The following is a 54,511-nucleotide window of genomic DNA, read 5'->3' as shown; positions in this document are numbered from 1 at the left end:
TTCGGGTCGAACCACGGTTCGGCCATGCGGGCGTCCAGGTCGCGCTGGGTCAGCGAGCCCTGCTCGGGGTGGTGGGCGAAGGCGGCGGCGTTGACGGCGAGCCAGGCCGCGTCGTCCTCGCCGGGGACGAAGGTGCGGACGGTGACGCCCTCCGGGTACGCCGACTCGTGCAGCGGCGGGACCGAGAGGGGGCGGCGCATCTGGCGCAGCTCGCGGAAGAGGCTCATCCCCAGCACCGTCGCCAGGTGGCGGGCGGCCGGGTGGCCGCCGTGCGCCCAGAGTCGCAGCGAGCCGCCGGAGGCCTCCAGCAGGGCGGTGCCCAGCGCCCGGCCGTGGCCGCGGCCCCGGTGCGCGGGGTGGACGACCAGCTCGCCGGCGGGGGGCTCGACCGGGTCGGCGCCCTCCAGCTGGGCGTAGCCGGCGAGCTGGCCGTCGGCGGTCAGCAGGAGGTGGCGTACGCCCTCGCGGCGGCCGCCGCGCAGCTGGAGACGGCCCTGTTCGGAGACGGCCTGCTGGCCGTCCTCGGCGGCGGCGTCGGCCAGCAGGGTCAGGACCGTGGCGGCCTGGTCCTCGGTGAGCTCGTCGGTGGTGTGGATCTGGCGGGAGGGCACGGGGGCCGCGGCGTCGCTGGTCATGGTCCCGAGGGTACGGCGGGCGGGCCGCCGGGCCACCGCATTCGGGGGCGTAACGGGCACCCGGGGTGGCGCGCCGTACGACGGCAACCTCCTCGTAACCGCAACCCCCTGTCGCGCTACGCGCGTTGACTCTAGGCTGCGGCTCGTATCCCAGACCACTCCCTCAGGGGGACGCATGTCAGCCACACCCCGCACGAGACGCCGGACCCGGCGCCTGGTGACCGGTACCGTCTCGCTGGCCGCCGTCGGCGCGCTGGTCGCCTCGATGCCGGCCGGGGCCCACGGGAAGTCCGGCCACGGCGGCGGCCACGACCACGGCAAGCCGGGCCACGGCCACGGCCGCACCGTCGACGTGCAGCTGCTCTCCTTCAACGACCTGCACGGCAACCTCGAACCCCCGGCCGGCTCCTCCGGCCAGGTCACCGAGGACCAGCACGACGGGACGACGAAGGCGATCGACGCGGGCGGTGCCGAGTACCTGGCGGCCTCGCTGCGCACGGCGCGCAAGGGCAACCCGTACAGCGTCACGGCGGCCGCCGGTGACATGGTCGGCGCGAGCCCGCTGCTCTCCGGGCTCTTCCACGACGAGCCGACCATCGAGGCGCTCAACAAGATGCGGCTCGACGTCGCGGGCGTCGGCAACCACGAGTTCGACGAGGGCCGCGCCGAGCTGAACCGTCTCCAGAAGGGCGGCTGCCACCCCGAGGACGGCTGCTACACCAAGGGTCGCAAGTTCAAGGGCGCCGACTTCCCCTACCTCGCCGCCAACGTCACGGACGAGAAGACCGGCAAGCCGATCCTCAAGCCGTACACGGTGTGGAAGAAGAACGGCGTCAAGATCGGGTTCATCGGCGTCACCCTGGAGGGCACGCCGGACATCGTCTCGGCCGAGGGCGTCAAGGGGCTGAAGTTCCACGACGAGGTCGAGACGGTCAACAAGTACGCGCGGGAGCTGGAGCGCAAGGGCGTCAAGTCGATCGTGGCGCTGATCCACGAGGGCGGGGCCCCGGCCTCCAAGTCGTACAACTACGACTGTGACGCCTCCGGTGCCGGGGACGGCATCTCCGGCCCGATCGTCGACATCGCCAAGGGCATCACGCCGAAGGTCGACGCGCTCGTCACCGGCCACACCCACGAGGCGTACGTCTGCACGATCCCGGACCCGGCCGGCAAGCCGCGCACGGTCACCTCGGCCTCGTCCTTCGGCAAGCTCTACACCGACACGACGCTGACCTACGACCGGAAGACCAAGGACATCGTCCGCACCAGCGTCTCCTCGGCCAACCACGTCGTCACCCGGACCCAGCCGAAGGCCGAGGACATCACCCGGCTGATCTCCGACTGGAACGAGCTGGCCGCGCCGATCGCCGCCCAGCCCGTCGGCCACATCTCCGGCGACCTGCCCGGCCGGGGCGCGACCACCCCCGAGTCGCCGCTCGGTGACGTGATCGCCGACGCCCAGCTGGCCCACGCCAAGACCCTGGACGACACGGCGGTCCTCGCGCTGATGAACCCGGGCGGTATCCGCTCCGACCTGGTCTACAAGGCGTCCGGCAGCGAGGGCGACGGGGTGGTGACCTACGGCGAGGCGTTCACCGTCCAGCCGTTCAGCAACACGGTCAACCTCGTCACGCTCACCGGCGAACAGCTGGTCACCGCGCTGAAGCAGCAGGTCAGCGGGGGTAACGAGGCCTCCCCGAAGATCCTCCAGGTGTCGGAGGGGCTGACGTACACCCTCGACTACACCCAGTCCGGCGCCGACCGCGTCGTCGCCGACACCATCCGCCTGAACGGCGAGCCGATCGACCCGGCCGCCTCCTACCGCGTCGCGATGAACTCCTTCCTCGCGGGCGGCGGCGACGGCTTCGCGGCCCTCGGCGAGGGCACCGACCCACTCGTCGGCGCCGACGACCTGGCCGCCTTCAACGACTACCTGACGGCCACCACCTCGGCCGACAACCCGCTGGACCCGCCGAAGGCGGACCGGATCACGATCGTGAAGTAGGGCTCACGCCCACGACGCGAGGAGGGGCGCCCCCGGCAGGTCCGGTGGGCGCCCCTCACGCGTGCCAGGACCCGTGTCAGGCCGCGTCCGGTGCCGGGTTCCCGTAGTACGCGCCGGGCCCGTGCTTGCGCGTGTAATGCCGGTCCAGCAGATGCTGCGGCGGTTCCACCCAGCCGAGCGCCAGGGTGTGCAAGGCCATCTCGGCGACCGCCTCCAGGACCACCGCGTGCTCCAGCGAGGCCGTCGCCGTGGCGCCCCAGGTGAACGGCCCGTGGTGGGCGACGAGCGCGCCCGGGACCGCCTCCGCGCGGGCCTCGTCGCCGTCGAGCAGGTCGACCACGACCTGGCCGGTGTGGAACTCGTAGTCGCGGGCGCACTGTTCGGGGGTGAGGACCTCGGTCACCGGGACCGGGCCGTCGAAGGTGTCGGCGTGGGTGGTGCCGAGCACCGGTATCGCGCGCCGGGCCTGGGCGAAGGCGACGGCGTGGGTGGAGTGGGTGTGGGTGACGCCGCCGATGGTCGGAAAGGCGCGGTAGAGACAGCGGTGCGTCTCGGTGTCGGTGGAGGGGCGCAGGGTGCCCTCGACCACCCGGCCGTCGTCCAACGCCACCACGACCAGGTCGTGCTCGGTCAGCCGCTCGTACGGCACACCGGACGGCTTGATGACGAAGACGCCGGCCTCGCGGTCGACCCCGCTGACGTTGCCCCAGGTGAGGGTGGCGAGGCCGGTGGCGGGGATGCGCAGGTTGGCCTCCAGCACCTCGCGGCGCAGGGCGGCCCGCGCGGTGGCGGTCACAGCGGCAGGGCCAGGCGGTGGTACGCCTGGTTCCAGCGCAGTTCGCGGACGAACGTGCGGATACGGGTGTCCGCGTCGATCACGACCAGCTCGGTACGGAGCATTTCGGCCAGGTCGTCGATCGCCTCGGTGCCGAGAGCGGTGGTCAGCACGGTGTGGTGCGGGGCACCGGCCGTCAGCCACGCCTCGGTGGAGGTCCGCAGGTCGGGGGCGGGGCGCCAGACCGCGCGGGCCACCGGGAGCGCGGGCAGCGGCTCCGGCGGGGTGACCACGTCGATCTCGTTGGCGACCAGCCGGAAGCGGTCGCCGAGGTCGGCGAGGCCGACGACGACGGCCGCGCCCGGATCGGCGTCGAAGACGAGCCGGACCGGGTCCTCGCGCCCGCCGATGCTCAGCGGATGGATCTCGCAGGACGGGCGGGAGCCGGTCAGCGAGGGGCAGACCTCCAGCATGTGCGCCCCGAGGATCACCTCCTGGCCGGGCGTGAGGTCGTACGTGTAGTCCTCCATGAAGGAGGTGCCCCCGGGGAGCCCGTCCCCCATCACCTTCAGGGTGCGCAGCAGCACCGAGGTCTTCCAGTCGCCCTCGCCGCCGAAGCCGTAGCCGTCGGCCATCAGCCGCTGCACGGCCAGGCCGGGGAGCTGGCGCAGGCCGCCCAGGTCCTCGAAGTTGGTGGTGAAGGCGTGGAAGCCGCCCTCGGTGAGGAAGGCGCGCAGCCCCGCCTCGATCCGGGCCGCGTACCGCAGGGAGTCATGGCGGGGCGCGCCCGGCCGCAGCTCGTCGGCGAGGGAGTACAGGTCGCCGTACTCCTCCACCAGCGCGTCCACGGTGGCCTCCTCGGCCCCGTCGACGGCGGCGGCCAGGTCGTTCACCGCGTAGGCGTTGACGGAGACCCCGAAGCGGCGCTGGGCCTCGACCTTGTCGCCCTCGGTCACCGCGACGTCCCGCATGTTGTCGCCGAACCGGGCCAGCCGCAGCGTCGCCAGCTCCGCCCGCCCCGCCGCCGCTCGCGCCCAGGACTCGACGCGGGCGCCGACGGCCGGGTCCTCGACGTGCCCGGCCACCGTCTTGCGGGCCACCCCGAGCCGGGTCTGCACGTGCCCGAACTCGCGGTCCCCGTGCGCGGCCTGGTTGAGGTTCATGAAGTCCATGTCGATGGTGGCCCAGGGGAGCGCCTGGTTGGCCTGGGTGTGCAGGTGGAGCAGGGGCTTGCGCAGGGCGTCCAGACCGGAGATCCACATCTTGGCCGGGGAGAAGGTGTGCATCCAGGCGATCAGGCCCGCGCAGCGGTCGTCGGCCTCCGCGTCGAGGCAGACCCGGCGGATCGCGGCGGCGTCGGCGAGGACCGGCTTCCAGACCAGGCGGGCGGGGAGGGCGGTGCGCTCGGCGAGAGTCCGGCAGATCTCGCGGGACTGCGCGGTGACCTGGGCCAGGGTCTCCTCGCCGTAGAGGGACTGGCTGCCGGTGAGGAACCAGATCTCGGACTCGGGCGGTGCGGGCGGCGTCATGGCGGTGTGCTCCTCGGGCGGGTACGGAAGGAAGGCTCAGGCGGTGTAGCCGGTACGGGCCGCGTTGCGGACGCGGCGCAGGCGGTGCAGAAGCAGGTCGGGGCCGGTGCCGAAGTGGTCGTGCAGGGCGCGGTACTCGGCGAACAGCGCGTCGTAGGCGTCCGCCCGGCCCGGGTCGGGGAGGTACGCGGCCCGCTCGACGCTGCCCATGGCGGCGGCCGCCACCCGTACGTCCGGGTGGGCGCCGGCCGCGACGGCGGCGTGGATGGCGGAGCCGAGCGCCGGGCCCTGGTCGGAGCCGGCCAGCGAGACGGGGCGGCGCAGCACGTCGGCGTGGATCTGCATGAGCAGCGGGTTCTTCTTCAGCCCGCCCGCGACGATGAACTCCTCGACCGGGACCCCGCCCTGCTCGAACGCCTCCACGATGACGCGGGTGCCGTATGCGGTGGCCTCCAGCAGGGCGCGGTAGACGTCCTCGGGGCGGGTGTCCAGGGTCAGGCCCGCGAGGACGCCGGAGAGGTGGTGGTCGACCAGGGTCGAGCGGTTGCCGTTCATCCAGTCCAGGGCCACCAGCCCATGGGCGCCGACCGGCTGGGCGGCCGCCAGCCGGGTCAGGTACGCGTGCGCGTCCTCCCCGGCGGCCTCGGCCTCGGCCCGGTACTCCTCGGGCAGGCCCTGCCGCAGCCACCAGGCGAAGATGTCGCCGACGGCGCTCTGCCCGGCCTCGTAGCCGTAGGCGCCCGGGACGATGCCGCCGTCCACCACACCGCAGATCCCCGGGACCTCGGCGAGGTCCGGGCCGCTGAGGACGTGGCAGGTGGAAGTGCCCATGATGGCGAGCAGGCGGCCGTTCTCCACCGCGCCGGCGGCGGGGGCCGTGACGTGCGCGTCGACGTTGCCGACGGCGACCGCGGTGCCCTCGGGCAGGCCCGTCCAGGCGGCGGCCTCGGCGGTCAGGCCGCCCGCGTGGCCGCCGAGCGCGGAGAGCGGATGGGCGAGGCGGGTCGCGGGAAAGTCGGCGAACCGCGGGTGCAGCGCGGCCAGGAACTCGGAGGAGGGGTACGTGCCGTCCTGGTGGATGCCCTTGTACCCGGCGGTGCAGGCGTTGCGGGACTCGGCGCCGGTGAGCTGCCAGACGATCCAGTCGGCCGCCTCGATCCACCGCACGCAGGCCGCGTAGACCTCGGGGTCCTCCTCCAGCACCTGAAGGGCCTTCGCGTACTGCCACTCGGCCGAGATCCGGCCCCCGTACCGCCCGATCCACGGCTCCCCGCGCTCGTGCGCCAGCGCGTTCAGCCGGTCGGCCTGGTCCTGGGCCGCGTGGTGCTTCCACAACTTGGGCCACGCGTGCGGGCGTCGCGCCCACGCCGGCAGCAGGGCGAGCGGGGTGCCGTCGGCGGTGGCGGGCAGCACCGTGCAGGCCGTGAAGTCCGTGCCGATGCCCACGACCTGGCCCGGGTCGACGCCGGCCGCGGCCACCGCCTCCGGGACGGCGACACGCAGGACGTCCCGCCAGTCCTCGGGATGCTGGAGCGCCCAGTCCGGCGGGAGCACGGCGCCGGTGCCCGGCAGGTGACGGTCGATCACTCCGTGCCGGTAGGTGTGGACGGCCGTTCCCAACTCCTTCCCGTCCCGCACCCGGACCACCACGGCCCGCCCGGAGAGCGTGCCGAAGTCGACACCGATGGTGCAGGGGGCGCCGGGGGCGCCCGGAGCGGCGAGGGGTGCGGGGGTGGTCACGGGACGGGCCTCCAGGGTCTCGCTGGCAGCGGCGGCGTACCCGCATGATTGTTAGCGCTCACATTGGCGGGCGGCAAGAGGGGTGCGGCAAGGTTTCGCCCTCAAGGGCCGGGCGGAGTCCGCCCGCAGGCCCCGGGCGGGCTGGATCCGGCCGCAGGCGCGTGCCGCCGCTCCCGTGGCACCGCTGGTCCGGACGTCCCCGAACGCCGGACGGGCTCGGCCGCCCGGCCCCGGGCCGTAGCCCCTCCTCGACGCCGGACGTGGTGTGCGCGGCGGCCCGAGTTTCCGGTGGACCCGTGTCGCCCGCCCCTTCCGGTGCGCGCCTGAGGGCACTTGGGCGGTCGAAGGATGTGCCCCGGGGAGGCGGGCACGGGTCCGGCGCGTCCGGCCGGTCCGGCGTCCGGGGCCACCGGGACGGTGGGGCGGGGCGGGGCGGCAGCGGCGGCGGTGGGGGCCGGGTCCGGTCCGTCCGGCGTTCGAGGGTGCCGCGCGGGCGGGCGGCGACGCGGACCGGGCCCGGTCCAGCCGCCCGGCGTTCCAGGGCAGCCGAAGCCGTGGGGGGACGCGGCACCGGCGCGGGCCGGGCCCGGCCCGCGCCGGTGCCCGGGGGGCGGGAGCCCGGCCCGCGTTCGCGGTCAGAGTTCGGCGGTGCCCCGGGTGCTGGCGCGCACGATGAGCTGGGGGGCGACGAGCAGGTGCTCGGCCCCGCCGGCCCGTCCCTCGATGTGGTCGACGAGGAGCCGGATGCTGCGCCGCCCGATGGAGGTGAAGTCCTGCCGGACAGTGGTGAGGGGAGGCGGGAAGAACTCGGCCTCGGGGATGTCGTCGAACCCGGCGACGGCCACCCGCTCAGGGGTCCGCACCCCGGCCTCGCGCAACGCGCGCAGCGCCCCCAGTGCCATCTGGTCGTTGGCGACGAAGACCGCGGTGACTCCGGGGTCCTGGCCGGAGAGTACGTGCCCGGCCAGTTCCTGTCCGGCCCGGTAGCCGGAGAGCGGGCTCCAGTCGCCCTGGAGCACGGGCGGCGGGGTGATGCCGCGCTCGGCCAGGACGGCACGCCACCCGGCGGTGCGCGCCTCGCTCTCGGACCAGCCGTCGGGTCCGGCGATGTGCCAGACGGTGGTGTGCCCGGCGGCGAGCAGGTGCTCGGTGACCATCCGGGCGCCCCGTTCCTGGTCGAGCGAGACGGCGGGCAGGCCGAGCTGGTCCCCGCCCTCGACGCTGACCACGGGGAACGGCGCGTCGAGGCGGGCCAGGGCCTGGCCGGTGACCCGTTGCGGGGTGAGCGCGACGACGCCTTCCACGCCCCAGGAGGAGAGGTGGTCGACGGCGTCCCTCAGCCCTTGCCGCCCGTCGCCGCGCAGGGTGACGGCGGAGACCAGGTACCCCTCGTCGCGGGCGGCCTCGTGGAGTCCGGCCATGGTGCTGGCGGGACCGTAGAGCGTGGTGTTGACGGCGACGACGCCCAGGGTGCGGGTGCGGCGGGTGACCAGGGCGCGGGCGGCCGGGTTGCGGCGGTAGCCGAGCCGGTCGACGGCGGCGGTGACCTGGGCGCGGGTGGCCTCGCGTACGTGCGGGTGGCCGCTCAGGACGCGGGAGACCGTCTGGTGGGAGACCCCCGCCTCGCGGGCCACGTCGGCCATCGTCGGCGGGCGGGAGACTTCCGCGGACCGGGCCACGCGGCCTCCCTCTCGTCGGAACGGGCGCGATCCGGCCGGATCACGACGGGTGTCAATGCTGAAAAAGCCTATCCCCCATCTTGTATCACCACTGTGTGAGCGCTAACAATCGTGCGTGCCTGCCAGGAGAGGGACGACGACCCGGCAGACCCGGCGTGCGCGGCGCCTCCCGCGCCCGCGCGCCTCCCCACGCCCACCGCCCCGACCACGGGATTGCCAGGGAGAAACATGACGAAGGCCCGAGCCGCCACCACCGCCGCAGCGGTGACCGCCTGCTGCGCCCTCCTGCTGACCGCGTGCGGCCAGAACAGCACGGGCGGAAGCAAGGAGGAGAAGGGGGAGAAGAAGCAGACCATCGGGGTGGCGATGCCCACCAAGTCGTCCGAGCGCTGGATCGCCGACGGGCGGAACATGACCAAGATCCTGGAGAAGGCCGGCTACCGCACCAGCCTCCAGTACGGCGAGGACGACCCGGACCAGCAGGTCGCGCAGATCGAGAACATGATCACGCAGGGCGTGGACGCCCTGGTCATCGCCGCGATCAACGGCGAGGCGCTCTCCAACGTCCTCCAGCAGGCCGCCGACGCCGACATCCCCGTCATCTCCTACGACCGCCTCATCCTCGGTTCCCCGCACGTCGACTACTACGCCTCGTTCGACAACGAGAAGGTCGGCCGCCTCCAGGGCGAGTACCTGGTGGAGAAGCTGGGTCTGGACAAGGGCGGGGCGGACAAGGGCCCGTACAACATCGAGCTGTTCGCCGGGTCCAACGACGACAACAACACCCGCTACTTCTTCAACGGCGCGATGGAGGTCCTCAAGCCGTACCTGGACAAGAAGCAGCTCGTCGTCCGCTCCCGGCAGACCAGCCTCAACCAGGTCACCACGCTGCGCTGGGACGGCGGTACCGCGCAGAAGCGGATGGACGACCTGCTGACCTCGGCCTACTCCAAGGAGCGGGTGGACGCGGTCCTCTCGCCGTACGACGGCATCTCGATCGGCATCCTGTCGGCACTGAAGTCGGACGACTACGGGTCGAAGGGCAAGCCGCTGCCGGTCGTCACCGGGCAGGACGCCGAGGTCTCGTCGGTGAAGTCGATCATCGCGGGGGAGCAGACCCAGACCGTCTACAAGGACTTCCGCGAGCTCGCCAGGGTGGCCGCCGAGATGGTCGACGCGGTGCTCGGCGGCGACGACCCGGAGATCAACGACGACAAGACGTACGACAACGGCGAGAAGGTCGTGCCCGCGCACCTGCTGGAGCCGGTCAGCGTCGACAAGTCCAACTACCGGGAACTGCTGGTCGACTCCGGCTTCCTCGACGCCAAGGACCTGGGATGAGCTCCGCCCCGGAGGCCGAGCCCGGGACCGGCTCCGGGACGGTCCTGGAGATGCGCTCCATCGTCAAGCGCTTCACCGGCGTCACGGCGCTGGCCGACGTCAGCCTCTCCGTGCGGCGCGGCGAGATCCACGCGCTCTGCGGGGAGAACGGCGCGGGCAAGTCGACCCTGATGAAGGTCCTCTCCGGCGTGCACCCCCACGGCAGTTACGAGGGCCAGGTGCTCTTCGACGGCGAGGAGTGCCGGTTCAAGGACATCCGGGCCAGTGAGCGGCGCGGGATCGTCATCATCCACCAGGAGCTGGCCCTCGTCCCGCACCTGTCGATCGCCGAGAACATCTTCCTCGGCAACGAGCCGTCCCGGCGCGGGATCATCGACTGGGACCGGGCGCTCAGCGACGCCGCCCGCCTGCTGCGCCGGGTCGGCCTCGACGAGCACCCGCGCACCCGGGTCAGTGACATCGGGGTCGGCAAGCAGCAGTTGGTGGAGATCGCCAAGGCGCTGGCCAAGGATGTGCGGCTGCTCATCCTGGACGAGCCGACGGCCGCCCTCAACGACGAGGACAGCGCCCAACTTCTGCGGCTGATGAAGGAGTTGCAGGAGCAGGGCATCACCTCGATCATCATCTCGCACAAGCTCAACGAGATCTCCGAGGTCGCCGACTCGGTCACCGTGCTCCGCGACGGCCGCTCGGTGGAGACCCTCGACGTGAGCGCCCCGGAGACCACCGAGGAGCGCGTCATCCGCGGCATGGTCGGCCGCGACCTCGGCAGCCGCTTCCCCGAACGCACCCCGTACGAGGGGCCGCGCGAGGGCGAACCGGCGCTGGAACTCCGCGACTGGACCGTCCGCCACCCCGTCGACCAGCACCGCAGGGTCGTGGACGGCGTCTCGCTCACGGTCCGCCGGGGCGAGATCGTCGGCCTCGCCGGACTGATGGGCGCGGGCCGCACCGAACTGGCGATGAGCGTCTTCGGCCGCTCCTACGGACGGTACGAGCGCGGCACCGTGCACAAGGACGGCCGCGAGATCCGCACCCGCACCGTCCCGGAGGCGGTCGCCCGCGGCCTCGCGTACGTCACCGAGGACCGCAAGCGGTACGGGCTCGACCTCGGCGACACCGTGGCCCGCAACATCTCGCTCTCCTCGCTGCCGAGCCTGGCCCGGGGCGGCATCGTCGACGCCCACCGGGAGCGGCGGGTCGCCGAGGAGTACCGGCGGGTCATGAACATCAAGACGCCCGACGTGCTGGAGGCGGCCGGCCGCCTCTCCGGCGGCAACCAGCAGAAGATCGTGCTGAGCAAGTGGGTCCTCGCCGGACCCGACGTGCTGATCCTGGACGAGCCGACGCGCGGCGTCGACGTCGGCGCCAAGTTCGAGATCTACGGGGTGATCGACCGGCTCGCCGCCGAGGGCAAGGCGATCCTGATGATCTCCTCCGAGCTGCCCGAACTCCTCGGCATGTGCGACCGCGTCTACACCATGGCCGCCGGGCGGCTGACCGGCGAGGTGGCCCGCGCCGACGCCACCCAGGAAGTCCTCATGCGCCACATGACGCGCGACCCGTCCGCCCCGGCCGCCGCCGCCGGCACCGACCCCAGCGAAGGGCACCACCCATGAGCAGCGAAGTGACCACCAGGCCCGAGGCGCCGGCGGGCGCCGGGGGACGCGGCGAGGGCCGGGGCGTCGGCGCGCTCCTGCGGGACGCCGTCCGGCGGAACTCCCGCCAGTACGGGATGTTGTTCGCGCTCGGACTGATCGTCGTCCTGTTCCAGGTCTGGACCGGCGGCGACCTCCTGCTGCCGCGCAACGTCTCCAACCTGGTCCTCCAGAACAGCTACATCCTCATCCTCGCCATCGGGATGATGATCGTCATCATCGCGGGCCACATCGACCTGTCGGTGGGTTCACTGACGGCCCTGGTCGGCGCGGTCGCCGCGGTGCTCATGGTGCAGCAGCAGATACCCTGGCCGGCCGCGGTGGCGATCACCCTGCTGATGGGCGCCGCCGCCGGAGCCCTGCAAGGCTTCTTCATCGCCTACATCGGCATCCCGTCGTTCATCGTGACCCTCGCCGGGATGCTGCTCTTCCGGGGGCTGACGGAGATCGTCCTCGACGGGCAGACCATGGGGCCGTTCCCCTCCGGCCTCCAGAAGGCGGCCAACGGCTTCCTGCCCGAGGTGGGCCCGCAGACCAACTACCACAACCTGACGCTCCTGCTCGGGCTCGTGCTGGTCGTGTTCGTGATCGTCCAGGAGGTCCGCGACCGGCGCCGCCAGCGGGAGTTCTCCCTCCAGGAGGTCCCGCCGGCCCTCTTCGCGCTGAAGCTGGCCGCCCTGGTCGCGGTCATCCTCATCGCCACCCTGCTGCTCGCCAGCTACAAGGGCGCCCCGGTGGTCCTGCTGATCCTCGCCGTGCTCCTCGTCGGTTTCGGCTACGTGATGCGCAACGCGGTCGCCGGCCGCCACGTCTACGCGATCGGCGGGAACCTCGGCGCCGCCAAGCTCTCCGGCGTCAAGGACAAGCGGGTCACCTTCGCGGTCTTCCTCAACATGGGCATGCTCGCCGCGCTCGCCGGGCTGGTCTTCGCCGCCCGGTTCAACGCCGCCTCCCCCAAGGCGGGCATCAACTTCGAACTGGAGGCCATCGCCGCCGCGTTCATCGGAGGCGCCTCGATGAGCGGCGGCGTCGGCACCGTGCTGGGCGCCATCATCGGCGGTCTGGTCCTCGGCGTCCTCAACAACGGCATGAACCTCGTCGGGGTCGGTACCGACTGGCAGCAGGTCATCAAGGGCCTGGTGCTGCTCGCCGCCGTCGGTTTCGACGTCTGGAACAAGCGCCGCGTGGGCGGCTGACCCACGCCCGGGCCACACCCCGGCGCGCGGTCCCCGCCGCGCGCCGGGGTGTGGGAAACCTCGCACCGCCCGCCGGACCGGGCATCGAGGTTGCGGGTGGTGGCGGGGGCCGTGGTGGGATGACGCGATGCGTTCCCCCCACCGCATGACTCAGGACACCGACCGTTCACCGCAGGTCCCGGCGTACGACGAGGAGCCCCCCACCGCCGGACGGCAGACCCCCGGCCCGCCCGGGCCCCGCTACGGTCCGTACGGCGCCAACCCGGAATGGGACAACCCCTACGAGCAGCTCGCCGGGCTCGACGACCGGGCCGCGGACACCTTCCTCCAGAGGGAACCGGACGCCTTCGACGCCTTCGAGACGGGCGGGACCCCGGAGTACCAGGCGCCCCCGACGGCCCCCGGGTCCCGGCGCCGGGCGCGCGGGCGCGGCCCCGCCCGGCGGGCCTTCGGCACCCTCGGCCGGGGCGCCAGGGTCGCCGCCGGCGTGCTCGTCGTCGCCGCCCTCCTCACTCTCGTCGACCGCTGGGCCGTCCTCTACGCCGAGAACAAGGCGGAGGAGTCGCTGAAGCGGTCGATGAACCTCGCCGCCGCCCCCGAGGTCGACATCGACGGCTTCCCCTTCCTCACCCAGGCCGCCGCCCGCCGCCTCGACACCGTCCACCTCACCGTGCCCGACGTCGCCGCCGGACGGGTCTCGCTCGCCGAGGTCTCCGCCACCGGCCACGACGTCCGGATGTCCGGCGAGGGCCTGACCGGTGTCGACGGCGCCGACATCGGGGGGATCGACGGTGAGGTCCGGCTCTCCTTCGACGACCTCGGCCGCGAACTCGGCGCCTCCCAGGTGACCTTCACCGGCAAGGGCACCGACCGCGTCCTCGCCCGCGGCACCCTGCCCGTGGCCGGCCGCGAACTGGCCCTGCGCGCCGACGCGCTGATCCGCCGCGACGGCGACCGGGGCGTCGCCACCGAGGTCACCGGGATGCGGGTGGACATCGGCGACCTCGCCACCTTCCGGCCCGGCACCGGCCCCGGAGACGGCCTCCACCTCACCCCGAGCGGTCTGGAGAAGCTGGCGGACCGGAGCGCCAGGGCCAAGGCCCTGTTCTCGGTCCCCTCGATCGTGCACGCCCTCGGCGTCCCCGACTCCCGGATCCGCGCCGCCCTCGCCGACGACCGCGAGCTGGCCGACCTGCTCGGCACCCCCGCCGTCGTCGAGGACCTCCTCGCCGTCAACCTGGTCGACCTCGCCGCCGCCCACCCCGACGTGCTGCGCCGTCTCGGTGTCGACCCCGGCCTGCTCGACGCCCTCACCGACCTCACCCGCCCCCAGCTCGCCGACCGCCTCACCCTCGGCTTCACCCTCCCCGAACTCCCGGGCGAGGGCGACGTCCGCCTGCGTGACGTGCGGGTGGAGCCGGACGGCATCGTGGTGCGGCTGACGGGGGCGGGGATGCGGGTCGGGAAGTAGGGGCGGGGCGGAAGGCGAGGGGCGCGCGTCACGCGCCGGAGCCGCCCGTGCCAGGCGCCTGGTCGTCCTCCTCGTCCTCGTCGCCCGCCCGCCGCGTCCCCGGCGGCGGCGAAGGAGCCCCGGGCAGGATCAGCCGGACCAGGGTGCCGCCGCCCTCGGCCCGTTCGACGGCGACCCGGCCGCCGCACTGTTCGGCGGTGCGGGCGACGATGGACAGGCCGAGGCCGGAACCGGGCAGGGAGCGGGCGGACGGGGAACGCCAGAACCGGTCGAAGACGTGGCGGAGCTCGTCCTCGGGGATGCCGGCGCCCCGGTCGCGGACGGTCAGTTCGCCCCGGTGGAGACGGAGGTCGACGGTGCCGCCGGGCGGGCTGAACTTCACCGCGTTGTCGAGGATGTTGACCACGGCCCGCTCCAGGGCGGCCGGACGGCAGCGGACGTACCAGGGCGCCAGGTCGGCGGTGAAGGTCACCTCCGGGCCGCGCAGCCGGGCCCGCCGCAGCGCGGTCGCCGTCGTCTCGTGGAAGGCGACCACCTCCAGGCCGCCCTGCTGCGCGCCGTCGCTGCGGGACAGCTCCTGGAGGTCGCCGATGAGCGAGGCCAACTCGGTCATCTGCGCCTTCACCGAGTCGAGCAGCGCGGCCCGGTCCCCGGCGGGCAGCGCCCGGCCGGTGCGCTCGCTGCGGGCCAGCAGTTCGATGTTGGTCCGCAGCGAGGTCAGCGGGGTGCGCAGCTCGTGCCCGGCGTCGGCGATCAGCTGCTGCTGGAGGTCGTGGGAGTCGGCGAGCGCGCTGGTCATCGCGTTGAACGAGGCGGAGAGCCGGGCGATCTCGTCGTCCCCGTCGACCGGGATGCGGACCGTCAGGTCCCGGGTGCGGGCCACCTGCTCGACGGCCTCGGTCAGCCGGTCCACGGGCCTGAGCCCCGACCGGGCGATCCACAGCCCGGCCCCGCCCGCCCCGAGCACCCCGACGCCGGAGACGAGGAGGAGCAGCAGCGCCAGGTCGTCCAGGGTGGCCCGGGTCTCCTCCAGCGAGTACGCGTAGACGATCGCGGTGTTCCGGAAGTGCGCCGGGGGCGGGCCCTTGCCGAGGGCGGGGGCGGCCAGGACGCGGACCTCCGTGCCGTCGGCGGCCGTCGCGTCGTGGGGCTCGGCGCCGGTCCCGGGCCCGGCGGCGGCCACCGCGAGGTCGGCCGCGTCGGGCTCGACCACCCCGGCGGACACCTCGGCGACGCAGACCCGGCCGTCGGCGGTGACGAGCTGGAGGTACAGCTCGGGCTGGGCGCGGCCGAAGTCGCCGGGGCCCGACGGCGCCGGCTCGCTCGGGCAGTCGGCGAGCAGGTCGCGCAAAGCAGCGGTGGGCTGCGGCTGGTTCTGCGCCTCCAGTTGGGCGTCGATCTCGTCGTACAGCTTGCCGCGCACCGCGAACCAGCAGGCGACCGAGACGGCGGCGACCGCCAGTGCCACGGCCGTCGCCACCAGCAGGGCGAGGCGGGCCCGCAGCGGCAGCGCGCCGAGCCGTCTCACTCGCCGCTCCCGGAGCGCAGCACGTACCCGACGCCGCGCACGGTGTGCACCAGGCGCGGCTCACCGCCCGCCTCGGTCTTGCGGCGCAGGTACATCACGTACACGTCGAGGGAGTTGGAGGTCGGCTCGAAGTCGAAGCCCCAGACGGCCTTCAGGATCTGCTCGCGGGTCAGCACCTGGCGCGGGTGGGCGAGCAGCATCTCCAGCAGGGTGAACTCGGTGCGGGTCAGCTCGACGGGCCGGTTGCCGCGCAGCACCTCGCGGGTGTTCAGGTCCATCCGCAGGTCGGCGAAGGCCAGCACGTCCTCGCCGGGGCCGGAGTCGGCCGGTTCGGCGGCGTACGCGGAGCGGCGGAGCAGAGCGCGGACGCGGGCGAACAGCTCGTCCAGCTCGAAGGGCTTGACCAGGTAGTCGTCGGCGCCCGCGTCGAGGCCGGTGACGCGGTCGCCGACGGTGTCGCGGGCGGTCAGCATGAGGATCGGCACGGTGTTCTGGGCGGCCCGGATCCGCCGGGCCGCCGTCAGCCCGTCCATCCGGGGCATCTGGATGTCCAGCACGACCAGGTCGGGCCGGTAGGAGGCCACGTTCTCCAGCGCGTCGAGGCCGTCGACGGCGACCTCCGTGCCGTACCCCTCGAAGGCGAGGCTGCGGCGGAGCGCGTCGCGGACCGCGGGCTCGTCGTCGACGATCAGGACGCGCTGCTCGTGGTCCTGGTCCTGGGGTTCGGCGGCCGGCATGGCGGGCTCCCTGGGGGTCGGTGGGCGGGTGCGGCCAGCCTCGCACGCGCCGGGCGGCGCGCGCCCGTCACTGCCGGGAGCCGGAGCGCAGCGTGTCGAGGTCGGCCTTGAGGTCGTTGACGGGGATGGCGAAGCCGAGGCCGACGCTGCCGGCGTCGGAGGACTGTCCCTGCGAGGAACCGGCCGAGTACATCGCCGAGTTGATGCCGATGATCTCGCCGTCCATGTTGATCAGGGCACCGCCGGAGTTGCCGGGGTTGAGCGAGGCGTCGGTCTGGATCGCCTGGTAGGTGGTGGTGCGCTCGCCGGTCTCGCCGTTGAACTGCTCGCCGCCGTACTCGAAGGGCCACTCACGGCCGCCGCCCTGCCCGCTGCCGCCCTGGCTCTCGTCCCGGGAGACGGTCACGTCCCGGTCGAGGGCGGAGACGATGCCGCTGGTCACGGTCCCGGTCAGCCCGGCGGGCGAGCCGATGGCCACCACGTCGTCCCCGACGGCCACCTCGTCCGAGTCGCCGAGCGAGGCGGCCGTCAGACCGGAGGCGCCCTGGACCTCGAGCAGCGCCAGGTCCTTGGAACTGTCCGTCCCGACCACCTCGGCGCTGTACGTCTTGCCGTCGCTGGTGGCCACCCGCACCTGGGAGGCGCCGGAGACCACGTGGTTGTTGGTGACGATCTCGCCGTCCTCGCTGATGATCACGCCGGAACCGGTCGACTGGCCCGAGGAGCCGGCCGCCTTGACCTCCACGATGCTCGGCCCGACCGCCTCGGCGACCCCGGCCACCGTGCCCTTGCTGGAGGCGGCCACGGTGGTCCCGTTCACCGGTGAGTCCGAGCCGTCGGCCCCGCCGCCCGTCAGCTCCTGGAAGGCGTACGCCGTGCCGCCGCCGATCGCCGCCGCGGCCACCGCGACCGCGGCCAGCAGCCCGGCCGGGCCGCGCAGGCGGCGCCGGTGGCGCGGGGTGTGCGGCGGACGGGTGGGCGGCGGCGGCCAGGCCGCCGCCCCACCGGCCCCCTCGGGGGGCGCCCCGTACGCGTACGGGGCCTGCGGCTCGGGGTACGTGGCCGGGTACTCGGTGGTCGGGTACTCGCTGGGGGCGCCGTCGTGGCGGTGGTTCTCCGTCATGTCTACGACGATCCGGCTCCCGGATGAGAGGGAGCTGAGAACGGACTGAGAAGCGGGGGAGAATCCTGTATGCCCGGTACGAGGGCCGGCGGCCGGGGGCGGGCGGATGCCCGCGCGGCCCGGGCTCACACCCTCACGAGCAGCCGCAGGACCGCCGCACCACCAGGCGCGAGGGGAACACCTTCTGCCGCTCACGCCGGGATCCGGCCACGCGCAGCGCGTCGTCCAGGACGAGGTCGACGGCGGCCCGCGCCATCGCCGTGCGGTCGGAGGCGACCGTGGTCAGCGGCGGATCGGTGAGACCGGCCTCCTTGACATCGTCGAAACCGGCGACGAGCAGTTCCCCGGGCACGTCGACGCGCAGTTCGCGGGCGGCCCGCAGCACCCCTATCGCCTGGTCGTCGGTGGCGCAGACGATGGCCGGGGGCCGGTCGGGGCCCGCGAGGAGGGTGAGGCCGACCTCGTAGGCGTCGTAGCGGTTGTAGGGGGCCTGGAAGAGGCGGCCCTCCGTGGTGTGGCCCGCCTCCGCCATGGCGCGGCGCCAGCCCTCCACGTGGTCGGAGACCGGGTCACCGACCGAAGGGGTGCTGGGGGTGCCGCCGAGGCAGGCGACGTAGGGGACGCCGTGTTCCAGGAGGTGGCGGGTGAGGAGCTGGGCGCCGCCCACGTCGTCGGTGACGACGGCCACGTCGTCGATGGCGTCGGGGCGGCGGTGCAGCAGGACCACCCGGGCGTCCCACGCCTCTATCTCGGCGGCGGCGGTCTCGCTCGGACCCTGGCTGACCAGGATCAGGCCGGAGACCCGCATACCGAGGAAGGCGCGGAGGTAGTGGACCTCGCGCTCGTCGAGGTAGTCGGAGTTGCCGACCAGGACCATCTTTCCGCGCTCGGCGGCGGCCTGTTCCACGGCGTGCGCCATCTCCGCGAAGAAGGGCTGCCGGGCGTCGGGCACGATCATGCCGACGAGGTCGGTGCGGCGGGAGGCCATCGCCTGGGCCACCCGGTCGGGCCGGTAGCCCAGCTCCTTGATCGCGGCGAGTACCCGCTCCCTGGTGGCCGGGGCGACCGGCCGGGGTCCGTTGTTGATCACGTAGCTCACGACGGCGGTCGATGTCCCCGCCAGTCGCGCCACGTCGTCCCGCGTCACCTTGGCCACGGCGGCAGTCTACGCGGGTCGAGGCCGCTCCCTAAGGGGCTGTCCGGCCTTCGGTACCGGGCCCGGGCGCCGCTTCCGCCCGCCTGCCCGGGCCGCCGGGCGGGGCGGCCGGGAGACGGGCGGAGCGGCTGCGGGGAGGGCTCAGCCCCGGGCCGTCGTCCGCCCGGACGCGGCGGCGGCGCGGGACTCGCGGACCTTCGCGGCCGCCGCCTCCTGTGCCTGCTCCTTGGCCGCCTTCTCCTTGGCCTCCGGCTTCTCCGGGGTGACGAAGCGGTAGCCGACGTTGCGGACGGTGCCGATCAGCGACTCGTGCTCGGGGCCGAGCTTGGCGCGCAGCCGCCGTACGTGCACGTCGACGGTGCGGGTGCCGCCGAAGTAGTCGTAGCCCCAGACCTCCTGGAGGAGCTGGGCGCGGGTGAAGACCCGGCCCGGGTGCTGCGCCAGGTACTTCAGCAGCTCGAACTCCTTGAAGGTGAGGTCGAGGACGCGGCCCTTGAGCTTGGCGCTGTAGGTGGCCTCGTCCACGGAGAGGTCGCCGTTGCGGATCTCCATGGGGGAGGCGTCGGTGGTGATCTGCCGCCGGCCCATGGCCAGCCGCAGCCGGGCCTCCACCTCGGCGGGTCCGGCGGTGTCGAGCAGCACGTCGTCGACGCCCCAGTCGGCGGTGACGGCGGCCAGGCCGCCCTCGGTGACGACGAGGACCAGCGGGCTGCCGGGGCCGGTGGAGCGCAGCAACTGGCAGAGGCCGCGGACCTGCGGCAGGTCGCGGCGGCCGTCGATCAGGATGACGTCCGCGCCCGGGGTGTCGACGAGGGCGGGCGCCTCGGCGGGGGCGACGCGGACCTGGTGGAGGAGCAGCCCCAGTGCGGGCAGCACCTCGGTGGAGGGCTGGAGGGCGTTGGTGAGCAGCAGCAGGGAGCTCATCGGCGCTCACCCGCCCGGTGGCGGGAGTCTCGGCAGCTCGGATGGTGGGGGTTGGATCGGTCGCCCATGACGTCGGTTCCTCCTCGGTTCCCTGCGAGAGGGGGTCCGTCCGGAGTGGCGCGCCGGACGGACATGCGGCACTGCGTACGGATACGTCCACGACCCCCGCGCCCTGGGGACCGCCGGCCTCCCGGAGCGAGGACGCGACCGGAGACCCGGTCGTATACAACGTGCCGGAAAGCACGAAAGGACCCGGGGGCGTCGCTGCCCGAGTCCTCTTCCGAGCACAATAACCCACATGAGTACGCCTACGTCAGGGCGCGACGGCCGCCCGGCCGCCTCCCGGGCCGCCTCCCGGACCCCGGCCCGCGGCGGTACGGAGGATGCCGGGGCAGGGCCGGACGGCGACTCCCGACGAGCCCCGCAGGCCGGAGTCCCCGCAGGCCGGGAAGGGTTCGCCGAGGGGGCCGAACGGGTGGTGCTGCTGGCGGCGGACGGGGTCGCCGTCGAGGCGGTGTACGAGCCCGCGGACTGCGGCGCGGAGGTGACCGAAAACGCGGCCGGGCGGGTGCCGGTCACCGTCGTCGCGCACGGTTTCACCGGCAGCGCCCGGCGGCCGCACGTGCGGCGGGCCGCCGCCGCCTTCCGCCGGCACGGCGCGGTGATCACCTTCTCGTTCCGCGGGCACGGCGCCTCCGGCGGCCGCTCGACCGTCGGCGACCGCGAGGTGCTCGACCTCGCCGCCGCCGTCGCCTGGGCCCGGCGGCTGGGCCACCGCACGGTGTGGACGGTCGGCTTCTCGATGGGCGGCTCCGTGGTGCTGCGCCACGCCGCCCTGTACCGCGCCGGGACTCCCGACGCGCACGGGCCCGCCCACACCGACGCGGTCGTCGCCGTCAGCGCGCCCGCCCGCTGGTACTACCGGGGCACCGCCGCCATGCGCCGCCTGCACTGGGTGGTGACCCGGCCGCTGGGCCGCGCGGTCGGCCGGTACGGGCTGCGTACCCGGATCCACACCAGTGACTGGGACCCGGTGCCGCTCGACCCGGCCGAGGCCGCCGCCCGCATCGCCCCGGTCCCCCTGCTCCTGGTGCACGGCGACCGCGACCCGTACTTCCCCCTCGACCATCCCCGCGCCCTCGCCGCCGCGGCCGGGGAGGCCGCCGAGCTGTGGCTGGAGCCCGGCATGGGCCACGCCGAGAACGCCGCCGCAGAGGAACTGCTCGACCGCATCGCCCGCTGGACGGCCCGCCACGCCCCAGCCGGCTGACCCCTCCGAGCCGCCCGGGGCCCCGCCCGCCCCGGCGGCCCCGGCCCCACCGGCCCTCGGCCCCGGCCGGCGCAAACCAAGCCCGTCCGGCGACCGAGGACGATGGAGCCCGCCCGGTGATTTGCGGACACATCGAGCCCGTCCGGCCTTCGCGGCGCGGACGGGACCGTCCCGTCGTCCGGGACCACGCCGAGCCACCCCCGCCCGGCAAGGGCCTAACCTTGCGTCCGGGCGCGCCCGCGGACCGCGCCAGAGAAACAGGACGGGCCTCGCCACGGCCCTCCGCAGAGCCCGGGAAGCCGCACCCGGCGGAGGAGGAGCGCCCCATGCCCACCGGCACGATCCGCTACTGGGCGGCCGCCAAGGCCGCCGCCGGGACCGCCGAGGAGCCGTACGACGCGGCCACCCTCGCCGAGGCCCTGGACGGCGCCCGCCGCGCCCACCCCGGTGAGCTGGTGCGCGTGCTCCAGCGGTGCTCGTTCCTGGTCGACGGCGATCCCGTCGGCACCCGCGCCCATGAGACCGTAAGGCTGGCCGAGGGCGGCACGGTCGAGGTGCTCCCGCCGTTCGCAGGAGGGTGACCCCCCACAGCATGAGCAACCAGCCGCAGCAGCCGTACGACCCGTACGGCCACCAGGTTCCGCACGGCGGGCCCTACGACCCGAACCACCCGTACGACCCGCGGGCCGCGCAGTACGGCGCGCCGCAGGGCCACGACCCGTACCAGCAGCAGGGGTACGCCGCCGGGCCCTACGACCAGCAGGGCCAGGCCGCACCCGCGCAGACCTGGCAGGGCCAGACCTGGGAGAGCCAGAGCCACCCCACGATCCCCCCGGGCCCGGCCCAGGATTCCTACGGCGGGCAGCCGTACCCCCCGTCCTACGGCGGGCAGCAGGCGTACCCGGCGCAGGGCCACGGCGCCCAGCCGTCGGGCCAGTACCCCGGCCCCACCGCCCCCTCGCCCTACGAGGAGACGGCGCTCATGCCGCCGACCCCGGCCGCAGGCCCACCGCCCGCGCCCCGGCCCGCACCGGGCCCGCCGGCGCCTCCGAGCGTCCCCGGCGGGCCCGCCCCCTCCCCGTACGCGGAGACCGCGATGATGCCGCAGGCCACGGCGGGCGGCACGCCGCCCGGACCGCCGCCGCCCGGCACCCCGTCCTACGGCGGCCAGGGCCGGCCGGTGCCGCCGCCCGCGCCGTACGAGGAGACGGCGTTGATCCCGCCGGTGGCCGCTGGGCCGGGGCCGGTGTCGCACGGCGGTCAGGGCCGGCCGGTGCCGCCGTCGGCGCCGTACGAGGAGACGGCGTTGATCCCGCCCACGCCGGCGGCGGGGACGCCCGCGCACGCCGCCGAGACCGCGTACCTCCCGCCGGTGACCGGGGCGGGGCCGATGCCCGAGGAGGCCCGGCCCGCCGGGCAGGCGGCCGGAGTCCCGGCCGGGACCGGCGGCCACCGGGCGCCGGGCGCCGCGGAGCCGGTGGCCGACGGGCCCGCCTACGGCCCGCCCACCGTCACCGGCAACACCCGGATCACCGACGCCCAGCGCGCCCGCGCCGAGGGCCGCTCGCCGATCATCGACCCGGGCACCCAGCCCGCCCTGCTCACCGCCGCGCTCGGCCTGCTGCTGGCGGGCGGAGCGGCGCTCGGCTGGTTCGCGCTGCTGCTGCCGCTGGTCGTCCTTCAGGGACTGACGGCGGCCGGCTGGTTCCGGCTGAACGGGATGTGGCCCGCCCGGCAGGGCATCGCCCTCGCCTTCGCGGGCGCGCTGGCCGCCGACGCGGTGCTGCTGGCCGCCGGGCGGTCCAACGGCCCGGCCGCCGTCCTCGGCACGCTCGGCGTCTGGGTGCTGCTCTGCCTCGTGCTGCAACTGCGCAGCACCGCTCCGGCCGACGACCGGCTGCACGGCCTCTTCGCCACCGTCGCCTCGGCCGCGCTGGCGATCACGGCCACCGGGTACCTGGCCGCCGCGACGGACGCCGTCGTGGTCGGCGGGATCGCGGTGGCCGTCGCCGTCTTCGTCCGTTCGCTGCCGCTGCCCGCCGCCGCCTCGATGGCCGTCGCCGTCCTCGCGGGCGCCGGGGCCGGGGCGCTGGGCGGGACACTGACCGGGCTCGGCGCCTCGGCCGCCCTGATCGGCGCGGGCGCGGCGGTGTGCGCGGTGATCGGCCACCGGGTCGCGGCGTACGACTACCCCTCGCGGTTCGTGCACATGACGGCGGGCGTAGCCCTGCCGCTCACCGCCGCCGTCCCGGCGGTCTACCTGCTGGGCCGGGTGGTCACCGGCTGACCCCGCCGCCCCCCACGACGCGGACCGCGCCCTCGCCGACTCCGGCGGGGGCGCGGTGGCGTTCCGTACCAGCGCGGACACCATCCGTACCGGTTCGGTCGGTTCCGGGCGGCGGCACGTATCAGGTCGCCCACACTCGTGCGGGAACGATCAGGCCGGTAGGCCGTCCGGGTTACGCTCGCCGCCAGGCGCCCAGCGGGGTGCCGGGAGCGAAGTCCACCTGGTGGGGGAAGCCGAACGATGCGCGCACTACGCACACTCCTGATCGTCGCCGTGGTCCTGGGCGGACTCTTCGTCCTCGTCGACCGCCTCGCGGTCAACTACGCCGAGGGCGAGGTCGCCGACCGGCTGAAGGCGAGCGGCTCGATGAACGCCGACCCCGAGGTCTCCATCCACGGCTTCCCCTTCCTCACCCAGGTCGTGGGCAGCGGCCTGGAGGACGTCGAGGTCTCGGTGAAGGAGTTCGACGCGAGCACCGACGGCAAGAGCGTGCGGATCGCCGACCTCAACGCCCACCTGCGCGGCGTGGAGTTCTCCGGCGGCTTCGGCCAGGCCACCGCCAGGACCGCCGAGGGCACCGCACGGATCGGTTACGACGACCTGCTGAAGGCGGCCAAGCCCGACCCGATCGACGTCGCCCCCGGCGTCACCGCCAAGGTCGTCGGCCTCTCCGACGGTGGCAACGGCAAGATCAAGGTGGAGGTCGAGGCGGAGATGTTCGGCACCACCCTCCCCAAGCCCGTCGAGGTCCTCTCCACCCCGACCGTCCAGGACGGCGAGGTGCGGGTGAAGGCCGACGCGCTGCCGAGCCTCGGCATCAAGGTCGCGGAGGACAAGGTCCGCGAGATCACCGACTTCCAGCAGAAGGTCGGTGGCCTGCCCGGCGGCATCGCGCTGTCGAAGGTGACCCCGGCGAAGGACGGCGTCGAGATCAGCGTCGAGGGTTCGTCCGTCCGCCTCGCCGGGTAGGACGGTGACGGCCGCGCGCGTCCGGACGCCGGGCAGCTCCGGCGTCCGCAGTGCGAGACGCCCTCGTCCGTGATTCCGGTCCCGCAGCCCCGACATGACCGCCTCCGCCCCGCTCCGAGGGGGCCGGGGCGGTTCCGTGCTGTCCCGAGGCGTACCGACCGCTCGCATTCTGGACGATCTCGTCTCGCATAGTGAAACGTCGGTGACATCGCCGCCGATTCGTCCCTACGATCGGAGCCATGAAGCGACAGGCGGATCTCACGAAGCGGCGGGCAGTCGACCTGTGCCGCGTCGCCGCCATGCTCTGTCGCCGCGGCTGAGCAGCGCGGGGACCGCGTACGTCCCGGCCCCGGCCCTGTCCGAGGGCCCGACCCGTACCGCCCCGCCGACGAGCCCGGAGGAACCGCGCGAGCGCCACACCCCCCCGCCATGTGTCCGTATCGCGGACACCGCAGCCGCCGGACCGCACCGGACCGAGGCGGCGGGGACGCGCACACCGGCACCCGGACAGCCCCGCACGCACGCACCGCCGTACCCGCCCCGCAACTGCCCCGGAGGAACGCACCATGAGCCGTAGTGACGTCCTGGTCGACGCAGACTGGGTCCAGGAACACCTGGACGACCCGAACGTTGCCCTCGTGGAGGTCGACGAGGACACGTCCGCGTACGACAAGAACCACATCCGCAACGCGATCCGCATCGACTGGACCGAGGACCTCCAGGACCCGGTCCGCCGCGACTTCATCGACCAGGAGGGCTTCGAGAAGCTCCTCTCGGCCAAGGGCATCGCCAACGACACCCTCGTCGTCCTCTACGGCGGCAACAACAACTGGTTCGCCTCGTACGCCTACTGGTACTTCAAGCTGTACGGCCACGAGAACGTCAAGCTCCTCGACGGTGGCCGCAAGAAGTGGGAGCTGGACTCCCGCGACCTGGTCGCCGAGGTCCCCGAGCGCCCGGCCACCGACTACCGGGCCAAGCCGCAGAACACCGCGATCCGCGCCTTCCGCGAGGACATCGTGGCCGCCATCGGCAACCAGAACCTGGTCGACGTGCGCTCGCCCGACGAGTTCTCCGGCAAGCTGCTCGCCCCGGCCCACCTCCCGCAGGAGCAGTCGCAGCGCCCCGGCCACGTGCCGAGTGCCCGCAACATCCCGTGGTCGAAGAACGCCAACGACGACGGCACCTTCAAGTCCGACGAGGAGCTGAAGGCGCTGTACGAGGCCGAGCGGGTCGACCTCGCCAAGGACACCATCGCCTACTGCCGCATCGGTGAGCGCTCCGCGCTGACCTGGTTCGTCCTGCACGAGCTGCTCGGCGTGGAGAACGTCAAGAACTACGACGGCTCGTGGACCGAGTACGGCTCCCTGGTCGGGGTGCCGATCGAGCTCGGCCCCGCCAAGTGACTTAGCGGGGTCGCGCGTCCCGCGCGGCCCCGCGCCCCCGCCCCCGACCCGGCGGTGGGGGCACCGCACCAGCGAAGGACGGATGCAGGAATGTGTGGAGCCAAGGCCGGCGGCCCCGACGCCTCGACCATCAAGCCCGGTGAGACGACCATCCAGGGCAGCGTGACCCGCGACGGTGAGCCCGTCACCGGCTACGTGCGGCTGCTCGACTCGACCGGCGAGTTCACCGCCGAGGTCCCGACCTCGGCCACCGGTCAGTTCCGCTTCTACGCCGCCGAGGGCACCTGGACGCTGCGCGCCCTGGTTCCGGGCGGCTCCGCCGACCGCACGGTCGTCGCCCAGCAGGGCGGCCTGGCCGAGGTCGCCATCGCCGTCTGAGGCGCACCGCCGTCCTCAGACACCCGTCCGCGCCCCGGTGAGCGCGGGCGGCACGCAGGACCCGCCGGCCGCGGGGCCGCGCCCCAGGGGGTTGGACGCCACCAGGACGGGGTGCGGCCCCGCGGCCTGTCCGTGTCCGGGCCGCTACCCACCGAGGTCGCTGTCTCCCCTGGTCAGCGGCGTTTTTCGGAGAGTTCTCCGCGGAGCTGTCCGCCGGGGTGCGAGGCGGGTGAACCTGCCTACGCTGGAACCATGTTTGCGCGAAGGCGGCACGTGTACTTCGCCATGATGGGGCTCTGCCTGAGTCTCTTCGTCGTGGCGTGCGCCGTGGTGCGCCTCTGGTCGGTACCGGCCGCCGTCGCGATGTGCGTGGTGGCGATGGTGATTCCGCCGGTCGCCGCCGTCGTCGCCAACCGCAAGGGGCCCGAGGACCGCTGGTACGACGATCCCGACGCCGGTTCCGACGAGGACGATCCGCCCCCCGCGCCGCCGACCCACGTCCGCCGGAAGGACCCGAAGGACGGCCCGGGGACGCCCCCGGTGGGGCCGCCCGCCGGGCGGGACGGGCCCGCGGGCCCCTCCACCCCGTCCGGCTCCACCGGGATCTCCGGTGGGACAGGCCGCCGCGGGGAGCGCGGCGGGCGCCGGGAACCCCTCTCCGACCAGGACCGCGTCAAGGGCCACGACCCCGAGTCCGAGGCGTGGTGGCGGGAGTTGGACCGGCGGGGCAGCGGCGGCGGGGGCGGCCCGCCGGGTCCGCCCGGCCCGCCCGGGCACGGCAGCGACCCGAGGCGGCCGGGGCCCTGGCCCGACGAGTAGCGCCGGGAGCGTCACACGGCCGACGGCGAGCGGGAGTTCAGTAGACGAGCGCCTGCGCGCCGTCGGCCATGATCTCGCTGACGAAGACCTGTGCCCCGGCGATCCGTACGCCCTCGATGACCTGGCCCTCCGTGATGTCCCGGCGGGCTGCGCACTGGGTGCAGAGGGTGACCCCGCCGCCCGCCATGATCGCCTCGATGAGCTCCGGCAGCGGCGCCGCGTGCGGGAGCGCGAACTCCGCCGCCCGGCCCGGCAGCGCGAACCACGCGGACTCGCCGGTCAGCCAGAGGGAGACCTCCACCCCGCTGGCCGCGGCCACCGCGGCCACCGTGAACGCCTGCGAACAGCGTTCCGGGGCGTCCGCCCCGGCCGTCACCTTGATCACGAGCTTCTTCGCCATGGCCGAATCGTAATCAATGCCGGGGGACGGCCGGGGGCCCGCCCGGCCGGTCATCAGTGCGAACCGATCATGCGCCGTACACCCACGTGCGGAGCACGGTCCTCGACTCCGCGAACCCTGAGGAACCCGGCGACGGCCGAGGACCAGCCGCGGCGTCCCCGGGACCACGTCCGTCCACTCCTACGAGGAGCCGGCCCCCTACGGCGACGACGGGGTCCGGACCCGGGTGGCGTACATCGTCGCCGGGGACACCCTCGGCATGGTCGCGCACGAGAGGAAGGGCGGTGCGGCCCTCGTCCCCTTCCACCAGACGGTCGTCCCGCAGACGCAGCTCCTCGGCTGAGCCGGGTGGCGGGGGCGGGCGCGGGGGAGCCTCCGGCCCGCCCTCGCCGAGAGAGCCGGCGCCCGGCCGTCTAAGCTGGGGGCGGCTTCGTATCCGCTCATCCACGCGTCACCGAGGAGCACCCCGTGCTTGAGGCATTCTTCTCCGCCCTGCTGGTTCTGGTCTGCGTCGGCGTTCTCGCCTTCGTCGGCCTGAGCGTGAAGAAGCTGTACCAGGGCCAGCGCTGACCAAGCCGCCGGCCGATCCACCCCTGCGACGAAACGCGTGAGCCGCTCATGATCGAGATCCCGTCCGACCTCCACCCGGACCTCGTCCCGCTGACGTTCCTGCTCGGCGACTGGGCGGGCGCGGGCGTCTTCGACTTCCCCGGCGCCGAGAAGTGCAACTTCGGCCAGGAGGTGTCCTTCAGCCACGACGGACGGGACTTCCTGGAGTACCACTCGCACAGCTGGGTCCTCGACGAGCAGGGCGAGAAGGTCCGTCCGCTGGAGTCCGAGGCGGGCTTCTGGCGGGTCGACAAGGACCGCAAGGTCGAGGTCGTGATGACCCGGGACGACGGCGTGGTCGAGGTCTGGTACGGCGAGCTGGCCGACCAGAAGCCGCAGATCGACCTGGCCACGGACGCGGTGGCCCGCACGGCCGCCTCCGGACCGTACAGCGGCGGCAAGCGGCTCTACGGCTACGTCAAGAGCGACCTGATGTGGGTCGGGGAGAAGCAGACCCCCGAGGTGCCGCTGCGGCCCTACATGTCGGCCCAGCTCAAGAAGGTCGTGACCCCGGGCGAGGTCGAGTCCTGGGCCAAGGATCTCGGTGACCTCCCGGACGACGGGATCGCCTTCTTCAAGTAGGCGGCCCCGGACGCCGGGCAGGCTCGCGGCCCCGGACGCCGGCCGGCCACTCACCGCCCGGCCGGTGTCGAGGCCCCCTCTACACTGGGCCGTGTGGTGAGCATCGACTGGAAGAGCGACCTGCGGCAGCGCGGCTACCGACTGACACCCCAGCGCCAGCTGGTGCTGGAGGCCGTCGACAAGCTGGAGCACGCGACTCCGGACGACATCCTCGGCGAGGTCCGCAAGACCGCCGCGGGCGTCAACATCTCCACGGTCTACCGGACCCTGGAACTCCTGGAGGAACTGGGCCTGGTCAGCCACGCCCACCTCGGCCACGGCGCCCCGACCTACCACCTCGCCGACCGGCACCACCACATCCACCTGGTCTGCCGGGACTGCTCCGAGGTGATCGAGGCGGACGTCTCGGTGGTCGAGGGGTTCGCCGACCAGCTCCGCGAGAGCTTCGGCTTCGACACCGACATGAAGCACTTCGCGATCTTCGGCCGGTGCGGGGCGTGCGGCGAGAAGCGCGCGCAGGCGGCCGGGGACTGACCGGCGCCCGCGGCCCCCGTACGGAATATCCAGGCCCCCGCCGGGCGTCCTAGGCTGTGTGTCCATGAAGAGTCCCCTGCTGTCCCTGCCCGGTGCCGTGCCCGCCGAGGGGCCCGACGAAGGCGTCGCCGCGCACTACGGCGACCTGTTCCGCGAACAGCGTGCCCTCGCCGACGGCACGGGTTTCGTCGACCTCTCGCACCGCGGCGTCCTCTCCGTCACCGGTGACGACCGGCTGAGCTGGCTCCACCTGCTGATCACCCAGCACGTCAGCGAACTGCCCGCCGGACGCGCCACCGAGGCCCTGGTGCTCACCGCGAACGGCCACATCGAGCACGCCCTCTACCTGGTGGACGACGGGACCACCACCTGGGTGCACGTCGAGCCGGGTACGCAGGGCGCGCTCCTCGCGTACCTGGAGAGCATGAAGTTCTTCTACCGCGTCGAGGCCACCGACCGCACCGAGGAGTTCGCCCTCGTCCACCTGCCCGCCGGGTCCATCGTGAGCCTGGCCGAGGGCGAGGCGGCCGCTGTGCGCGAGACCCCGTACGGGCGGGACGTCTTCCTGGAGCGCGGGCGGCTGGAGGAGTTCGCCGCCGCGCACGGCCCGGCCGTCGGCGTCCTCGCCCACGAGGCCCTGCGGGTCGAGGCGCACCGGCCGCGGCTCGGCTTCGAGACCGACCACCGCACCATCCCGCACGAACTGGGCTGGATCGGCACCGCCGTCCACCTCCAGAAGGGCTGCTACCGGGGCCAGGAGACCGTGGCCCGGGTGCAGAACCTGGGCAAGCCGCCGCGCCGCCTGGTCTTCCTCCACCTGGACGGCAGCGAGGTGCACCTGCCCGGTCCCGGTACGCCGGTCCGGCTGGCCGCCGACGGGCCCGACGGGCGGAAGCTGGGCTTCGTCACCACCTCGGCCCGCCACCACGAGCTGGGTCCGATCGCCCTGGCCCTGGTCAAGCGCAACGTACCGGTCGACGCGGAGCTGATCGCGGAGTCGACGGCGGCGGCGCAGGAGGTCGTGGTCGAGCCGTAGGGTCCGCGGGGCGGGGAGCCCGACGGGGCCGGTGCGCCCTGGGGTGTCGCCGTGCGCCGTCCGTGCCCCCGGGTGCGCCGTGGGGTGGCGGAGACGCGGCCGCCGGGGGTGGCCGAACGCGGCCCCGGCGGGCCCGTCCACCGGCGGGCGGCGGGCCGGTCAGACCTCCAGCAGGACGGTGAACGGGCCGTCGTTGGTCAGCCCGACCCGCATCTTGGCGCCGAACCGTCCCGTGGCCACGGTCGCGCCCAGCTCGCGCAGCCGCGCCACCACCGTCTCGACCAAGGGCTCGGCGACCGGCCCCGGGGCCGCCGCCGACCAGGTGGGCCGTCGGCCCTTGCGGGCGTCGCCGTAGAGCGTGAACTGGCTGATGACCAGGAGCGGGGCGCCGGTGTCCGAGCAGGAGCGCTCCTCGTCGAGGACGCGGAGCGACCAGAGTTTGCGGGCCAGCCGGGCCGCCTGCTCCTCGGTGTCCTCGTGGGTGACGCCCACCAGGACGCAGAGGCCCTCGCCGCTGATCTCCCCGACCGTCTCGCCGTCGACCACCACGCTCGCGCCGTCGACCCGCTGCACCACTGCTCGCATGGAGCCCATCATGCCGTGCGCCCGGCGTGTGCCGCGCACACGCCCGCGCGCCCCTCGCGCCCCACGCCGTGCCGGAACGGTACCGCCGTACGGGCACGAAATCGGGCACTCCGGCACGTTGCGGTCATCCGGGGTGGCACGATGCTCCCACGCGGTGCAGCCCGCCGCCGGTTCGAGGGGACGGACGAAGAAGACATGAACACGTCGAGCACATCGAGCACACCGATCACGGCAGGCACCGGACGACTGGCCCCGGAGCGCCGTCCCGGCGGCGTCTACGGGACCGCCCGCCCGCCGACCCAGCGCACCGCCAGCCCCGCGCCCGGCGCCGGACTGGCCGCCACCGGGGAGCCCACCCGCGACCTCGTCCTGCTCTCCCTCGCCGAACTGCGCACCGTGCGCCGCACGGCCCAGCGCGACGAGGGCGACCTGAGTTACGTGCGGCGCATCCTCCAGGGCCGTCTGGACATCCTGCGGGCCGAGGCGGCGGCCCGTACGGCCGAGCGGGCGGACGCCTCGCGCCGCGAGTCGGCGACGGACCCCGACGGCGATTCCGGTTCAGGGTGCGCCCGCACCGCGGCTCCCCGGCCGGCAGGGGCCACCGGGGCGGGCGAGGGGACCGTCTCAGGTTCCGGCGCGGGGCAGGTCCCGGCCCGCGCGCTCAGCTTCGGCGCCGGGCTCACCGGGGCGGGGCGGCGGCTGGTCGTGGGGGCTCCGGTGGTCGCGCGCCTCTCGCAGATCCTCGCCGACGCCCCCACCCGGCACCGCGCCTCCGCCCGGCACGTCACGGTCTCCGTGCCGCGGGGCGAGGAGTACCGGCGGCTCGCCGCCGAGATGCTCTCCGAGGTGGAGCTCTCCGACCTCTCCGCCCTCACCGACGAGGAGCTGGAGACGGCCACCGCCCGCCTCGGCCGCTACGAGCAGCAGGTCTCGCGGCGCCGCCAGCAGCTCCAGCGCACCGCCGACGCGTGCGGCGCGGAGATCACCCGCAGGTACCGGGAGGGCGAGGCGCAGGTGGACGACCTGCTCAGGTGAGGCCGCCGGACCCCGGCCGAGGACCCCGCCCGCGCGGGACGGCCGGGGAAGCCGAGAATGGGAGCCCCGCTCCGGAAGGTCGCCCGATGTCCCCCGCTCAGCCCGTCTCGCCCCGCCCCGCCGACGACGGCGGTGCCCTGCCGTCCGGCACCCCCGCCGCCGTGCCGTCCCCGGTCCTCGCCGAGGTGGTGCGCTCCGGCTTCGTGGAAGGCGTCCACCGGGGGAGCGTCGTGGTGCTGGAGGCCGACGGCAGCGTCGCCTGGTCCCTCGGCGACCCCGACCGGCCCGTCTTCCCGCGCTCCGCCAACAAGCCCATGCAGGCCGCCGCCATCCTGCGGGCCGGGCTGGACCTCGCGGGCGAACGGCTCGCGCTGACCGCCGCCAGCCACTCCGGCGAACCCTTCCACCTGGAGCTGGCCGAGCGGATGCTCGCCGAGTACGGCCTGTCCGCCGACGCTCTCCAGTGCCCGCCCGACCTGCCGCTCGACCCGGTCGAGGCCGAGCACTACCTCGCCTCCGGCCAGGTCCGCCGGCCCCTCACCATGAACTGCTCGGGCAAGCACACCGCGATGCTCGCCGCCTGCGCCCGCAACGGCTGGCCGCTCGACAGCTACCTCGACCCCGGCCACCCGCTCCAGCTCCTGGTCCGCGAGAGTGTCGAGGCGGCGGCGGGCGAACCGGTCGCCGCGCTCGGCACCGACGGCTGCGGCGCCCCGCTGATGGCCCTCACCCTGCCGGGCCTGGCCCGCGCCTTCGCCGCCTTCGTCCGCGCCGAGCCCGGTACGCCGGAGCGCCGCGTCGCCGACGCCATGCGCGCCCACCCCGCGTACGTCGCGGGCACCCGCCGCCCCGACACCTGGCTCATGCGCGGCATCCCCGGGGCCCTGTCGAAGATGGGTGCCGAGGCCGTCCAGGCGCTGGCGCTGCCGGACGGCCGTGCCCTCGCCTTCAAGGTGGACGACGGTGCCACCCGCGCCCTCGGCCCCGTCCTCGCCCGACTGCTGGAGCGGTGGGGCCACGGCGGTGAGACGGCCGCCCGGATCGGCCGGGCCCCGCTCATGGGCGGCGCCGCCGAGGTCGGGGAGATCCGGGCCGCCTTCTGAGGGCCGGAGGCACCGGGCCGGTCCCCGGTCCCGGGCCGGCGGTCAGCTCCGGCCGAGCAGGCCCGCCAGCGAGGTGCGGCGCTCCTGGAGGCAGCTGAGGCGTTCGTCCAGTGCGGCCAGTTGCCCGGCGAGGAGGTCGCGCAGCTCGGCGCACCAGTCGGCCCCGGAGGCGAGGTCCAGCGTGTCGTCGTCGACGCAGGGCAGCACGGCCTGGATGACCTCGGTGGTCAGGCCCGCGTCGAGCAGGAACCTGATCCGGGCCACCACCGTGACCGCGTCCTCGCCGTACGCGCGGTAGCCGTTGGGGCCGCGTCCGGCCTGGAGCAGGCCCTGGTCCTCGTAGTAGCGCAGCAGCCGTCTGCTGACGCCGGTCCGGCGGGACAGTTCTCCGATCAGCATGTGACGCCCCCGAGGTGTCCGCGGTCCGCCGGCGGTGATCCGGCTTGACCTTCTCACTGGTGTGAACCCTTAACGTCCTTCTCCCAAGCGGCATTCCGCCGCCTCGGGGGACGCGGGGCCGCCGCGCACCGCCGCCCGGCTCCGGGGACGGCGGGCCGGGGCCGTACCTCCCCCGGCCGTCCGCCCGTCCGCCTCGTCCCGCTGGAGCACCCATGACCCCCGCACCCGCACCCGCACCCGCCCCCGCCGAAGGCGCCGGGGACCAGGGCCGCTCGTTCCTCTTCGTCCTCGGCAGTTCGCGTCCCGACGGGAACACCGCGCGACTGGCCCGGTCGGCCGCCGAGCACCTGCCCACCGACGTTCGCCAGAACTGGATCGACCTCAACGGCCTCGCCCTCCCCGACTTCCAGGACGGCCGCCACGAGCACGAGGGCCTGCGGCCGGGAGTGGCCGAGGCGGAGCTGCACGAGGCGACGCTCGCCGCCACCGACATCGTCATCGCCTCGCCGTTGTACTGGTACTCCTTCTCCGCCCAGACCAAGCGCTACCTCGACCACTGGTCGGGCTGGCTGAGCGTGCCCGGCTCGCGGTTCGCCGCCCGGATGGCCGGGCGCAGGCTGTGGGGCCTCACGGCCATGGCCGACCGCGACGAGACGGTCGCCGGGGGGCTGGACACCTCGCTGCACCACACCGCGGCCTACCTGAAGATGGGGTACGGCGGCATCCTCCTCGGCAACGGCTCCCGCCCCGGCCAGATCGCCGCCGACGAGCGCACCGCGCGCCGCGCCAGGACGTTCTTCGCGGGGCCCGCGCCGCTGGCCCGCTTCCCGAACGAGGTGGCGGCCGACGCCGCGTGAGACGGCGGGCGCCCGCCCCTCGACGCCGGCCGCCAGGGGCTCCCCAGGCGGCCGGCCCGGCGGTACGCGGCCGGGACCGCGGCCGGCGCAGGAGCCGTGCGGAGACCCCTGGAGCCCCTGGAGCCCCTGGAGCCCCTGGACCCCGCCGCCCTCCGCTCCGGCCACCGGCACGCCCTCCGGTCTCCCCGCCGAGCGGAGCGGACACTCCTCTTGTGACCTCCAGCACGCGCCCTCCCCAGCCGACCGCCGACGAACTCGCCGCCGTACGCGCCCTGGTCACCGCCGCGAGGACCGTGGTCCTCGGTTTCGACGGCACCCTGTGCCGCCTCTACGACCCCGTCACCGCACGCGCCGCCACCGACTCCCTCACCCGGCTGCTGCGCGAACACGGTGTCCGGGCACAGGAGGAACCCGGCCGCCCCCCGCTCGCCCTGCTGCGGGCGCTGACGCTCGGCGCCCTCGACGACGACCCCGGGCTCCGCACCGCGCCCTGGACTCCCTGCTGACCGACTCGGAGTTGACGGCCACGCTGACCGCCCGCCCCGCGTTGTACGCCGACAACCTGGTCCGCACCTGGTCGGCGGTGGGCACCCGGCTCGCCGTCGCCACCGGCCACTCCGCCGACGCCGTCCACGCCCACCTCGAAGGACGCGGCCTCACCGGCTGCTTCGGCCCGCACGTGTACGGCCGTACCGGCGGCCTCGCCCACCTGGGGCACGACGCCCCGCCCCGGGCGCTGGCCGCGCTGGGCGCCGACCCGGCCGAGGCGCTGGTGGTCGGCTTCACCCCCGAGGAGCTGCGGGCCGCGCGGGACGCGGGGGCGCCCTTCCGCGGGTACGCCCGCGACCTGGCCGCCTACGACCGCCTCCGCGCGGCCGGCGCCCCCCTGGTCACCGGCACCCTCGAACCCGTACGCCAGGCCGTCTGGGAGCTGAACCTGCCCCGGCGGTGATTCCGGTACGGCACCCTCACCCGGCGTCGTCCGGGAGCGCGGGGTGCAGCCGCCCGCAGCCCAGCATGGGGCAGCGGACGTAACGGGGCTGCTCGGGAGCGGGAACGGGTCCGGTGGGCGGCGGGGCCTGACTCTCCAGCGCCGCCCGACGCCGACAGCCCTCGCACGCACAGGGCGGAAAGCGCAGCGGGTCGAACTCGCGGTACGCCTTCCCCGGCGGCTCGTACCCCGCACTCATCCCTGCCCACCCGCCCGGCACTCGGCGCTCTCCCGGTGCCGCTTGAGCAGGACCCGGCAGTCGGTGGCCTTGCTGTAGTCCTGCTGGCCGTTGGCGACCGCCTCGGCCAGCTTCCACGACTCGCAGGTGGAACAGGGCTGGGCGCCTTTCCCGTGAGGGGAGTCGGCAGCACTCATGGGGATGCCTCCTTTCGTCGAGGGAAGCGCCCCGGGGGCGTGAACACCCGTGAATACGCCCCGGCGTTCACTCCACTCCGTAGCGATTCCGCTACCAAGGGGCATCAGCGTGACCTAGGGTCGAGAAGTCATCAACGTGGGAACCCTGGGCGAGGAGTTGAGCTGCGCCGTGGTGAATCGAAAGGACCTTGACCCCGAAGAGTCGCCTGCTGCGGAGTTCGGGGTACTTCTTCGCAGGTTACGAGACGAGCGGGGCTGGACCCAGGAGGACCTGGGTGCGCGAATGCGCGTTTCCGGAACGCATATATCTGCGGTGGAAACTAATCGCAGGCCCCCAACTCCTCAGTTCGCGAGGAGTGCTGATCGGGCGCTGGGGACGGGGGACCTGCTGGCCCGGAAGGTGCGTGCGGTGCGGAACTCCTCCTTGCTGGAGGGCTTTCCGGAGTTCGTGAAGCAGGAGATACGGGCGACGGAGATCAGGCTCTTCGAGGTAGGCATCACCCCCGGACTCCTCCAGACCCCCGAGTACGCTGCCGCCATCAACCGAGGCGCTGTACGGCGAGGCGCGATCAGTGAGCAGCAGGCCGAGGAGCGCCTGACCCTGTTGGCCAAGAGGCAGGCGTCGCTTGCACGTGATCCCGTCCCGTTCGTTCACGTGGTGTTGGACGAAAGCTGCCTCCGGCGACTGGTGGGCGGTGCCGAGGTCATGAGGGCACAGCTGGAGCGCCTGATCACCTTCGCCGAGCTGCCGAACACGGTGCTCCAGGTCGCTCCGTACGAGCTGGGCGAACGCAGGTCATTCGACCTGCCGGTTCGGTTCCTGACGTTGCCGGAGCGAGTAGTCATCGCCTATGCGGAATCAGCCCAACAGGGCCTACTGGAGCGTGATTACAGCGCTGTTCAACCCATGCTGACGGCGTACCATCAGCTCCAAGCCGAAGCGCTGCCACAGGGCGCCTCCACGGCATTGATCGACCAGGTACGAAAGGGCATCTCGTGACGACCGAATCCCCCCGCTGGTTCAAGTCCTCCTACAGCAGCAACGGTGGTGACTGCGTCGAGGTCGCCACCAACCTCGTTGCCCCGCACGGCATCGTCCCCGTCCGCGACTCCAAGGTGCAGTCCGGCCCTGTTCTGACCGTTCCGGCCACCGCCTTTTCCTCCTTCGTGGCAGGCGTCAAGGCGGGCACCCTCCGCTCTGCCTGAACGATTCGGCCCCTCGGGCCACCGCTGAACCGCCCCGTCGCTTCCTGCGGCGGGGCGGCCCGCTGTCCGGATCGTGCCTCCTGACCGACGCCCACCTCGTCCCTACGATCGAGTCAGACCGAAGCGTGCCCAGGGCTACGAGAGGGGCCCCATGACTCCCAACTCCCCTTACTGGCGCAAGTCCTCGTACAGCTCGAACGGCGGCGCCTGCGTCGAGGTCCACATCCCCCCGGCCGTCGACGCCTCCCCGGACTGGTTCACGTCCTCGCACAGCAGCAACGGTGGCCAGTGCATCGAGGTGGCCGCCAACCTCGTCCCCACCCGCGACCTCGTCCCGGTCCGCGACTCCAAGACCCCGTCCGGCCCGGTCCTGACCTTCCCGTCCACCGCCTTCTCCTCCTTCGTGGCAGGTGTCAAGGCGGGCGGGTTCCGCTCTTCCTGAACCTTCGGTCTGCCGGGGACGCCGCCGCACCGCCCCGCCGCACGCTGCGACGGGGCGGTGCGGCAGTGGCCCGAGGACGCTGCTCGCGCTCTCGGCGCCTCAGCCCCTCAGCGCGTCCGGAACCGGAACAGCGCGTTCGAGGCGGCGACGGCGATCAGCAGGATGCCGCCGCACCAGGCCAGCGCCGCCCAGGGCGCCGAGCCCAGCGGCTCGTCCAGGAGGAGGGCGCGCAGGGACTCGATGAGCGGGGTGACGGGCTGGTGCTCGGCGAAAGCGTGCAGCCAGGTCGGCATCGTCTCGATCGGTACGAAGGCGCTGCTCGGGTACGGCAGGAACATCAGGAAGAAGGTGAACCCGCTCGCCCCCTCCGGTGTCCTGGCCAGCAGCCCGACGCAGGCCGCCAGCCAGGAGACGGCGACCAGGTAGGCGAGCAGCAGTCCCGCCGCCGCCGGCCAGGCGAGCGGGTCGGCGGCCGGGCGGAAGCCGATCAGCACGGCGACCGAGAGCACCATGGCGGTGGCCAGGACGTTGCGCACGACGCTCGCCGCGACGTGCCCGGCCAGCACCGGGGTACCGGTGACGCCCATGCTGCGGAACCGGTCCACGACACCGGTCCGCATGTCCTCGGTGACCCGCATCGCCGTCCCGGCCGAGCCGTAACCGGCGCAGAGCACCAGGAGGCCGGGGACGACGTATGTCACGTACGCGGTGCCGGTGTCGATGGCGCCGCCGAAGAAGTAGACGAAGACCAGCATCAGCATGACCGGGAGCAGGATCGCCATGATCAGGGCTTCCGGGTCCCGGCGGTTCATCCGCAGGCAGCGGCCGGCCAGGGTGAGCGCCTCAGACATGACCGGGCTCCTTCGCGTCCGCCGGGGTGGTGCCGGTGAGGGCCAGGAAGACGTCGTCCAGTGTCGCCCGCCGCACGGCGAAGTCGGTGATCTCGTCCCGGCCCGGGTCGAGTTCGTCCAGCAGGGTGCGGACGTGGTGGGCGTCGCCGCTGGTGGGGAAGGCGAGGGTGAGCGTCCCGGGTGGCCGGTGGGGCACCGGGTGCCGGGTGTGTGCGGCCAGCCGCGCGTGGGCCGCCGGGCCGGCCGCCGTCACCTCCAGCAGACTCCGCCCGGCCGCCGCCTTCAGCTCGGCGGGCGTCCCCTCGGCGGCTACCCGCCCCTCGTGCAGGACGGCGACGCGGTCCGCCAGCCGGTCGGCCTCCTCCAGGTACTGCGTGGTCAGCAGCACGGCGGTCCCGGCCGCCGCCAGCTCCCGCACCACCTGCCACAACTGCTGCCTGCTGCGCGGGTCCAGGCCGGTCGTCGGCTCGTCCAGGAAGAGCACCCGGGGCTCGCCGACCAGCCCGGCCGCCAGGTCCAGCCGGCGCCGCATCCCGCCGGAGTAGGTCCGCACCAGCCGGCCGCCCGCCTCGCTCAGCCCGAACCGCTCCAGCAGCCCCGCGGCGCGGGCCCGGGCCGCCGCCCGTGTCAGCCCCGCCAGCCGGGCCGTCGTCCAGAGGTTCTCGGCACCGGTCTGCGTCTCGTCGACCGCCGCGAACTGGCCGGTGAGGCTGATGGCCCGCTGCACCCGGCGCCGCTCGGTGACCACGTCGTACCCGGCGACCCGGACCGATCCGGCGTCCGGCCCGGTGAGCGTGGCCAGCACCCGCACGGTCGTGGTCTTGCCCGCGCCGTTGGGCCCGAGCAGGGCGAGGACGCCGCCGGCCGGCACCCGCAGGTCGACGGAGTGGAGCACGGCCCGGCGGCCGTAGGACTTGCTGAGCCCCCGGACCTCCACGGCCCCGGCCGGTGGCGGTCTCATGGCGTTCCCCCTGTCACCCGGAATTTTTACTGCGTATGTCATACGCGTTACTGCGTAAGGCTTACGCAGAACTAGGATGGTGTCAACCGGCCAGGTGGCGAAGGGGTTCCGCGTTGCCGGCGGAGCCGAGGGAGGAGCGGGCATGGCGGCACCACCGCCCGAGAAGCGCGACCGAGCGGGCGAGACGGGACTGCCCGCCAGCGTCGAGGCCGCCTGGGGGCTGCGCGGGCGGCCGACCAAGGGGCCGCGCCCGGGGATCGGGGTCGACCGGATCGTCGACGCCGCGGTACGGCTGGCGGCCCGCGAGGGCGTCCCGGCCGTCTCCATGGGCCGGGTCGCCAAGGAACTCGGTGCCTCCACCATGTCCCTCTACCGCTATGTCGCCGCCAAGGACGAGCTGTTCATCCTCATGCAGGAGGCGGCCACCGGTCTGCCTCCCGAGGACTCCCCGCCCCCCTCGGCAGGGTGGCGGGCCCGGCTGACCTGGTTCGCCGAGGCGTACCGCCACGTCCTGGAGGCCAACCTCTGGCTCCTGCACATCCCGATCAGCTCCCCGCCCGCCACCCCCAACTCGGTTGCCTGGATGGAGGCCGGACTCGACGCCCTCGACGGCACCGCACTGGACGAGGCCACCAAGCTCGGCGTGCTGATGCTGATCAGCGGCTACGTGCGCAGCCAGGCGGGCCTCGCGGCCGACCTCGCCGAGGCGACGCGCCGCAGCGGCCAGTCACCCGAACAGACCGGGCGCCAGTACGTCCACACCCTCACCCGCATCGCCGACCAGCGCGGCCCCGACAGCTTCCCCGCCGTCCGCCGCCTCCTCGCCTCCCAGGCCCTGGGGGCCGCCGACGACCCGGACGCCGACTTCCACTGGGGGCTCCAACGGGTCCTCGACGGGGTGGCGGGACTGGTGGGCGGGGCCTGACCCTCCTGCGGCCCGGAGGTTTCACCCCTCAGGGGACGACCTCCAAGTCCCGCACCGTGTCCGCGGCGCCCCGGCACGCACGCTCGCCCCGCCGGGCGAAAATCCGAGTACGTCCGGTAGGAGAGCTTCCGCCGGGCGTGCCGAGAGCACGCGCCGGACACCGCACAGGCCCCTTGAAGGCACCCCCTAGACCCGCAACCCGGGCGGCAGACCGGTCCAGCGCAGCTCCTCCGGCAGGTGCCGGATGTCGTTGTAGACGATCAGCGAGGAGGGCCGCTCGGGGGCGTAGTGGATGATGCTGAGGGCGGCGTTGGCGTGGTGCAGCCCGATCCACCGCCAGTCGGGCGCGTCCAGGGCCTCCCGGACCAGCCAGCCGATCACGAAGTTGTGCGTGACGACCAGGTCGTGCCGGGCCTCGGAGCCGGTCACCGGCCCGGTGAACCGCCGCAGCGCGTCCCGGGCCAGCTCGGGGCCGGGCAGCCGTTCCCGGTCGGGGAGCTGGAGCAGCCACTCCCAGGTGCTGTCAGGCGGTCCGGAGGCGGCCCCCCGGCGCTCCGGGAGGTACGGCACGTAGTCCCCGGCCGACTCGCAGGGCCGCGGCCCGGGTCCGTCCGGCCGTTGGGCCACGACGATCTCCGCCGTCTCGCGGGCCCGCGGCTGCGGCCCGTGGTGGATCGCCGAGAGCGGCACTCCGCGCAAACGCTTCCCCAGGTACGAGGCTTGGCTGCGCCCCTGCGCGGAGAGCCCTCCCTCGTCACCCGGCGCGTCCCCGTGCCTGGCCAGGTAGAGCGTGCGCGAGGCCATCCCGGTGGCGGCGGTGGAGGTCATGGGTCTGGGTCTCCGGATCTGTGGTGCGGACCGGCGCGGCACGGTGCCGGTGGGGCGCCGGGCAGCCGGACGGCCTGGCGTACGGCCGGTGGTTGTCAGGGCTGCCACCGGGAACGCCCGGTTCCGCGCGTGCGGGTGGCTGCCGGTCCCCTCCGGTTGACGAGGTGTCCGGCGCGGCCACGCCCGTCCCGGCCGGCGTCGCGGGTGCGACGAGGCCGCACAGGGACTGCCCACCCCCTCGCCCTTCCATGACTGCCGGGCAGGGGGGCGCGGTGGTGGCGGCGCGCGCGGGGGCGGACGCCGCCGACGTTCACGCCCCGGCCCGCGGGGCCGCGGGTGCCCCGAGGGGGCCTGTCATGGCCGGTGAGGCGGCCCGGACGCCTGCCCGCCGTCCTCCCGCGCGTACCGCTCCACGATCCCGGCCGCCAGCTCCCGCAGCCGGGCGCGGGCCTCGGGCGGGCCGGTGACGGTCAGGTCGTCGGCGAACGGCAGGAGTTGGCGCACCTCCTCCAGGACACGGCAGGACAGGGTCACGGCAACCTCGTCGTCGCCCACGTCGGCACCGTCCTCGGGGCGGCGCACCGTCAGCCTGGAGCCCAGGACACGCCGGGCGCGCTCCGCGTGGCGGGCGGCCAGCACGCCGTGCACGTGCAGCACCGCCGACTCCTCCCACCCCGTGGTCAGCTGGGCCACCGCGTCGGCGAGGGACACCCCGGGCCGCAGTCGCCGGGGCGAACCGGTGGGCCGCCACTCGGTGAGGCGTTCCAGCGAGTAGAGCCGGGGCGTGCCCGACCGGTCGGCGACCAGGTACCACCGCCCCGCCTTCGCCAGCAGCCCGTACGGGTCGACCAGCTGCCAGGCCGGTGCCGTCTCGGCCGACCGCCGGTACCGGACGCGCAGCCGTACGCCGCGCCGTACGTCCCCGATGAGCGCGCTCGGTTCGAGCCCCTGGGGGCCGGACCAGAACCACGGCCTGCTGTCCGTGGCGACCACGGCGCTCAGCGGCAGCGGAGCGGTGGCCGTCCCCGCCGGCCGCGCGGCGACCTTCGCGCGCGCCCGTCGCCCCTCGCCCGCCGCCCCCAACTGGCGGCGCTGCCGGTCGTCGAGCCCGTGCAGGGCCAACTGGTCGCGCTCGTCCGGGGTGAGCCGGGCGGTGTCCAGCGCGCCGCCGGGCAGCAGCGTCACCCCGCCCCACCGGCCCCGCTCGACCAGTACCGGAAACCCCGCGTCCTGGAGCCACCGCAGGTCCCGCAGCACGGTGCGCACCGAGACCCCGGTCTCGGCCGCGAGGTCCCCGGCGGTGACCGGGTCGCGGCGGGTCTGGAGGGCGAGCAGCAGCGCGAAGAAACGGTCGGGCGTCACCCGGTCACGATCTCACCCGCTCGCCGTGCGCAACACGCCAGGATCTGTCAGGTATGGCGGGCACGCTTCCCTCGTACCCGCCCGGCCCGTCCGGGCACCGCCCACGAGGGAGCAGCCCCGCCATGACCCGACCCAACATGTTCATCGTCCATGTCTCCGACGCCCCGGCCGCCGCCCGTTTCTACGGCGACCTGTTCGCCATGGAGCCCGCCTTCGAGGCGCCGCGCTTCATCGCCTTCGGCCTCGGCGGCGGCGTCCAGCTCGCCCTGTGGAGCGGCGCCACCGAGAACCCGGCCGGGCCGCGCACCGCCGAGGTCTGCCTCAACCTGCCGGACGCCCCCGCCTCGGTCGACGCCTGTCACGCCGAGTGGACGGCGAAGGGCGTCACCATCGTCGAGGAGCCGCACGACGCGGTCTTCGGCCGCACCTTCGTCGCCGCCGACTCCGACGGCAACCTGATCCGGGTGGCCCCGTTCGACTGAGTCACGCCCCTTCCGGCCGGTTCGGTCCCCGGGGCCCGCCTCAGAGCCCCAGGATCTCCACCACCCCGGACAGGGAGGTGACCTCGTACGCGTGGCAGTGCGGGGCGGAGGGCTCGTACCCCCGGTTGAGGTACACCGTCTCCCGCACCCCGAGGTCGGTCGCGGACTGGAGGTCGTAGCGCGGGCTCGCCGAGACGTGCAGCGTCTCCTCGGGCCGGCAGTCCAGCCGCTCGTACAGGAACTCGAAGGCGCCGAGCCGGGGCTTGTAGGCGCGGGCCTGTTCGGCGGTGTACACCGCGTGGAAGGGGGCGCCGAGCAGGGCGGCGTTGCGGCCCGCGTGCTGCTCGGCCGCGTTGGAGAGGATGACGAGCGGGAAGTGCTCGGCGAGCCGGGCGAGCGCCTTCGGCACGTCCGGGTGCGGGCCCCACTTCGGGAGCTCGGCGAACACCTCGGCGGGGTCCTCGGGCCGGAAGGCGATCCCCGCGGCGCGGCAGGCCCGCTCGAAGGCGCGTGTGATCAGCTCTTCGTAGGGGCGCCAGTCGCCCATCGCCTCGTCGAGCTGGTAGGCGGCGAACCGCCGGCGGAAGAGTTCGCGCTGCGCGGGTGAGGCGATCTTCTCGATCCTCTTCTCCGCGGCCTGGCCGATGGGGAAGTCCGTCAGCGTCCCGTACATGTCGAAGGTGAGGAAGCGGGGGTCGGGACGGCGGCTCATGCGAGGTCTCCTCGGTGTGCGGCGGACCGCCCGCTCGGGGGCGCTTCCCCGGTCAACGGCCGCTCGCCGCAGGAGTATTCCTCGCCGTCAGGAGGCGCACCCACTCCTCTCCACTCTCAACGTACAGCCCGCGGGGGGCCTTGCGGCAAGGCCCCCCGCATCCCGCAGAATGACCCGCCAAAGCCGCTACCTGCGGAAATGACCGGAACGGGCGGGGAGAGCGATGAATGACGAGAACGGCCGTGTCGACGGTGACGACGACGGCCACCGGGGCCACGGCCTCGACGGTCTCGACGGTCTCGACGGCATGGAAGCCACCGACCCCGTCGACGTCGTCGTGGCCGGTGGCGGGCCGACCGGGCTGATGCTCGCCGCCGAGCTGCGGCTGCACGGTGTGCGCACCGTCGTGCTGGAGAGGGACCCGGAGCCCACCGGCCACTCGCGCGCCCAGGGCCTGCACGTGCGCAGTACGGAGGTGATGGACCAGCGCGGCCTGCTCGACCGCTTCCTCGCCCTCGGGCGGCAGTTCCGGGTCGGCGGCTTCTTCGCCGGCCTCGGCCCCGCCTGGCCGGAGGACCTGGACACGGCCCACTCGTACGTGCTCGCCATCCCGCAGGCCGAGACCGAGCGGCTGCTGGCCGAGCACGCCACGCGGCTCGGCGCCGAGATCCGGCGCGGCCGCGCGCTCGCCGGGCTGAGCCAGGACGAGCACGGAGTGACGGCCGAGCTGGCCGACGGCACCCGGCTGCGCTGCCGCTACCTGGTCGGCTGCGACGGCGGCCGCAGCACGGTGCGCAAGCGCCTCGGCACCCCCTTCCCCGGTGAGCCGAGCCGCGTCGACACCCTCCTCGGCGACGTCGCCCTCACCGCGTCCCCCGAGGAACTGGCCGCCGTCACCGCCGAGGTCCGCCGGACGCACGTGCGGTACGGGGCGATGCCGCTGGGAGAGGGCCGGTACCGGGTGATCGTCCCGGCCGGGGGCGTCAGCGAGGACCGCGCCACCCCGCCCGGTCTGGACGAACTGCGCGAGCGGCTACGGGAGGTCGGCGGCACCGACTTCGGCGCCCACGACCCGCGCTGGATCTCCCGCTTCGGGGACGCCACCCGGCAGGCCGAGCGGTACCGGACCGGCCGGGTGCTGCTGGCCGGCGACGCGGCGCACATCCACCCGCCCACCGGCGGGCAGGGCCTCAACCTCGGGATCCAGGACGCCTTCAACCTCGGCTGGAAACTGGCCGCCGAGGTGAACGGCTGGGCCCCCGGCACCCTCCTCGACAGCTACCACGCCGAACGCCATCCGGTGGGCGCCGCCGTCCTGGAGAACACCCGGGCGCAGACGGAGCTGATGAACCCGGGCCCCGGCCCGCGCGCCCTGCGCGGGCTGCTGGCCGAACTCATGGAGTTCGAGGAGGTCAACCGCCACCTCATCGAGAAGATCACCGCCATCGCCGTCCGCTACGACCTCGGCGGCGGCCACCCCCTGACCGGCCGCCGCCTGCGCGACGTACGGCTGGGCCGAGGGCGCCTCTACGAGCTGACGCGCACCGGACGCGGCCTGCTCCTCGACCAGACCGGCCGGCTCTCCGCGCGGGGCTGGTCCGACCGGGTCGACCACGTCGTCGACACGAGCCCGGAACTGGACGGACTGGCCGTCCCCGCCGCCCTGTTGCGCCCCGACGGGCACGTCGCGTGGGCCGGGGACGACCAGGGGGAGCTGGCGGACGCGCTCACCCGGTGGTTCGGGGAGCCGTCGGCCGGGTGAGCCGGGCGCCCGGCCGGACTTCGGTCAGTCGGCCACGAGCCCCGCGAGCACGGCGGCGGCCGGGCCCGGGTGGACGAGCCAGCGCAGGTGGCTGCCCGCGAGCGTGTGCACGTCGAAGGGGTTGTCGGGGGTGAGCGCGTCGGCCTCGCGGATCATCCGGTCCTGGACGGCGGGCGGCATACTGGCGTCGGCGTCCAGGCGTACGTACGTGTGCGGTACGCGGCCCCAGGTGGCGGCCTGGACGCGGTCGGCGTCGGTGCCGACGTCCAGGTTCTCGTCGGGCTGGAAGGTGTTGAGGAAGGTCCGGAACTCGTCGTCGGTCAGATCGGCGGCGAACGCCTCCTTGAACGCGGTGAGCGCCGCCGGGTCCGCCGTGCGGAAGTTGGTGCGCAGCAGGCCGAGTTCGGCCGGGTTGCCGAGGAGCGAGGAGGCGAAGGCGGTCGGGTCGACCTCGGCCATCTCGGGTTCGGCGTAGTAGTCGCCCAGGTTCAGGTCGACCGCACACCAGGCGGAGACGTAGACGAGGCGGTCGACCAGGTCGGGGCGGGCGTTGGCGACGGCGGTGATCGTGGCGCCGCCCCGGCTGTGGCCGACCAGGACGGTGGGTCCGTTCCGGCCGGCCCGCTCCAGGACCTCGATCACCCGGGCGGCGTTGTCGGCGAGCGTGACGCCCTTGATGGCGCCGGGCTCGGTGGCGAGCGCCGTGAAGTCCTGCGGGGCCTGGTAGGCGGCGGGGAAGGTCGCCTCGAACCCGTGGCCCGGCAGGTCCACCGCGACCGACCGGTGCCCGAGCAGGCCCAGTTCGGCCTGGAGCGGGGCGAAGGAGAACGAGTTGGCGAAGGCGCCGTGGACGAGGATGAACGTCGGTGCGTTGGGCATACCCCACCCTCCAACGCCGTGACCCGGGCTGCAACCCCCCTCGGCCACCACGGCAGTTCAGCAACAGGGAGATCCGCTGGGCGCGGCACGGCTCCGCTCCCGGCGGCACGGCTGACGAGTGTTTCGCCCGTCCACGGCCGGCTCCACCCCGACCCGCGGTGCTCCGTCGCGCCGCACCGGACCCGCGTCGTCCTGCCGTCCCTCCCGGCCGGGAGGGACGGGGGAGGGGGTGCCGTCGAGGCGTCCGCCACTTTTGCAAGCGCCGCGCTTGCAGAAGTTAGCGCGGTGGGCCATGGTGGGGCGTATGGCATCGCTCAACGTCGGTGGTCTCGGGGAGTACCTGCGCGAGCAGCGGCGCAGCGCGCAGCTGTCGCTGCGGCAGCTCGCCGACGCCGCCGGGGTGTCCAACCCGTACCTGAGTCAGATCGAGCGCGGGCTGCGCAAGCCGAGCGCGGACATCCTCCAGCAGATCGCCAAGGCGCTGCGGATCTCCGCCGAGACGTTGTACGTACGGGCGGGCATGCTCGACGAGCGGGACCGCGGCGAGGTGGAGACGCGCGGCGTCATCCTCGCCGACCCGACGCTCGACGAGCGGCAGAAGCAGGTACTGCTCCAGATCTACGAGTCGTTCCGCAAGGAGAACGGCTACGGGGTCGACGATGGGCCCGCCGACGCCCGCGGGGCCGAAGGCGGCGAGCCCTCCGCCGGACGCGAGGGGCCCGCCGGTGCGGCGGAAGCCTCGTGACGCCTGCCGGGCACGGCGCGCGGCAGGCTCCAGACCCTCGAACGACGCATGACCGGGAGGAACACGTTCATGGCCATCACCGACGACCTGCGCAAGACCCTGAGTGAGTCGCGTCCCCTGTACTTCGCGGCCGGTACCGCCGACCTCGCCGTGCAGCAGGCGCGCAAGGTGCCGGAGCTGATCGAGCAGCTCAGGGCCGAGGCCCCCGAGCGCATCGAAGCCGTGCGCAACACCGACCCGAAGGCCGTGCAGGACAAGGCCGCCGCCCGCGCCAAGGAGGCGCAGGAGGCCGTCCAGACCAAGGTCAACGAGGTCTTCGCCTCGCTCGACACCGACCTGCGGAAGCTGGGCGAGAGCGCCCAGGAGCTGGCGCTGCGCTCCGTGGGCGTCGCCGCCGAGTACGCCGTGAAGGCCAAGGAGGCGTACGACAAGGTCGCCGACCACGGTGAGCAGGCGGTGCGGACCTGGCGCGGCGAGAGTGCCGACGGGGTCGTCCAGGTGGCCGAGCTGGTCGACGAGGCCGCCGACAGCGTGGTGGACGTGGCCGAGAAGGTCGAGCCGGCTCCGGCCGGGCCGGCCGCCTCCGGGGCGGCCTCGACGGGGAAGGGCACCGAGGCCGCCGCCAGGAAGCCCGTCGCCCCGAAGAAGCCGGTGGCGCCGAAGAAGGCTCCCGCCCGCAAGCCGGCCGCCCGTAGGAGCACGCCGTCCGACGGCTGATCCCCGGCTGATCCGGCCGTCGAGGAGCCGGAACGGCCCGTGCGGTCACCGGGTGGCGGGGGTCCGGGCGGGGACAGGCGTACCCGTGCGGAGCTCCGCGCCGGCGGGCCCGGACCGCGAGCGGTGACGGGCGTTGCGGACTCTGTGGCGTATCGCTCACGAGATCGGGCACGGGTTCTGGTGCTGAGGGCGTTGGCCACGGTGCGGGCGCGTGCGTACCGGACGGTGCTTCCGGCGTCTGTCCGGGACACTGGGGAAGGGGTCCGGCGTGGAGCCGGGCGACCGCCCGCCGTGGTGTCCGCGGTGCCGTGCATGTCGAAACTGGTGGTGGAGAGAGTGTTGATACAGGGATTCAACAGCCTGCTGGGGCTGCTGCAACTGGCGTTCAGCGCCTTTGCCGCCTTCGCGTTCATCGACGCGCTGACCCGCCGGGAGGACGCTTTCCGGGCCGCCTCCAAGCAGTCCAAGCCGTTCTGGCTGATCCTTCTCGGGATCGCCCTGGCCGTGAGCCTGCTGTTCCCGCTCATGTCGCTGCTGCCGATCATCGGCCTCATCGCGGTGATCGTGTACACGGTGGACGTCCGGCCGGCCGTCCGCGAGATCTCCGGCGGCCCCCGGCGCGGCCCGGGGCGCGGGTCGAGCAGCGACGGTCCCTACGGGCCGTACAACGGCGGCCGCTGACGGCGAGCGGCCCGCGACGGGACGGTGAGAGGCCGGGACCCCTTCGGGCGGTCCCGGCCTCTCACCGTCCCGTCGCGGTGGCAAGGTGGCTCAGCGGGTGGTCGGCACCATCCGGTCCAGGAGGAGGACGGCCACGTCGTCGGTCAGCTCGCCGCCGTTGAGGGCGCGGACCTCGGTCATGGCGGCATCCAGCAGGGCGTCCCCGCGCAGCCCCTCCGCGAGCAGGTCGCGGACGAGGGAGACCATGCCGTCCTGGCCCAGACGCTGGTTGCCCGCGCCGACGCGGCCCTCGATCAGGCCGTCGGTGTAGAGCATCAGGCTCCAGGAGCGGCCCAGCTCCACCTGCCGCCGGGGCCAGCGCGCCCGCGGCAGCAGGCCGAGCGCGGGACCGTTGTCGTCGTACGGCAGGAGTTCGGCGAGGTGGCCCTGGCGGGCGATGAGCGGGGACGGGTGCCCGGCGAGGCAGAGCCCGGCCGAGCGGCCGTCCGGCGAGATGTCGACCGTGCACAGGGTCGCGAAGATCTCGTCGTCCGGGCGCTCGTTCTCCAGCACCCTCTGGAGAGTGGAGAGCAGCTCGTCGCCGCAGAGCCCGGCGAAGGTCAGTGCGCGCCAGGCGATGCGCAGCTCCACGCCGAGCGCAGCCTCGTCCGGACCGTGGCCGCAGACGTCGCCGATCATCGCGTGCACCGTGCCGTCGGCGGTGCGCACCGTGTCGTAGAAGTCCCCGCCGAGCAGGGCGCGGGAGCGGCCCGGCCGGTAGCGGGCGGCGAAGCGCAGCGGCGCGCCCTCCAGCAGCGGGGTGGGCAGCAGGCCGCGCTCCAGGCGGGCGTTCTCCTGGGCGCGCAGCCGGGACTCGGTGAGCTGCCGCTGGGCCTGGTCGGCCCGCTTGCGTTCCACGGCGTAGCGGACGGCGCGGCTCAGGAGCCGGCCGTCCAGCTCGTCCCGGTACAGGAAGTCCTGGGCGCCGACGCGTACCGCCTCCGGGCCGCGCGCGCTGTTCTCGGCGCCGGTCAGCGCGAGGACCGCGTGGCGGGGCGCCAGGCGCAGGACGTGCCGGAGCACCGCCAGCTCGTCCCCGGCCCCCTCCGGCTCGCCGCCGCGCGCGCCGGGGGCGGGCAGGGCGAGGTCCAGCAGGATGCAGTGGACGTCGTCGGTGAGCAGCCGCTCGGCCTCGGTGAGGTTGCGGGCGGTGCGGACCCGGACCGTCAGCTCGGCCGAGTCCAGCAGCGACGGGATGGCGAACGAGCCCGCCGGGTCGTCCTCGATCACCAGCAGGGTGAGCGCCGTCGACGTCGCGGGTCCGGAGCCGGCCGAGCCGGCCGCGACCCTGGCCAGTGCCTCCGCCGCCTCGGCGGCCGTGGGGGCCGCCGGGCCGGAGGCGGCGCCGGCGTCGGTGCCGTCCGTGGCCCCCTGGTGGCCGGCGGGCCCGTCAACGGGCCCGGTGACGGTGTCGGTGGCGTCGGTGCTGCCGGGAGCGGTGCCCCGGGTGACCTCGGTGGGCGAGCCCGCGGGCGGGTCCGTCCGTGGTGCGGCGCCCCCGTCGTGACCGTTCTCCACGGCGGGGATGACTCTCTGCCGCGGTATGGGTACGGGCATCGTCTTGGTTTCCTTCCCTCCCCCCGAGGGCGCGACGGGGCGACGTGCGACGCCCTGTCCGACGGGGACCATAGCGGTTGGCGACCCCTCAACGGAATGCCACGACGTGCATGGCCAGGGTCATATGCCGAGGCCGGAAAGGGAATTGGGTGCGTTTGCGGGGGGAGGGCTGATGACGAAGCTCACCCCGGCGCGAGGGCGCGGGTGACCTGGCCCACCCGCGCCCCGGCGCTCACGCGTCCGGCCGGACCACCCCGAGGATCGTCATCGTCCCGGCGCCCGCCAGGGTGATGTCCCGGCCCGGCCGGGGGGCGTGCACGATGGTGCCGTCGCCCACGTACATGCCGACGTGGCTGGCGTCGTCGTGGTAGATGATCAGGTCGCCCGGGCGCATCTCGCGGATGGGGACGCGCTCCAACTGGCGCCACTGCTCCTGCGAGGTGCGGGGGATGGCGACGCCGGCGGCCGCCCACGCCTGGGAGGTCAGGCCGGAGCAGTCGTAGGAGTCGGGGCCCTCGGCGCCCCAGGCGTACGGCTTGCCGATCTGGTCCGCCGCGTACTCCAGGGCCTTCCTGCCCGCCGCCGAGGCCTTGCCGGAGATCGCGTCGAGAATGCCGGAGTCCAGCCAGACGCTCTGGGCCTTGCGCTGCGCCTCCCGCTCCAGCTTCCGCAGCCGCTCGCGCTCCTCGGCGGCCAGCCGGGACTCCAGCTCCTCGGCCGCCTTGATCTGCTTCTTTATCTCCTTCTTGGCCTTCGCCCTGCTCTTGCGGTGCTGCTCCAGCTTCTTCCACTCGGCGGAGGCGGCGGCGCGGTCCTGCTCCAGCTTCTCCTGGGTGGTCCGCAACTGGGCCATCAGGCCCTTCGCGGCGTGCTGGCCGCGCTGGAGGCGGTTGGCGTGGTCCAGGAAGAGGCGGGGGTCGTCGGTGAGGAGGAACTGCGCGCCCTCGGGGATGCCACCGCCGCGGTACTGCTCGCGGGCGGTCGCGCCGGCCTGGTGGCGGAGCAGTTCGAGACGGTCCTCGCCCGCGGCGATGGCGCGGCCGAGACGGTCGACCTTCTTGGACTGGCGCTTCGCCTTCTCCTCGGCGGCGTTGTACGCGTCGGTGGCGACGGAGGCCCGGTGGTACAGCTTCTCGATCTTCTTGCGCACCTCTTCGAGGGGGGCCGGAGTCGCTGCCTGGTCCTCGCCGGCCTCCCCCGCGGGGCTGCCGGGAGCGCCCGGCGCGGCCGGTGCCGAGGTGGTGGGGGCCGGTTCCGGCGCGGCGTGGGCCGTGCCCGCCGAGGCCAGTCCGCCGACGCAGGTGATGCCGCACACCAGTGCCACCGCGGCAAGGGTCGTCCTTCGCATGCTGGTCACTCTCCGCCCCCACGACGTTATTTCCCGTCAGTAACATCGGGGATGCTGCCATGCCGGGCACCGATACGACAGACCCGACACCGGCCCGGCTCAGGCGGCATCCCCGCCGCACGCGTCACTTTGCCCGCCCTTCGGCGGCTTCGGGGGAAAAGGCCCCACAGGTCGTTCGGCACTTCCGGGGACGGACACCGGTTTTCCACCCCTGTGGGGGACGGTCGGACGGGTCCCGAGCGGTGGGTGGCCGACCCGTCTCACCGCCCGGGCGCCAGTGCTCCCCACGCCACCGTGACCTCTCCCTGCCGCCACCGCGCGGGCCCGTCCAGCACCGGCCAGTCGGTGGCCAGGTCGCGCACCGCCCGCTGCCAGCGCTGGCGGGCCCCGTAGGAGGCGTACGGCGCGGCCGCCGCCCAGGCGCGGTCGAAGTCGCGGAGGAAGGCGTGCACGGGCTCGCCCGGCACGTTCCGGTGGATCAGCGCCTTCGGGAGGCGTTCGGCCAGGTCCGAGGGGCGGCCCAGGGAGCCGAGGCGGGTCGCGAAGGTCACCGTGCGGGGGCCGTCGGGGCCCAGCGCCACCCAGACGTGGCGGCGGCCGACCTCGTCGCAGGTGCCCTCGACGAGCAGCCCGCCGCCGAGGCCGTCCGGGCCGGACGGTGCGAGGCGGGCGGTCAGCCGTTCCCAGACGGCCCGCACCTCGTCCTCGTCGTACTGGCGCAGCACGTTGGCGGCCCGGACCAGGTGGGGGCGGCCGGGTACGGGCAGCTCGAAGCCGCCCCGGACGAAGGTGAGGCCCTCGCGGGCGTGCGGGCGGGCCGCGGCGACCCTCGCGGGGTCGATCTCGACGCCGGTCACCTCGACGGCCGGGGCCACGGTGCGCAGCCGCGCCAGCAGCTCCACGGCGGTCCACGGGGCGTGCCCGTACCCGAGATCCACCGCCAGCGGGTGCTCGGCCCTGCGCAGGGCGGCACCGTGCACGGCCGCGATCCACCGGTCCATGCGGCGCAGACGGTTCGGGTTGGTGGTCCCCCTGGTCGCGGTTCCCACGGGGCGCGAGGGGGTCGGCATGGTTCCGAGTATGGCCGCAGGGGGCGGCGGAGCCGCGCGGGGGCCCGGCCCGCCGGCCGGTCGACGCCCTCCCGGCGGCCGCTCCCGGCCCGGCCGCCCCGGAGTCCGGGCGGCGCGCGGGGCCGGCCCGCCCCGGCCGGAGCGGGGCCGGCCCCGCAGGACACCCCGGAACAGCCCGTCCCCGGTCGCCCCGGGCCCGCCCGTGACGTCCCCCGTAACGTTTGGGCAAAGCGGGAAGCCCTCGGCGCCCACGACTGTTTCCCCCCTCGGGCACGAGCGTGCCCCGACGGACCCCGCCGGCCGAGGCGGGGCGCAGCCAGGAGGAGACCGCCAGGTGACCCAGTACGTGTCCCGGCTCTCGCGCCGCGCCGCCCAGCCGAGGCTGCGGCTGCCCGGAGGGGGCCGCAGGCCCCGACGGGTGGCGATGCTGAGCGTGCACACCTCCCCGCTGCACCAGCCGGGAACCGGCGACGCCGGCGGCATGAACGTCTACATCGTGGAGCTGGCGAAGCGGCTCGCCGCCATCAACGTCGAGGTGGAGATCTTCACCCGCGCCACCACCGGCACCCTGCCGCCCACCGTCGAACTGGCCCCCGGCGTCCTCGTCCGGCACGTCGACGCGGGCCCGTACGAGGGCCTCGCCAAGGAGGAGCTGCCCGCGCAGCTCTGCGCCTTCACCCACGGCGTGATGCAGGCGTGGGCGGGTCACCGCCCCGGCCACTACGACCTGGTCCACTCCCACTACTGGCTCTCCGGCCACGTCGGCTGGCTGGCCGCCCAGCGCTGGGGCGTCCCCCTGGTGCACGCCATGCACACCATGGCCAAGGTCAAGAACGCCGCGCTCGCCGAGGGCGACACCCCCGAACCGGCCGCCCGCGTCATCGGTGAGACCCAGGTCGTCGACGCCGCCGACCGCCTCATAGCCAACACCTCCGGCGAGGCCGACGAGCTGATCCGCCACTACGCCGCCGACCCGGGCAAGGTCGCGGTCGTCCACCCGGGCGTCAACCTCGACCTGTTCCGCGTCGACGCCGACCGCCCCGGCCTCGCGGACCCCCGCGCCGTCCCCGAGTCGCGGGCCGCCGCCCGGCACCGGCTCGGGCTGCCGCAGGACGCGCTCGTGCCGCTCTTCGCCGGCCGCATCCAGCCGCTGAAGGCGCCGGACGTGCTGCTGCGCGCCGTCGCCGTGCTGCTGGAGGAGCGGCCCGACCTGCGGTCACGGCTGGTCGTGCCGGTGGTCGGCGGCCCTTCGGGCAGCGGCATGGCCCAACCGGAGCGGCTCCAGAAGCTGGCGGCGCGGCTCGGCATCTGCGACGTGGTGTGGTTCCGGCCGCCGGTCGGGCAGGAGCAGCTCGCCGACTGGTTCCGGGCGGCCTCGCTGCTGGTGATGCCCTCGTACAGCGAGTCGTTCGGCCTGGTCGCCATCGAGGCGCAGGCCACCGGCACCCCGGTGCTGGCGGCCCGGGTCGGCGGCCTGCCCGTCGCCGTACGCGACGAGGTGACCGGCTTCCTCGTCGACGGCCACGACCCGGCCGACTACGCCCGCCGCCTCGCCCGCTTCGCCGACGACCCGTCACTCGCCGACCGGATGGGCGCGGCCGCGGCCCGGCACGCCCAGTCGTTCGGCTGGGACACCGCCGCCTCGGGCACGGCGGACGTCTACACGGCCGCCGTGCAGGAGCACCGCCGTCACGTACGCTCGCACCATGGCTGACACCCCGTCCCACCAGGCCCGCGAGACCCCGGACGCGTCCGCCCACCGGCGGGTCCTCCAGGGCGCGTTCGACAGTGCCGAGCTGGAGTGGGAGAGCCCGCGGCCCGGCCACTACGTCGTCAAGCTGCCCGGCAGCCGCAAACTGTGGACGACCGTCTCGTTCATCCTCGGCGGGCACTCGCTCTCGGTGAACGCCTTCGTCGTCCGCCGCCCCGACGAGAACCACGAGGCCGTCCACCGCTGGCTCCTGGAGAAGAACCTCAAGCTGTACGGCGTCGGCTACGCCGTCGACTCCCTCGGCGACGTCTACCTCGCCGGCAAGCTCCCGCTGGCCGCCGTCACCCCCGAGGAGGTCGACCGGCTCCTCGGCACCGTCCTCGAAGCCTCCGACGGCGCCTTCAACACCCTGCTGGAGCTGGGCTTCGCCACCGCCATCCGCAAGGAGTACGAGTGGCGCGTCTCCCGCGGCGAGTCCACCCGGAACCTGGAGGCGTTCCAGCACCTCATCGAGCGCGGCCCGCGCTGAACCGGGGGCGGCCCGTCACGCGGCCGTGACCGGGGACCGCACGGCGAGGCGGCGGACCGGCACGGCCCGCGCCGGCACCGCCCGCCCCCGGGGAGCCGGCCACAGCCCCCGCGCCCCCGTCGGCCCGAGCCCGCCTTCCGCCGCGGCAGCGGTGCCTCGGCGCGGTACGACCGGCACCCGGCGCGGGCCAGGTCCGCCGCGCACCACCGGGCGGCCGCGCCACGGACACCCGGGGCGCGAAGCCGCCCCGCCGCCGGCCGCGCGCCCGCGTCACCCGACAGGCTCAATCGCCCGACCCGGCGTCCGCGCCCCTCCCGTCACCCGGTCGCCCGTGCGGCGCCCCGCGTCCGCCCAGGCCGCGGGGGCGCGGGACGGCCCGTCCAGGCAGCCGATCGAGTGGCGGGTCACCGGGGGCGTACCGAGGGTGAGGGCAGGTCCGGCCGCCCGGCGGGACCGTCCAGTCGGCCCTGTAGGAAAGGACGACCGATGTTCCGTCCCACCAGCAAGCCCGCCCGTGCGGCGGCCAAGGCGGCCGCCGTCTCCCTCTCCGCCGTGACCGCCTGCGCCGCGAC

General features: G+C 74.3%; 56 protein-coding genes (2 of these 56 only partly in view). 33 read left to right on the top strand and 23 right to left on the bottom strand.

All coding sequences use genetic code 11. The features are described 5' to 3' along the window. On the bottom strand, positions 1-635 hold the 5' portion of the coding sequence (gene mshD / locus Sdia_RS03605) for a mycothiol synthase (RefSeq protein ID WP_008405070.1). Its footprint begins 289 nt before the window's first position; 635 of the gene's 924 nt are visible here — the first part of the coding sequence; the start codon lies at positions 633-635; its stop codon lies beyond the left edge, outside the window. 175 nt (positions 636-810) lie between these two features. On the opposite strand from mshD, the gene Sdia_RS03600 reads away from it, so the two are divergent. Then, entirely contained in the window at positions 811-2,640 is a 1,830-nt protein-coding gene (locus tag Sdia_RS03600) for a bifunctional metallophosphatase/5'-nucleotidase (protein WP_185393256.1), read from the top strand. A gap of 76 nt (positions 2,641-2,716) precedes the next feature. Here Sdia_RS03600 and araD read toward each other — a convergent pair whose 3' ends face one another. From araD to Sdia_RS03580, 4 genes are all read right to left on the bottom strand, one after another. Next, the gene (araD, locus tag Sdia_RS03595) at positions 2,717-3,436 is read right to left on the bottom strand and encodes an L-ribulose-5-phosphate 4-epimerase AraD (RefSeq protein ID WP_100456491.1); all 720 of its coding nucleotides are present in this window, start codon (positions 3,434-3,436) and stop codon (positions 2,717-2,719) included. Then, the gene (gene araA / locus Sdia_RS03590) at positions 3,433-4,944 is read right to left on the bottom strand and encodes an L-arabinose isomerase (RefSeq protein ID WP_100456489.1); all 1,512 of its coding nucleotides are present in this window, start codon (positions 4,942-4,944) and stop codon (positions 3,433-3,435) included. The genes araD and araA overlap by 4 nt, the downstream gene beginning before the upstream one ends. 36 nt (positions 4,945-4,980) lie before the next feature. Continuing rightward, positions 4,981-6,684 carry a ribulokinase gene (gene araB / locus Sdia_RS03585; protein ID WP_115067685.1) on the bottom strand — a complete coding sequence of 568 codons (1,704 nt, stop codon included), beginning with the start codon at positions 6,682-6,684 and terminating at the stop codon, positions 4,981-4,983. A gap of 635 nt (positions 6,685-7,319) precedes the next feature. Next, positions 7,320-8,363 (bottom strand): LacI family DNA-binding transcriptional regulator, encoded by a 1,044-nt coding sequence (locus Sdia_RS03580; protein ID WP_100456485.1) that lies wholly within the window; start codon positions 8,361-8,363, stop codon positions 7,320-7,322. Positions 8,364-8,591: 228 nt separating this feature from the next. On the opposite strand from Sdia_RS03580, the gene chvE reads away from it, so the two are divergent. The 4 genes from chvE to Sdia_RS03560 all read left to right on the top strand — a co-directional run bounded on the left by chvE (position 8,592) and on the right by Sdia_RS03560 (position 14,029). Further along, positions 8,592-9,704: a multiple monosaccharide ABC transporter substrate-binding protein gene (gene chvE, locus Sdia_RS03575; RefSeq protein WP_100456483.1), complete on the top strand. Its 1,113-nt coding sequence runs from the start codon at positions 8,592-8,594 to the stop codon at positions 9,702-9,704. Further along, the gene (gene mmsA / locus Sdia_RS03570) at positions 9,701-11,323 is read left to right on the top strand and encodes a multiple monosaccharide ABC transporter ATP-binding protein (protein WP_115067687.1); all 1,623 of its coding nucleotides are present in this window, start codon (positions 9,701-9,703) and stop codon (positions 11,321-11,323) included. Before chvE ends, mmsA begins: the two co-directional genes overlap by 4 nt. Further along, the gene (mmsB, locus tag Sdia_RS03565) at positions 11,320-12,558 is read left to right on the top strand and encodes a multiple monosaccharide ABC transporter permease (protein WP_100456479.1); all 1,239 of its coding nucleotides are present in this window, start codon (positions 11,320-11,322) and stop codon (positions 12,556-12,558) included. The genes mmsA and mmsB overlap by 4 nt, the downstream gene beginning before the upstream one ends. A gap of 127 nt (positions 12,559-12,685) precedes the next feature. Beyond that, positions 12,686-14,029, top strand: coding sequence for an LmeA family phospholipid-binding protein (locus Sdia_RS03560; protein ID WP_115067688.1), 1,344 nt, complete (start codon positions 12,686-12,688; stop codon positions 14,027-14,029). A 28-nt stretch (positions 14,030-14,057) separates the two neighbouring features. Here the strand turns inward: Sdia_RS03560 and Sdia_RS03555 are convergent, their stop codons facing one another. The 5 genes from Sdia_RS03555 to Sdia_RS03535 form a co-directional block, all read right to left on the bottom strand. Beyond that, on the bottom strand, positions 14,058-15,557 hold the full coding sequence (locus Sdia_RS03555; RefSeq protein ID WP_100456475.1) for a HAMP domain-containing sensor histidine kinase: 1,500 nt from the start codon (positions 15,555-15,557) through the stop codon (positions 14,058-14,060). Further along, complete coding sequence (locus tag Sdia_RS03550) at positions 15,554-16,294, bottom strand: response regulator transcription factor (protein ID WP_189500495.1); 741 nt, start codon at positions 16,292-16,294, stop codon at positions 15,554-15,556. Before Sdia_RS03550 ends, Sdia_RS03555 begins: the two co-directional genes overlap by 4 nt. Before the next feature lie 67 nt (positions 16,295-16,361). Next, complete coding sequence (locus tag Sdia_RS03545; RefSeq protein WP_100456471.1) at positions 16,362-17,417, bottom strand: S1C family serine protease; 1,056 nt, start codon at positions 17,415-17,417, stop codon at positions 16,362-16,364. Positions 17,418-17,550: 133 nt separating this feature from the next. Further along, the gene (locus Sdia_RS03540) at positions 17,551-18,573 is read right to left on the bottom strand and encodes a LacI family DNA-binding transcriptional regulator (protein WP_100456469.1); all 1,023 of its coding nucleotides are present in this window, start codon (positions 18,571-18,573) and stop codon (positions 17,551-17,553) included. A 141-nt stretch (positions 18,574-18,714) separates the two neighbouring features. Beyond that, positions 18,715-19,497 carry a response regulator transcription factor gene (locus Sdia_RS03535; RefSeq protein ID WP_100456467.1) on the bottom strand — a complete coding sequence of 261 codons (783 nt, stop codon included), beginning with the start codon at positions 19,495-19,497 and terminating at the stop codon, positions 18,715-18,717. 475 nt (positions 19,498-19,972) lie between these two features. Between Sdia_RS03535 and Sdia_RS03530 the strand changes: the two genes are divergently transcribed. The 8 genes from Sdia_RS03530 (at position 19,973) to Sdia_RS03500 (ending at position 26,626) form a co-directional block, all read left to right on the top strand. Beyond that, positions 19,973-20,767, top strand: a complete 795-nt coding sequence (locus Sdia_RS03530; RefSeq protein WP_100456466.1) for an alpha/beta hydrolase — start codon at positions 19,973-19,975, stop codon at positions 20,765-20,767. A gap of 326 nt (positions 20,768-21,093) precedes the next feature. Next, positions 21,094-21,348: a MoaD/ThiS family protein gene (locus Sdia_RS03525; RefSeq protein WP_100456464.1), complete on the top strand. Its 255-nt coding sequence runs from the start codon at positions 21,094-21,096 to the stop codon at positions 21,346-21,348. A gap of 11 nt (positions 21,349-21,359) precedes the next feature. Beyond that, positions 21,360-23,054 carry a hypothetical protein gene (locus Sdia_RS03520; RefSeq protein WP_100456463.1) on the top strand — a complete coding sequence of 565 codons (1,695 nt, stop codon included), beginning with the start codon at positions 21,360-21,362 and terminating at the stop codon, positions 23,052-23,054. A gap of 240 nt (positions 23,055-23,294) precedes the next feature. Next, the gene (locus Sdia_RS03515) at positions 23,295-24,023 is read left to right on the top strand and encodes an LmeA family phospholipid-binding protein (protein ID WP_100456462.1); all 729 of its coding nucleotides are present in this window, start codon (positions 23,295-23,297) and stop codon (positions 24,021-24,023) included. 239 nt (positions 24,024-24,262) lie between these two features. Next, the gene (locus Sdia_RS30675) at positions 24,263-24,343 is read left to right on the top strand and encodes a putative leader peptide (protein ID WP_350495130.1); all 81 of its coding nucleotides are present in this window, start codon (positions 24,263-24,265) and stop codon (positions 24,341-24,343) included. 246 nt (positions 24,344-24,589) lie between these two features. Further along, a complete protein-coding gene (locus Sdia_RS03510) occupies positions 24,590-25,429 on the top strand; it encodes a sulfurtransferase (protein WP_100456461.1) in 840 nt (279 codons plus the stop codon). Between the two features lie 90 nt (positions 25,430-25,519). Next, positions 25,520-25,807, top strand: coding sequence for a DUF1416 domain-containing protein (locus Sdia_RS03505; protein ID WP_003949043.1), 288 nt, complete (start codon positions 25,520-25,522; stop codon positions 25,805-25,807). 252 nt (positions 25,808-26,059) lie between these two features. Further along, complete coding sequence (locus tag Sdia_RS03500) at positions 26,060-26,626, top strand: DUF3099 domain-containing protein (protein WP_100456460.1); 567 nt, start codon at positions 26,060-26,062, stop codon at positions 26,624-26,626. A 37-nt stretch (positions 26,627-26,663) separates the two neighbouring features. Here Sdia_RS03500 and Sdia_RS03495 read toward each other — a convergent pair whose 3' ends face one another. Then, positions 26,664-27,026 carry a DsrE family protein gene (locus tag Sdia_RS03495; protein ID WP_100456459.1) on the bottom strand — a complete coding sequence of 121 codons (363 nt, stop codon included), beginning with the start codon at positions 27,024-27,026 and terminating at the stop codon, positions 26,664-26,666. Between the two features lie 618 nt (positions 27,027-27,644). Between Sdia_RS03495 and Sdia_RS03485 the strand changes: the two genes are divergently transcribed. The 3 genes from Sdia_RS03485 to ygfZ all read left to right on the top strand — a co-directional run bounded on the left by Sdia_RS03485 (position 27,645) and on the right by ygfZ (position 29,787). Beyond that, positions 27,645-28,217, top strand: a complete 573-nt coding sequence (locus tag Sdia_RS03485) for a heme-binding beta-barrel domain-containing protein (RefSeq protein WP_100456458.1) — start codon at positions 27,645-27,647, stop codon at positions 28,215-28,217. A gap of 93 nt (positions 28,218-28,310) precedes the next feature. Next, positions 28,311-28,751 carry a Fur family transcriptional regulator gene (locus Sdia_RS03480; RefSeq protein WP_100456457.1) on the top strand — a complete coding sequence of 147 codons (441 nt, stop codon included), beginning with the start codon at positions 28,311-28,313 and terminating at the stop codon, positions 28,749-28,751. A 64-nt stretch (positions 28,752-28,815) separates the two neighbouring features. Further along, complete coding sequence (gene ygfZ / locus Sdia_RS03475; protein WP_100456549.1) at positions 28,816-29,787, top strand: CAF17-like 4Fe-4S cluster assembly/insertion protein YgfZ; 972 nt, start codon at positions 28,816-28,818, stop codon at positions 29,785-29,787. A 159-nt stretch (positions 29,788-29,946) separates the two neighbouring features. Here the strand turns inward: ygfZ and dtd are convergent, their stop codons facing one another. Beyond that, positions 29,947-30,372, bottom strand: a complete 426-nt coding sequence (gene dtd, locus Sdia_RS03470) for a D-aminoacyl-tRNA deacylase (protein ID WP_100456547.1) — start codon at positions 30,370-30,372, stop codon at positions 29,947-29,949. Positions 30,373-30,567: 195 nt separating this feature from the next. Here dtd and Sdia_RS03465 point away from each other — a divergent pair, with 195 nt between their 5' ends. Then, on the top strand, positions 30,568-31,407 hold the full coding sequence (locus Sdia_RS03465) for an RsiG family protein (RefSeq protein ID WP_100456456.1): 840 nt from the start codon (positions 30,568-30,570) through the stop codon (positions 31,405-31,407). A gap of 86 nt (positions 31,408-31,493) precedes the next feature. Continuing rightward, the gene (locus Sdia_RS03460; protein WP_189500494.1) at positions 31,494-32,510 is read left to right on the top strand and encodes an asparaginase; all 1,017 of its coding nucleotides are present in this window, start codon (positions 31,494-31,496) and stop codon (positions 32,508-32,510) included. A 42-nt stretch (positions 32,511-32,552) separates the two neighbouring features. Here the strand turns inward: Sdia_RS03460 and Sdia_RS03455 are convergent, their stop codons facing one another. Next, positions 32,553-32,909, bottom strand: coding sequence for a MerR family transcriptional regulator (locus tag Sdia_RS03455; protein ID WP_100456452.1), 357 nt, complete (start codon positions 32,907-32,909; stop codon positions 32,553-32,555). 212 nt (positions 32,910-33,121) lie between these two features. Here Sdia_RS03455 and Sdia_RS03450 point away from each other — a divergent pair, with 212 nt between their 5' ends. The 3 genes from Sdia_RS03450 to Sdia_RS29880 all read left to right on the top strand — a co-directional run bounded on the left by Sdia_RS03450 (position 33,122) and on the right by Sdia_RS29880 (position 34,718). After that, positions 33,122-33,766, top strand: coding sequence for a flavodoxin family protein (locus Sdia_RS03450; protein WP_189500493.1), 645 nt, complete (start codon positions 33,122-33,124; stop codon positions 33,764-33,766). 212 nt (positions 33,767-33,978) lie between these two features. Then, positions 33,979-34,272, top strand: coding sequence for a hypothetical protein (locus Sdia_RS29885; RefSeq protein WP_229831590.1), 294 nt, complete (start codon positions 33,979-33,981; stop codon positions 34,270-34,272). An 11-nt stretch (positions 34,273-34,283) separates the two neighbouring features. Further along, positions 34,284-34,718 carry an HAD family hydrolase gene (locus Sdia_RS29880; protein ID WP_229831589.1) on the top strand — a complete coding sequence of 145 codons (435 nt, stop codon included), beginning with the start codon at positions 34,284-34,286 and terminating at the stop codon, positions 34,716-34,718. Between the two features lie 234 nt (positions 34,719-34,952). Here Sdia_RS29880 and Sdia_RS03440 read toward each other — a convergent pair whose 3' ends face one another. After that, on the bottom strand, positions 34,953-35,132 hold the full coding sequence (locus Sdia_RS03440; RefSeq protein ID WP_100456448.1) for a hypothetical protein: 180 nt from the start codon (positions 35,130-35,132) through the stop codon (positions 34,953-34,955). A gap of 169 nt (positions 35,133-35,301) precedes the next feature. Here Sdia_RS03440 and Sdia_RS03435 point away from each other — a divergent pair, with 169 nt between their 5' ends. The 3 genes from Sdia_RS03435 (at position 35,302) to Sdia_RS03425 (ending at position 36,780) form a co-directional block, all read left to right on the top strand. Further along, positions 35,302-36,132: a helix-turn-helix domain-containing protein gene (locus tag Sdia_RS03435; RefSeq protein ID WP_185393767.1), complete on the top strand. Its 831-nt coding sequence runs from the start codon at positions 35,302-35,304 to the stop codon at positions 36,130-36,132. Continuing rightward, positions 36,129-36,338, top strand: coding sequence for a DUF397 domain-containing protein (locus tag Sdia_RS03430; protein WP_185393260.1), 210 nt, complete (start codon positions 36,129-36,131; stop codon positions 36,336-36,338). Before Sdia_RS03435 ends, Sdia_RS03430 begins: the two co-directional genes overlap by 4 nt. Positions 36,339-36,489: 151 nt before the next feature. Further along, complete coding sequence (locus Sdia_RS03425) at positions 36,490-36,780, top strand: DUF397 domain-containing protein (protein WP_189500492.1); 291 nt, start codon at positions 36,490-36,492, stop codon at positions 36,778-36,780. 107 nt (positions 36,781-36,887) lie between these two features. On the opposite strand, the gene Sdia_RS03420 is transcribed toward Sdia_RS03425, so the two are convergent. Both Sdia_RS03420 and Sdia_RS03415 read right to left on the bottom strand, forming a co-directional pair. Beyond that, a complete protein-coding gene (locus Sdia_RS03420; RefSeq protein WP_100456442.1) occupies positions 36,888-37,631 on the bottom strand; it encodes an ABC transporter permease in 744 nt (247 codons plus the stop codon). Next, entirely contained in the window at positions 37,624-38,592 is a 969-nt protein-coding gene (locus tag Sdia_RS03415) for an ATP-binding cassette domain-containing protein (RefSeq protein WP_115067695.1), read from the bottom strand. The genes Sdia_RS03420 and Sdia_RS03415 overlap by 8 nt, the downstream gene beginning before the upstream one ends. Before the next feature lie 142 nt (positions 38,593-38,734). Between Sdia_RS03415 and Sdia_RS03410 the strand changes: the two genes are divergently transcribed. Continuing rightward, positions 38,735-39,517, top strand: a complete 783-nt coding sequence (locus Sdia_RS03410) for a TetR/AcrR family transcriptional regulator (RefSeq protein WP_115067696.1) — start codon at positions 38,735-38,737, stop codon at positions 39,515-39,517. Between the two features lie 186 nt (positions 39,518-39,703). On the opposite strand, the gene Sdia_RS03405 is transcribed toward Sdia_RS03410, so the two are convergent. Then, positions 39,704-40,345, bottom strand: coding sequence for a histidine phosphatase family protein (locus Sdia_RS03405; RefSeq protein ID WP_100456436.1), 642 nt, complete (start codon positions 40,343-40,345; stop codon positions 39,704-39,706). 354 nt (positions 40,346-40,699) lie between these two features. After that, positions 40,700-41,707, bottom strand: coding sequence for a helix-turn-helix transcriptional regulator (locus Sdia_RS03400; RefSeq protein WP_115067697.1), 1,008 nt, complete (start codon positions 41,705-41,707; stop codon positions 40,700-40,702). A 122-nt stretch (positions 41,708-41,829) separates the two neighbouring features. Here Sdia_RS03400 and Sdia_RS03395 point away from each other — a divergent pair, with 122 nt between their 5' ends. After that, complete coding sequence (locus Sdia_RS03395; protein ID WP_185393262.1) at positions 41,830-42,189, top strand: VOC family protein; 360 nt, start codon at positions 41,830-41,832, stop codon at positions 42,187-42,189. Positions 42,190-42,229: 40 nt separating this feature from the next. Here Sdia_RS03395 and Sdia_RS03390 read toward each other — a convergent pair whose 3' ends face one another. Next, the gene (locus tag Sdia_RS03390) at positions 42,230-42,901 is read right to left on the bottom strand and encodes a haloacid dehalogenase type II (RefSeq protein WP_100456430.1); all 672 of its coding nucleotides are present in this window, start codon (positions 42,899-42,901) and stop codon (positions 42,230-42,232) included. Between the two features lie 307 nt (positions 42,902-43,208). Here Sdia_RS03390 and rox point away from each other — a divergent pair, with 307 nt between their 5' ends. Beyond that, positions 43,209-44,663: a rifampin monooxygenase gene (gene rox, locus Sdia_RS03385; protein WP_100456541.1), complete on the top strand. Its 1,455-nt coding sequence runs from the start codon at positions 43,209-43,211 to the stop codon at positions 44,661-44,663. Positions 44,664-44,687: 24 nt separating this feature from the next. On the opposite strand, the gene Sdia_RS03380 is transcribed toward rox, so the two are convergent. After that, the gene (locus tag Sdia_RS03380) at positions 44,688-45,542 is read right to left on the bottom strand and encodes an alpha/beta fold hydrolase (RefSeq protein WP_100456428.1); all 855 of its coding nucleotides are present in this window, start codon (positions 45,540-45,542) and stop codon (positions 44,688-44,690) included. Between the two features lie 304 nt (positions 45,543-45,846). Between Sdia_RS03380 and Sdia_RS03375 the strand changes: the two genes are divergently transcribed. From Sdia_RS03375 to Sdia_RS03365, 3 genes are all read left to right on the top strand, one after another. After that, positions 45,847-46,287 (top strand): helix-turn-helix domain-containing protein, encoded by a 441-nt coding sequence (locus Sdia_RS03375; RefSeq protein ID WP_100456426.1) that lies wholly within the window; start codon positions 45,847-45,849, stop codon positions 46,285-46,287. Positions 46,288-46,356: 69 nt separating this feature from the next. After that, positions 46,357-47,004, top strand: coding sequence for a hypothetical protein (locus tag Sdia_RS03370; protein WP_100456424.1), 648 nt, complete (start codon positions 46,357-46,359; stop codon positions 47,002-47,004). A 336-nt stretch (positions 47,005-47,340) separates the two neighbouring features. Continuing rightward, complete coding sequence (locus Sdia_RS03365; protein WP_100456422.1) at positions 47,341-47,685, top strand: DUF2516 family protein; 345 nt, start codon at positions 47,341-47,343, stop codon at positions 47,683-47,685. 90 nt (positions 47,686-47,775) lie between these two features. Here the strand turns inward: Sdia_RS03365 and Sdia_RS03360 are convergent, their stop codons facing one another. From Sdia_RS03360 to Sdia_RS03350, 3 genes are all read right to left on the bottom strand, one after another. After that, positions 47,776-49,281, bottom strand: a complete 1,506-nt coding sequence (locus Sdia_RS03360; RefSeq protein ID WP_100456420.1) for a PP2C family protein-serine/threonine phosphatase — start codon at positions 49,279-49,281, stop codon at positions 47,776-47,778. A 232-nt stretch (positions 49,282-49,513) separates the two neighbouring features. Beyond that, complete coding sequence (locus Sdia_RS03355) at positions 49,514-50,629, bottom strand: C40 family peptidase (protein ID WP_115067700.1); 1,116 nt, start codon at positions 50,627-50,629, stop codon at positions 49,514-49,516. Between the two features lie 260 nt (positions 50,630-50,889). Continuing rightward, positions 50,890-51,699, bottom strand: coding sequence for a class I SAM-dependent methyltransferase (locus tag Sdia_RS03350; protein ID WP_100456416.1), 810 nt, complete (start codon positions 51,697-51,699; stop codon positions 50,890-50,892). A gap of 334 nt (positions 51,700-52,033) precedes the next feature. Between Sdia_RS03350 and mshA the strand changes: the two genes are divergently transcribed. The 3 genes from mshA to Sdia_RS03335 all read left to right on the top strand — a co-directional run. Then, entirely contained in the window at positions 52,034-53,413 is a 1,380-nt protein-coding gene (gene mshA, locus Sdia_RS03345) for a D-inositol-3-phosphate glycosyltransferase (protein ID WP_100456414.1), read from the top strand. Continuing rightward, positions 53,406-53,939: a type III secretion system chaperone family protein gene (locus tag Sdia_RS03340; RefSeq protein WP_100456412.1), complete on the top strand. Its 534-nt coding sequence runs from the start codon at positions 53,406-53,408 to the stop codon at positions 53,937-53,939. The genes mshA and Sdia_RS03340 overlap by 8 nt, the downstream gene beginning before the upstream one ends. A 486-nt stretch (positions 53,940-54,425) precedes the next feature. Beyond that, positions 54,426-54,511: the 5' portion of a lactonase family protein gene (locus tag Sdia_RS03335; RefSeq protein WP_115067701.1), read on the top strand. The gene runs 1,126 nt beyond the window's last position; 86 of the gene's 1,212 nt are visible here — the first part of the coding sequence; its start codon is at positions 54,426-54,428; its stop codon lies off the right edge, out of view.

This window comes from Streptomyces diastaticus subsp. diastaticus (assembly GCF_011170125.1).
Lineage (GTDB): Bacteria > Actinomycetota > Actinomycetes > Streptomycetales > Streptomycetaceae > Streptomyces > Streptomyces diastaticus.
The sequence above is the reverse complement of the archived record's forward strand: the minus strand, read 5'-3'. Positions and strand labels throughout refer to the sequence as shown.

Bases quoted from the DNA above. Each gene is read 5' to 3' on its own strand.
- Sdia_RS03465 (WP_100456456.1), top strand. From the start codon at position 30,568: ATGAACACGTCGAGCACATCGAGCACACCGATCACGGCAGGCACCGGA.
- Sdia_RS30675 (WP_350495130.1), top strand. From the start codon at position 24,263: ATGAAGCGACAGGCGGATCTCACGAAGCGGCGGGCAGTCGACCTGTGC.
- rox (WP_100456541.1), top strand. From the start codon at position 43,209: ATGGAAGCCACCGACCCCGTCGACGTCGTCGTGGCCGGTGGCGGGCCG.
- Sdia_RS03350 (WP_100456416.1), bottom strand. From the start codon at position 51,699: ATGCCGACCCCCTCGCGCCCCGTGGGAACCGCGACCAGGGGGACCACC.
- Sdia_RS03545 (WP_100456471.1), bottom strand. From the start codon at position 17,417: ATGACGGAGAACCACCGCCACGACGGCGCCCCCAGCGAGTACCCGACC.
- Sdia_RS03455 (WP_100456452.1), bottom strand. From the start codon at position 32,909: ATGCTGATCGGAGAACTGTCCCGCCGGACCGGCGTCAGCAGACGGCTG.
- Sdia_RS03535 (WP_100456467.1), bottom strand. From the start codon at position 19,497: ATGAGCTCCCTGCTGCTGCTCACCAACGCCCTCCAGCCCTCCACCGAG.
- Sdia_RS03395 (WP_185393262.1), top strand. From the start codon at position 41,830: ATGACCCGACCCAACATGTTCATCGTCCATGTCTCCGACGCCCCGGCC.
- Sdia_RS03505 (WP_003949043.1), top strand. From the start codon at position 25,520: ATGTGTGGAGCCAAGGCCGGCGGCCCCGACGCCTCGACCATCAAGCCC.
- Sdia_RS03510 (WP_100456461.1), top strand. From the start codon at position 24,590: ATGAGCCGTAGTGACGTCCTGGTCGACGCAGACTGGGTCCAGGAACAC.
- mmsA (WP_115067687.1), top strand. From the start codon at position 9,701: ATGAGCTCCGCCCCGGAGGCCGAGCCCGGGACCGGCTCCGGGACGGTC.
- Sdia_RS03460 (WP_189500494.1), top strand. From the start codon at position 31,494: ATGTCCCCCGCTCAGCCCGTCTCGCCCCGCCCCGCCGACGACGGCGGT.
- Sdia_RS03425 (WP_189500492.1), top strand. From the start codon at position 36,490: ATGACTCCCAACTCCCCTTACTGGCGCAAGTCCTCGTACAGCTCGAAC.
- mmsB (WP_100456479.1), top strand. From the start codon at position 11,320: ATGAGCAGCGAAGTGACCACCAGGCCCGAGGCGCCGGCGGGCGCCGGG.
- Sdia_RS03515 (WP_100456462.1), top strand. From the start codon at position 23,295: ATGCGCGCACTACGCACACTCCTGATCGTCGCCGTGGTCCTGGGCGGA.
- dtd (WP_100456547.1), bottom strand. From the start codon at position 30,372: ATGCGAGCAGTGGTGCAGCGGGTCGACGGCGCGAGCGTGGTGGTCGAC.
- Sdia_RS03525 (WP_100456464.1), top strand. From the start codon at position 21,094: ATGCCCACCGGCACGATCCGCTACTGGGCGGCCGCCAAGGCCGCCGCC.
- Sdia_RS03420 (WP_100456442.1), bottom strand. From the start codon at position 37,631: ATGTCTGAGGCGCTCACCCTGGCCGGCCGCTGCCTGCGGATGAACCGC.
- Sdia_RS03370 (WP_100456424.1), top strand. From the start codon at position 46,357: ATGGCCATCACCGACGACCTGCGCAAGACCCTGAGTGAGTCGCGTCCC.
- Sdia_RS03500 (WP_100456460.1), top strand. From the start codon at position 26,060: ATGTTTGCGCGAAGGCGGCACGTGTACTTCGCCATGATGGGGCTCTGC.
- Sdia_RS03375 (WP_100456426.1), top strand. From the start codon at position 45,847: ATGGCATCGCTCAACGTCGGTGGTCTCGGGGAGTACCTGCGCGAGCAG.
- Sdia_RS03415 (WP_115067695.1), bottom strand. From the start codon at position 38,592: ATGAGACCGCCACCGGCCGGGGCCGTGGAGGTCCGGGGGCTCAGCAAG.
- chvE (WP_100456483.1), top strand. From the start codon at position 8,592: ATGACGAAGGCCCGAGCCGCCACCACCGCCGCAGCGGTGACCGCCTGC.
- Sdia_RS03440 (WP_100456448.1), bottom strand. From the start codon at position 35,132: ATGAGTGCTGCCGACTCCCCTCACGGGAAAGGCGCCCAGCCCTGTTCC.
- araA (WP_100456489.1), bottom strand. From the start codon at position 4,944: ATGACGCCGCCCGCACCGCCCGAGTCCGAGATCTGGTTCCTCACCGGC.
- Sdia_RS03340 (WP_100456412.1), top strand. From the start codon at position 53,406: ATGGCTGACACCCCGTCCCACCAGGCCCGCGAGACCCCGGACGCGTCC.
- Sdia_RS03355 (WP_115067700.1), bottom strand. From the start codon at position 50,629: ATGCGAAGGACGACCCTTGCCGCGGTGGCACTGGTGTGCGGCATCACC.
- Sdia_RS03450 (WP_189500493.1), top strand. From the start codon at position 33,122: ATGACCCCCGCACCCGCACCCGCACCCGCCCCCGCCGAAGGCGCCGGG.
- Sdia_RS03600 (WP_185393256.1), top strand. From the start codon at position 811: ATGTCAGCCACACCCCGCACGAGACGCCGGACCCGGCGCCTGGTGACC.
- Sdia_RS03360 (WP_100456420.1), bottom strand. From the start codon at position 49,281: ATGCCCGTACCCATACCGCGGCAGAGAGTCATCCCCGCCGTGGAGAAC.
- Sdia_RS03550 (WP_189500495.1), bottom strand. From the start codon at position 16,294: ATGCCGGCCGCCGAACCCCAGGACCAGGACCACGAGCAGCGCGTCCTG.
- Sdia_RS03520 (WP_100456463.1), top strand. From the start codon at position 21,360: ATGAGCAACCAGCCGCAGCAGCCGTACGACCCGTACGGCCACCAGGTT.
- Sdia_RS03390 (WP_100456430.1), bottom strand. From the start codon at position 42,901: ATGAGCCGCCGTCCCGACCCCCGCTTCCTCACCTTCGACATGTACGGG.
- ygfZ (WP_100456549.1), top strand. From the start codon at position 28,816: ATGAAGAGTCCCCTGCTGTCCCTGCCCGGTGCCGTGCCCGCCGAGGGG.
- Sdia_RS03560 (WP_115067688.1), top strand. From the start codon at position 12,686: ATGCGTTCCCCCCACCGCATGACTCAGGACACCGACCGTTCACCGCAG.
- Sdia_RS03405 (WP_100456436.1), bottom strand. From the start codon at position 40,345: ATGACCTCCACCGCCGCCACCGGGATGGCCTCGCGCACGCTCTACCTG.
- Sdia_RS03495 (WP_100456459.1), bottom strand. From the start codon at position 27,026: ATGGCGAAGAAGCTCGTGATCAAGGTGACGGCCGGGGCGGACGCCCCG.
- Sdia_RS03410 (WP_115067696.1), top strand. From the start codon at position 38,735: ATGGCGGCACCACCGCCCGAGAAGCGCGACCGAGCGGGCGAGACGGGA.
- Sdia_RS03485 (WP_100456458.1), top strand. From the start codon at position 27,645: ATGATCGAGATCCCGTCCGACCTCCACCCGGACCTCGTCCCGCTGACG.
- Sdia_RS03380 (WP_100456428.1), bottom strand. From the start codon at position 45,542: ATGCCCAACGCACCGACGTTCATCCTCGTCCACGGCGCCTTCGCCAAC.